Here is a 55,956-nt window from a genome sequence, read left to right on the forward strand (position 1 = left end):
CACCCCCGGCCCCCCCCCCCCGCGTTTTGTCTTTTGGGGGCGTCCGTGGGGGGGGCCCCCCCCCCCACTTCTGCTGTCTCGGGCGCTTCGTCAGCCGGCGGGGTCAGGCTCGAGGGTCGCGTTGTGGCGGCGGTTGGTGGCGATCAGCTCGTCGAGCATGTCGCGGGTCCGGAGCAGGTCCTCGATGTGCGCGCTGAGCCGGTCGCGCTCGCCGACCATCATCTCGAAGGCCGACTCGGAGGTGTCGGCGCTCGGCCGGTCGACGCAGGGAAGGACCTCGCCGATCGTACGGCTCGAGAGTCCGCCCGCGTAGAGCCGCTGGAGCAGGATCACCCGGTCGACGGCTGCCTCGGGGTAGTGCCGCTGGCCGCTGCTACTGCGCTCGGACTCGAGCAGTCCCTGCTCCTCGTAGTAGCGCAGCGAGCGGACGCTCACGCCCGCCCGCCGCGCGAGCTCGCCGATCCGCATCGAACTCCTCCTGGGGTGATCTCCGGCACAAGACTTGCCTCTGACGTCAATGTCAGGTTCTAGCGTACGTGGCGAACCACTGCCACTCCCAAGGAGCTCACCTGTGACCAGCCTCTTCGACCGCCACCAACTCGGCCCGCTCACGCTGCCGAACCGGATCGTGATGGCGCCGATGACTCGCGCCCGAGGCACCGCCGACGGTCTGGCGACGCCGTCGATGGCGACGTACTTCGCTCAGCGGGCCACCGCCGGCATGCTCGTCTCCGACGGGATCGCCCCCAACCGCGTCGGCACCTCGAACCCCAACACCGCAGGATTGCGTACGGAGGAGGAGGCCGCCTCCTGGCGGCAGGTCACCGACGCGGTCCACATCAACGGTGGCCGGATCTTCGCCCAGCTCATGCACGGCGGCCGGGTCTCGCACGAGTCGATCTCCGGCCTCCGGCCGGTGGCCCCGTCAGCCGTCGCCGTGGGGGCCGACGTCTTCACGCCGACCGGGCCCCAGCCCGCGCCGGTGCCGCGTGCCCTGGAGACCGCAGAGATCGCGGAGCAGGCCGGGTCCTACGCCGAGGCCGCCCGCCGGGCGGTCGGCGCCGGGTTCGACGGGGTCGAGCTGCACGGGGCCAACGGTTACCTGATCAGCCAGTTCCTCTCGACCAACGCCAACCTCCGCACCGACTGCTACGGCGGCACGGTGGCAAACCGCATCCGGTTCGCCGTCGAGGCCGTCGAGGCGACGGTGGATGCCGTCGGCGGCGACCGCACCGGCATCCGGCTCTCGCCCGGCGCCGGGCTCTGGGACGTCACCGAAGCCGATCATGCCCAGCTCTACGGGGCTCTGGTCACCGGGCTCAACCGGCTCGGGCTGGCGTACGTCCACATCGAGGCCACCACCGACGAGGCGACCATGCTCGACCTGCGCGAGCGGTGGGACGGAACCATGATCGTCAACCCCAGCTCCTGGCTGACCCGCGGTGAGGCGCCGTTCGGAGCCAGGCCGACCGACCTGGCCTCCGCGGACCGCTGGCTGGGTCTGGGCGCCGACCTGGTGAGCTTCGGCCGGGCCTACCTCGCCAATCCGGACCTCGTCGAGCGCCTTCGCCGTCGGCTTCCTCTCGCCGAGGCCGACCCGGCGACCTACTACGCCGGTGGTGACGCCGGCTTCCTGGACCTCCCCGACTCCCACCAGGTCGCCTGACTCACCTCGATCGAGTCCGCGCGAAAGGACGCCGAATCCGTAGGTGTGGGCGACGAAAGTGGACCTTCGTCGCCCACACCTACGGTCTCGTCCGGAAAACCTGAGGATTCGTCGGTGTCGTTGTCGTAGGTTGGGGGTTACCCGACCAACGATCCAGCAACGCGATTCAGGGAGAGCGATGACGAACGACGATCTCAAAGCCAAGATGCGCGAGGCGCTGGAGAAGAAGAACAACCACGACCACGCCCGCGCCGAGAGCGCGGGGGCCAAGGAGAAGGCGCACGGCTCCGAGGTCGTCGGTGGCGCACCGAAGATGCACCGCCGAAAGGCTGGCGGCGGCGGGTCCTGACGCTACGATGCCCCCTCGGGGGTGTCGGGTCGGTCTGGTCGAGAGGTAACGAGAAGTTGGCGCGCCGCGTAATGCTCCATGTCGGGGCGATGAAGTCGGGGACGACCTATCTGCAGGGTGCCCTGTACAAGAACAAGGCTCTCCTGGCGGAGCGTGGGTTCTTGGTCCCTGGCGCGCGCTGGCGCCACCAGATCGAGGCCGTTCTCGACGTGAAGGGCCGCCGGACGCACCCGCAGGGGGACTCGGTCGCCGGTGCCTGGGACCGCATGGTCGCCGAGGTCGACCAGTGGGACGGCACCGCGCTGATCTCCGTCGAGCTGCTCGCGCCGGTCGGTCCCGAGACGGTCGAGCGGGTGGCGACGAGCTTCAAGGGCGTGACCCCCGAGATCGTGCTCTCGCTGCGTGACATCAACCGGCAGATCCCGTCGATGTGGCAGGAGCTCGTCCAGAACGGCATGGACTGGACCTGGGCTGAGTTCCTCACCGCGGTCAACAGGAGCCGTCCCGGCTCTCCCGAGCGCCGCCACTCCAAGCCCGGCAAGCGGTTCTGGGCCGAGCAGGACATGGTCGCCGTCGCCCGACGCTGGCGCCACGCCGGACCCCTTCACCTGGTCACCGTGCCGCCTCCGGGCAGCCCGGCGACCCTGCTGCTGGAGCGTTTCGGCGCGGCGATGGGCTTCGATCCCGAGGGGATGAAGAGCCCGCCGCCGAAGAACACCTCCCTCGGCTCGGCGACCGTCGAGGTGCTGCGCGGCCTCAACACCGAGCTGGACCGGCGTGGCCTGGCCTACCCGGCGGCGATGGCACTGCGCAAGCACGTCCTCGGCAAGCGTCTGATGCCGGCGCTGACGGTCGACGACCCGCGCATCGGGCTCCAGGCACCGCGCTGGACGTCTTCGTTCACCCGCGACGAGGCAGCGGAGCTGCGCGGCCTGGACGCGACCATCCACGGGGATCTCGATGACCTGGCCCCTGTGGACGTACGCGGGATCGACCCGCGCAAGGTCACCGACAAGCAGGTTCGAGACGCCGCGGTCGCTTCCTATGCGGCGCTGCGTACGGACCTCGACAAGAAGCTCGCCGACCCGACGATTCCTGGTGAGACCATCGACCCGGGGGAGGGCCGTAAAGCCCCGGCGCGCGCCGTCTCCGCCCTGGCCGACCTCGTTGAGTGGTCCGTTCGGCGAGAGGAGCTGGTCCGCACGTAGGGCCTCAACACATTCGGGGGAATTCATTGTCAAGCAGTTGGAGCCTGCGCCGTCGTCGCAGACTCGCCGATGAGGCGCACGGCACGTCGTCTGCCGCGCCGCCACGGATCGCGGTGCTCACGATCGCGCGCGACGAGGGTGAGATGCTCGCCCGCTGGGTCGACCACTACGGCCGAGCCGCGGGTCACGAGAACCTGATCGTCTTCGACGACGGTTCGACCGACGGTTCGACCGACGAGCTCTCGTGCACGGTCCAGCGGCTGCCGGGCTTCCGGAAGGGCAACTTCGAGGCCGGCCGGATGGGCCTGGCCAGCGGGGTCGCCCACGGTCTCCTGGGGATCTACGACGTGGTCATCTTCACCGACGTCGACGAGTTCCTCGTTCCGGACCCGGCGAAATACGCCAACCTGTCCGACTACCTGATCCGGCGTCCCGAGCGGGTGATCGCCCCGTTCGCCCTCAACATCGTCCACCACACCGCGGTCGAGGGAGCGCTGGTCAGCGGCAAGCCGATCCTCGGCCAGCGGTCGTACGCCCAGTTCGCGCCGTTGATGTGCAAGCCGTCGGTCAAGCGGGTTCCGGCCGCCTGGACGCTCGCCTCCCACGGGATCAAGGCGCCGTACGTGCCCGATCCCGGTCTGTTCATGCTCCACATGAAGTTCGCCGACGTGGATCTGCTGCGACGGCAGGCAGATCGTCGCAACGAGCTCGCCAGGTCGGTGGGGCGCGGCAAGGGCAGCTCGTGGGGACGCTCCGGCGACGATCTCGCCGGCCTGCTGACCGCCGCGACCGCCTCTGCGAGCGCCGATGTCCAGGAGTTCGACCCGGCCTCGGTCCTGCCGGCCAGGCTCGTCCGGGAGGAGGACGGAGTGCACCGCGCCGTCGGCCCGGGCCACATCGACAACCTCCGCAACCAGCCGCTGTTACGCATCCCGGAACGCCTCCACGGGATCGTCTGAACTAGGTTACCGTCCGGTACATCCACCGACGAGAGGCCGCAGATGAGCAAGACGAACCCGGGCAACTTCTTCGAGGACTTCCAGGTCGGCCAGGTCATCGAGCACGCCACGCCGCGCACCGTGACCGAGGGCGACCGGGCTGCGTACGGGTCGCTTTACCCGACCCGCTTCGCGGTGCCCTCGAGCGCAGCCTTCGCGGCCTCCGTCGGGTTGGGCGTGCACCCGGTGGAGGAGCTCATCGGCTTCCACATCGCCTTCGGCAAGACCGTCCCGGACGTGTCGCTGAACGCGGTCGCCAACCTCGGCTACGCCGAGTGCCGCTTCCACCAGCCGGTGGTGCCGGGGGACACGCTCTCGACGAAGTCCGAGGTCATCGGCCTCAAGCAGAACTCCAACGGCAAGTCCGGCGTCGTCTACGTACGCTCGACCGCCACCAACCAGCGCGGCGAGGTCGCCATCGACTGGGCGCGCTGGGTGATGGTCCACAAGCGCGACCAGGCGGCCGCGGCGCCCGAGACCGTGATCCCGGAGCTGGCGAAGGCGGTCGACGCCAAGAACCTCATCGTGCCCCAGGGCCTGGACTTCTCCGCCTACGACTTCACCGCCGCCGGTGAGCCGCACCGGCTGGCCGACTACGAGGTCGGCGAGAAGATCGATCACGTCGACGGGGTCACCCTCACCGAGTCCGAGCACCAGCAGGCCACCCGGCTGTGGCAGAACACCGCGAAGGTGCACTTCAACGTCGAGGCACGGCCCGACGGCCGCAACCTCGTCTACGGCGGCCACATCATCTCGCTGGCCCGGGCGCTGTCGTTCAACGGCCTCGCCAACGCCCAGCTGATCGCCGCGATCAACGCCGGCGCCCACACCTCTCCGGCCTTCGCGGGCGACACCGTCTACGCCTGGTCGGAGGTGCTCGACCGGGTCGAGACCGACGCCCCCGGGGTCGGCGCGCTCCGGCTGAGGCTGGTCGCCACCAAGGGCCGCGACGAGTCGATGACGCTGCGCGGCGAGGACGGCAAGTACGCCCCCGGCGTGCTGCTCGACCTCGACTACTGGGCGCTCATCCCCGTGTAAGGACGTACGACATGTCAACCCACACCGTCTCGGGCTCCGCTTCGACACGCAAAAAGGCTCTCTTCGTCTCCGGCTCCGCACAGGGCATCGGCAAGGCGATCGTCGAGAAGTTCGCGGCGCAGGGCTGGTTCGTCGGAATCTACGACATCGACGTCGAGCTCGCCCGGGATGTCGCGGCGATCCTCGGCAGCGACAACGCCATCGGTGGCACGCTCGACGTCACCGACCCCGCCTCCTGGAAGGCGGCTCTGGAGGAGTTCGCCACCGCTGCCGGCGGTCGCCTCGACCTGCTGGTCAACAACGCGGGCATCCTGCGTGCCGGCCGCCTGGCCGACGTCGACCTGGCCCAGCACCATCAGACCATCGAGATCAACGTCAACGGCGTGATCAACGGCTGCCACACGGCGTACCCGTATCTGCGGGCGACGCCCGGCTCGGGCGTCATCAACGTCTGCAGCGCGAGCGCCATCTACGGGCAACCGGAGATCGCCTCCTACAGCGCGTCGAAGTACGCCGTGCGCGGACTCACCGAGGCGCTGGAGCTGGAGTGGCGGAAGGAGGGCATCCGGGTGCAGGCGGTGTGGCCGCTGTGGGTGAAGACCGCGCTGCTCGACGGCAACGCCGCCTCGTCCCACCAGACCCTGGGAATCCGGCTCACCGTCGAGGACGTCGCCGACCAGGTCTGGGAGATGGCGCAGCCCCGCAAGGGCCTGTTCCGGCTGCCGAAGGTGCACACGACGGTCGGGTTCCCCGCCAGGGCCCTCTCGACCGCCGCCGACCTCGCGCCCAACGTGTTCGTTCGCGAGGTCAACCGGTTCATCACTCGGGCCTGAGGATTCGGCGGCGCCGATGGCTGGTTGGATGGGGGCATGGCCCTCTACCTCGTCAGGCACGGCACCACCGAGTGGTCCCTCAACGGCCGGCACACCTCCCACACCGACCTTCCCCTCCTGGCCGAGGGCGAGGAGGCGGCCAAGCTGCTCGCGTCCCGGCTTCAGGACCAGAAGTACGCCGCGGTGTTGACCTCCCCGCGACAGCGGGCGCTGCGTACGGCCGAGCTCGCCGGCTTCCCCGACGCGGTCGTCACCGATGACCTGGTCGAGTGGGACTACGGCGACTACGAGGGCATCACCACCGACGAGATCCATCGCACCGACCCCGGCTGGAGCCTGTGGACGGCCGCGACGCCCGGGGGAGAGACGGCGGCCGCGGTCCAGGAGAGGCTGGGCCGGGTCGTCTCGGCCGCCCGCGAGCGCGACGGTGACACCCTGGTCTTCTCCCACGGACACGCCCTGTGCGCCCTGGCAGCGGTGTGGCTGGGGCTCCCGGTCACCGATGGACGACTCTTCCGGCTGGACACCGCGACCGTCTCGATGCTGGACGCCTACCACGGGCAGCCGGTCGTCAAGAGCTGGAACACGTAATCACCACTCGGTCGCTGCGAAACAAGCGGCAGACGCTCGACCGAACGGCTTGACCAGACGGATGGCACGGGTCACCGTTATGGGGTGGCTCTCGCGGTTGGCTGTCCACGCTGCGCGACGCCGGTGGCGAGCATCGGCGCCGGCGGCAGCAGGTCGTGTCCTGAGCACGGTGTCGTGACACCGGTGTGGCGTTCGGACGGGGCCTCCTACGAGGACCTCGTGCAGGTCCTCTCGCTGGCTGGGGACGTGCCCACCTACGTTCCCTGGCCGGTCGACTCGGGCTGGTCGATCGCCGACCTCGCCGTGGTCGGCGACGAGGCCAAGGGCTCGGCGACGCTGCTCACGGTGACGGGGGTGACCCCGGACGACGGACCGGTCGAGATGACCGTCGTCACCGAGGAGGCCGGGGTCGGGCTGGGCGCGCGGTGCGCGCGTACGGAAGGACCGGACCCCGGCATCGACGCCTGCGCCGGCCCGCCCACGACACGGGTCCGTGTCGGCGGGCAGCTGGTGCCGCTGTGGCCGATCACCCAGTGGACCAACGGCGCCGAGGAGTGGGAACGGTCGGTGGTCGTCGGCGAGGCCGCCGGTCGCTGGCTGTGGCTGGTCTTCCGCCCGGCCACGGCGATGTTGATGCTCCAGGACGGCTGGCACCTGCGCCAGGTCGGCGACCTGGGCGTACAGATGGTCGAGCTGCCCTTCGGCGGACCCGGCGGGTCTTGGTGGAGCTCGCCGTAGAGGTGTCTCTGCCCGCGAAACCTCTAGGATGTGCGAGTGCGCATCGACCTCCATACTCACTCGCGGGTGAGCGACGGGACCGATTCGCCCACTGAGCTGGTCCAGGCGGCGAAGGCCGAAGGGCTCGATGTCGTCGCGATCACCGACCACGACACCGCCGACAGCTGGGACGAGGCGGCCTCGGCGGCCGCCGAGGCCGGGATCGACCTGGTGCGTGGCATGGAGATCAGCACCATCCACGCCGGGCACGGTGTCCATCTGCTGGCCTACCTTCCCGACCGGACCTACCCGCCGCTGGTCGAGGAGCTCGCTCGCGTGCTCGTCGGGCGTGACGGACGGCTGCCGCTGATGCTGGACCGGCTGGCGCGACTCGGCATCGAGGTGTCCGTCGAGGACGTCGCGGCCGTCTCCGGTGATGCGGCCGCCTCGGGGCGCCCGCACCTGGCCGACGCGCTCGTCGCCAAGGGGTACGTGGGCAGTCGCGACGAGGCGTTCAACCGCTACCTCGGCGCCGGCAAACCTGCGTACGTCAACCGCTACGCGGCCCCGCTCGAGCCGATGATCCGCACCGTCGCCGCCGCCGGCGGAGTCACCGTGATCGCCCACCCCTGGGGCCGGTCCGGCCGAGAGCAGCCCGACGAGGCGACGCTCTCCGCACTGGTCGACGCGGGCCTGTCCGGGCTCGAGGTCGACCACCAGGACCACAGCCCGGAAGTGCGCGAGAAACTGCGGGTGATCGCCCGCAACCTCGACCTCGTGGTGACCGGATCCAGCGATTACCACGGCACCGGGAAGGTGGGTCACCATCTGGGAGTGAACACCACCGCACCCGCCGAGTACGAGCGGCTCCTGGAGCGCGCGGCCGCAGCCGCGGCCGCCTCCGGACGAGCCACCCCCGGGGTCGTACGTTGACCGAGATCTTCGTCTCCACGTTCGTGACGCTCTTCGTGATCATGGACCCGGTCGGCACCATCCCGGTCTTCCTCTCGCTGACCGCCGGTCAGTCACCGGGCAAGCAGCGTCGGGCGGCGGTACTCGCGGTCGCCGTCTCCTTCCTGGTGATCACGATCTTCGCGCTGTTCGGACAGGCGATCCTGCACTATCTGCACATCTCCCTCGAGGCGCTGCAGTGCGCCGGCGGCCTGCTTCTGCTGCTGGTCGCCCTCGAGCTGCTCACCGACAACTTCGACGACCCGGTGGCCGCGGCGGGTGCCAACGTGGCGATGGTGCCGCTCGGCACCCCGCTCCTGGCCGGCCCGGGTGCCATCGTCGCCACGATGGTCTTCACCCAGGACGTCGACTCCGTCGCGGACGGCTTCGGGCTCGGCCTCGGTCTTGTCGTCGTGCACATCACCCTGCTGCTCGGGATGATCTTCTCCGTCCCGATCCTCAAGGTCCTCAAGGAGTCCGGCGTCCTGCTGATCACCAGGATCGCCGGTCTGCTCCTGTCCGCGATCGCCGTCCAGATGGTCGCCGACGCGGTCACGACCTTCATCGCGAACGCCTGAGACTGGGTGGCTGGTTGGTCTCAGACGTACGCGCCCGTCTACTGGTGAGTAATGGGCGCGAACGTCTGGGACTACCTGCGGCTCGGGAGAAGTGTCGGTGGTCGCGCCCATGATGTGAGGCATGAGTGCTCGGGTGCTGCACTTCCGGCCGCCCGACCTCGTCGGGCGGCCAGGCCTCGCGCGGCCGGTTCCGGTGGACCGAGCGGGGGTGAGCGGGCCGACCCCGAAACAGGCGCGCGGCCGGGCGTGGCGGTCCACGGCCTTCGAAGTTCGTCACGCGCCCTCGCCGGTGGCAGCAGTGCGTTGGCTGGACCTGGTGGCGGCGAGCGATCTGATCTCGCTCGAGGAGATGCGGGCGTACGCGGAGACACTCACCGCGTGGGCGGGCATCGACCACCTCCGGTGGGCTCTTCGGCATGCCGACGAGAACGTCTGGTCCCCGCCGGAGGTCGACCTGCGGCTGACCTGGACGGTCCGGATGGGGCTTGCCGACGTCGTCTGCAACAGGCCGGTGTTCGACCTCGACGGACGCCACATCGGGACCCCTGACGTGCTCGATCTCCGAGCCGGAGTGGTGGGGGAGTACGACGGCGAGCTGCATCTGGCCGGGAAGCAGCGTGCGAAGGACCTGCGGCGGGAGGGTGACTTCAGGCGGGCGGGCCTGGAGTACGTCACGATGGTCGCCTCCGACCGCCACCAGCCCGCCGACTTCATGAGACGGACTCGGGAGGCTCCGGCAGCGCGCCGGTTAGTTTCAGGCGTACGCGCCCATTACCAGCCGGTAGATGGGCGCGAACGTCTGAAACTACTTGCGGCCGAGCGACTGGAACTTCTGGAGGACGCCGGACGGGACCACGCGCGCTGCGGTGGCGAGCGCCTTGTAGCGCTTGCTCGGGATCGAGAAGGTCTTGTCGGCGTCGTAGTCCTCGAGCGCCTCGCGGACCAGATCGTCGACGTCGAGCCACATCCAGGAGGGGGCCGAGTCGTAGCCGGAGCCGAGGCGCTCGTGGAACTCGGTCTTGGTGAAGCCCGGGAGCAGGGCCATCACCTTGATGCCCTGGCCGGCGTACTCGTTGTGGGCCCACTCGGTGAAGGAGTTGATCCAGGCCTTGGCGGCCGAGTAGGTGCCGCGCGGAAGGTAGGAGGCGACGGAGCCGACGTTGATGATGCCGCCGTGGCCGCGGGCGACCTGGGCACCCAGCGCGGCGTGGGACAGGCGCAGCGGGGCGATGACGAGCACCTCCGCCATCGCGGTCTCCTCGTCGGCGGTGTTCTCGAGGAACCGGCGCTTGAGGCCGTGGCCGGCGTTGTTGACCAGCAGGTCGACCGGGCGGTCGGCGTCGGCCAGGCGGGCCTCGACCCTGGCCAGGTCGGCGCTGTCGGTCAGATCGGCGCGGAGGACCTCGACACCGATGCCGTGAGCGTCCGTCAGGGTCTTCGCGACGCCGTCGAGGCGTTCCTCGTCACGGGCGACGAGGACGAGGTTGTGTCCGCGAGCGGCGAGCTGCTGGGCGAAGGCGAGTCCGATGCCGGCGGTTGCGCCGGTGACCAGGGAGGTGGGGTTCGACATGAGGCAATCCTGCCACCACGGGGCGCGATGGTGATCCAGGCGCCGGGCCGTCGGTTCACCCGCGGAATCGCGGTTTCTGTCTGTCGTGTGACAGTTGACTTGCGGTGATGCGAGTTTGGATGATGTCGTCGTGGATTTTACAGGCGGGCTCGGGCGCGTGATGGAGAAGTGAGCGCCGGCGGGCGGCACCGGACGGTGAGATCCCGGCCCCTCCGGCGCACCAAGATGCTCTTCGTCGCATCCTTGCTGACCTCGGCCGGTCTGTACGGCGGGATCGAGATCATCGCCGAGCCGGAGGCCAACGGCCGGCCCAGCGCGGCCGACAGCGGGTTGAAGCTCGGCGCGGACGACGAGGCACGCACCCCAGTCTGGCCGCATGACAGCCAGCGCGAGGCCGCGATCGACCGCCGCGTCGATGCGCGGACGGCCGCCGCGGAGAAGGTGCTCCCGGACGACTCCGGCACCGGGCGCCGAGCGGTCTTCTCGATCAGCCGCCAGCGGGTCTGGATCGTGTCCGCGGCCGATCGGACGCGGCGTACCTATCCGGTCTCGGGCAGCGTCTACGACAACCTCGAGCCCGGCACCTACAAGGTCTTCTCCCGCTCCGAGCACGCGAAGGGGATCGACGACTCGGGCCGGATGAAGTGGTTCGTACGCTTCACCAAGGGCCCCCGCGCCGCGATCGGGTTCCACAACATCCCGGTGGACAAGGGCAAGCGCGTGCAGACCCGCGCCCAGCTCGGCACACCCCTGTCGCACGGGTGCATCCGCCAGGCCGAGCCGGACGCGAAGGCGATGTGGCGCTTCGCCCGGCTCGGCACCAAGGTGGTCGTGATCCCTTAGGCAGGCTCAGGCGTCGGTCTTGGGCGCGGAACCGCCCGAGCCCGAAGACCGGCGGCGACGGCGGCGACGGGGCGCGCCCTCGGACTTGCCCTCGCCCGCGGCGGGCTTCGTGACCCCGGCGGACTCGGCGGCAGCCGGAGCAGCGGACTTGTCGACGACCTGGCCACCGCGGGAACGGGTGCGCTGACGGTCGCGGTTGCGGGGAGCGCGCTCGCGCTTCTCGCCGTCCTTGTCGGAGTCCTTGTCCTTGGGCTTCGCGGGCGCGGCGGCCTTGATCCGGCCCTTGGTGCCCTTCGGGATGCCCATGTCGTGGAGGAAGTGCTCCGAGGAGGAGTAGGTCTCGGCCGGCTCGTCGAAGGGAAGGTCGAGAGCCTTGTTGATCATCTTCCACTTGTGGAGATCGGCCCAGTCGACGAACGTGACCGCGACACCGGAGGCGCCGGCGCGGCCGGTGCGGCCGATGCGGTGGACGTAGGTCTTCTCATCGTCGGGGGTCGTGTAGTTGACCACGTGGGAGACGCCGGTGACGTCGATGCCGCGGGCGGCGACGTCGGTGGCCACCAGGACCTCGACCTTGCCGTCACGGAACTTCTGCATCACCCGCTCGCGGGCGGCCTGCTGCATGTCGCCGTGCAGGGGAGAGGCGAGGAAGCCGCGCTCGGCGAGGTCGTCGGCCACGCGCTGCGCCTGCCGCTTGGTGCGGGCGAAGACGACGACCTTGTCGTGGTCCTCGCACTGCAGCAGACGGCCGATCATCTCGGGCTTGTCGAGGTCGTGGGCCTGGTAGACGAACTGCGCGGTCGCGGGCACCGTCTCGCGCTCGCTGGCGGACTCGGCGCGGATGTTCATCGGGTGGCGCATGTAGGAGCGCGCCAGGGCCACGATCGCACCCGGCATGGTGGCCGAGAAGAGCAGTGTCTGACGAGTCTCCGGGGTGAGGGTGACGAGCTTCTCCACGTCGGGCAGGAACCCGAGGTCGAGCATCTCGTCGGCCTCGTCGAGGACGAGGGCGTGCACGTGGGAGAGGTCGAGGACCTTCCGGTTGGCCAGGTCGATCAGGCGGCCGGGGGTGCCGACCACGATGTCGACGCCCTTCTCCAGCGCGTCGATCTGGGGGTCGTAGCCGGCGCCGCCGTAGACGGTGAGCACGCGGAGGCCGCGGTCCTCGGAGATCAGCGAGATCTCCGCGGAGACCTGCATGGCCAGCTCGCGGGTCGGGGCCACGATCAGCGCCTGGGGCTTGCCCTGCGGGAGGTCGATGTAGTCGCGGTCCTTGGGGGACACGCTGCGCTGCACGACCGGGATGCCGAAGGCCAGCGTCTTGCCGGAGCCGGTCCGGGCCTGGCCGATCAGGTCGGTGCCCTGCAGGGCGACCGAGAGGGTCATCTCCTGGATGGCGAAGGGGGTGGTGATGCCTTTGCGCTCGAGGGGAGCGCAGATCTCGGGATGAACCCCGAGGTCCTTGAACGTTGTCATGATTTCGTCGCTACTCGCTTGTCTCATCGAATGCGGCGAGCGACTCACGGGTGTCTCGAGCTTGCCAAGCGAGTGCCACGCCGCGCACATACGGGATCCGGGCAACCGCGATATGAAGGTGAATATCAGCGGCGCTGGGTCGGTCAAAAGGCATTCTATCGGTAGGGTTCTCCCGTGGTTGCATCGTCAGAGTTCACGGGCCCCCAGGATCCTTTCGGTGATCCTGTTTACAAGGCTGCCGTCATCGACCTTCTCGGAGCGGTCGCCTATGGCGAGGTCTCGGCCGTCGAGCGGCTGACCGACGACGCCAAGATGGCGCCCTCGCTGGAGGACAAGACGGCTCTGCTCGCGATGGCGGCCGCCCAGCACGCCAAGATCCAGCCGGTCCTCGACCGGCTGGTGGAGCTCGGGACCGACCCGTACGCGGCCATGGAGCCGCTACGTGAGGGGTTCGACGAGTTCCACATCCACACCAAGCCCGCGGACTGGTGGGAGTCGCTGGTCAAGGCGTACGTCGGTGACGGGCTCGCCAACGACTTCTACCGTGAGGTCGCCGGCTTCCTGGACGAGGACACCCACAAGCTCGTGGTCACCACCCTCGAGGACGCCGGGCGGGCCGACTTCGTGGTGGACCGGGTGCGGGCCGGCATCGAGGCCGATCACCTCATCGGCGGGCGGCTGGCGCTGTGGGGCCGTCGCCTGATGGGCGAGGCGCTCACCCAGGCCCAGCAGGTCGCGGCCACCCGCGAGGGGCTCAGCGAGCTGATCGCCGGTGGCCACCTCTCGGGTCTCGACCTCGGCACCATCGGCGAGATGCTCACCCGACTCACCCAGCGCCACGTCGAGCGCATGGGCAAGCTCGGGCTCGAGCACTGAGGTTCGTTGAACCCTGACATCCTCTGGACCGGCTGGTCGGGAGCGCAACTCGCCCCCGAAGCCGGTGTGTGGACGTCTCCCGAGGTCAGCCCCGGGTTCAGTTTCGACGAGCTGGTCGCCTCCTGGAACGTGGTGACCCCGCCCGCGAGCTGGGTGGAGGTCGCGGTCCAGGTGGTTGCCGAGTCGGGGGAGCGCAGCAGCTGGCTGGCGCTGGCCCGCTGGTCCTCGGACCCGGCCTTCACCTCCACCTCCGTCGCCGGTCAGGACGACCCGGTGGCGACCGTGGCCGACGACACCGTCCTGGGGCGGGACGAGCACCGGTTCACGGCGTTCTCGTTGCGGCTGAGCCTGCACGGCCCCGGCGGGAGCCTGCCGCGGGCGAGCCTGCTCGGGGCGATGGTCTCGGCCGGTGCCCGGGAGTCGGCACCCGCGCCGGGGGCGGTGGCTCGCGGGACGGTCGTGGGTGGCGTACCCGCCTATTCGCAGCAGCTCCACCGTGACCGCTATCCGCACTGGGACGGTGGCGGGCAGTCCTGGTGCAGCGCCGCCTCGACGGCGATGATCGCCGACTTCTGGGGCGTCGGTCCGACGCCCGCCGAGACGGCCTGGGTGGACTACGAGACCCCCGACCCGCAGGTCCCGTTCACCGTCCGAGAGGTCTACGACGAGTCCTTCGGCGGCACCGGCAACTGGGCGTTCAACACCGCCTATGCGGGCGCTCGAGGGCTCGTCGCGTACGTCACCAGGCTCCGCTCCTTCGCCGAGGCCGCCCGGTTCGTCGAGGCCGGGATCCCGCTCGTGCTGGCCGTCTCGCACCAGGACGGCGAGCTGACCGGCGCCGGGTACGTCACCAACGGCCATCTGCTCGTGCTGACCGGCTTCGACGAGGGTGGCGACCCCGTCGTCCACGACCCCGCCTCCCACCGGATCCTCAGCGATGCCGAGGTGCGGGCGACGTACGACCTCGGCGAGCTCGACCGCGCCTGGGCTCGCTCGGGGCGGATCGTCTACGTCATCCGGCCGCCGCACGTGGTGCCACCGGAGCCCACGGCTCAGCAGAATTGGTAAAGCGGCCCCACCCCCGAGGGGCGGGACCGCTTCGAGTGACCTGGGCGAGGCTCAGGCCTTGGACCTTCCGGTGACTCCCGCGGCCACGACGACCGCGACAGCAGCGACGACGACCTGCCAGAGGTGACGCCACCAGTCGATGCCCTTGGACGTGTTCCACATGTCGTAGTTCGGGTTGCCTTCGACGTTGCCGGCAACACCGAAGATGGCGTAGTAGAGCCAGCCGCCGACGAGCATGCCGACGATTCCGCAGACCACGACGAGCCAGAACGGAATGTTGTCCCGGCTGCCCGGGGCGAGGAACTTGCCGAGGAGCCCGATGATGACGCCACCGACGAGGACGGTGATGATGGTCCCGATCATGCCCAAATCCCTTCAGGTTGTGAGGGCGCCATAAATGCGCCTATCCCTCGATATTGCACCTGTTGAGACGGGAATGCACGGGCAACATGGCCCAAACCGGGAACTTCTCCGCCGGAATCAGGGGCATCCCTGAGTGGGTCGGCCCGGAGTGATTCAGCCGGCGAATCCGACCTTGCCGACCTTGGCCGGGCCGATCTCGATGTAGGCGAGCTTCTCGGTCGGGACGATGACCTTGCGGCCCTTGCTGTCGGTCAATGCGAGCACAGCGCCGCCGCCGAGGGCGTCGGCGATGAGCTTCTCCACCGACTCGCTGGACTCCTCGGTCTCTACGACGAGCTCACGGGCGGCCTGCTGGACGCCGATCTTGACCTCCACGGGTCCTCCTTGCGATGGGTCGATCAATGCTTCGGAATCCTCTCACACAGAAGGTGAGGAACCCCGTCGTTGCGCTACGAGCGGAAAGTTCGGGTGGACTCAGTCGGTCTTCGGGTAGCCGCCGATGCCGCGCCAGGCGAGGCCGGCGACCAGGCGCGCCGCGTCGGCCTGGGAGAGCTCGCCGGTGTTGTGGAGCCAGTAGCGCGCGCTGACCTGGATCTGGCCGACCAGACCCACGGCGAGCAGGTGCGAGGCGGTGGCGGCGAAGCCGGTGTCCTCGGCGATGACCTCCGCGATCACCTCGGCGCACTCGTTGGTGACCCGGTCGACCTGCTCGCGTACGGCGGGGTCGTTGGTCAGGTCGGACTCGAAGACGAGCCGGAAGGCACCGGACTCGGAGGCCACGTAGTCGTAGAAGACCTCGACCGTGCGGGCCACGCGCTCCTTGTTCTCATCCGTCGACGCCAGCGCCTCCCGACAGCGATCGATGATCTCGTTCGCGGACTTCTCCAGCAGGGCCAGGTAGAGGTCGAGCTTGCCGGGGAAGTGCTGGTAGAGAACGGGCTTCGAGACCCCGGCCCTCTCGGCGATGTCGTCCATCGCCGCAGCGTGGAAGCCGTAGGCGACGAAGACCTCGAGGGCGGATTCGAGAAGCTGGGCTCGTCGCTCCGTTCGGGGCAGTCGCGCCCCTCGCGGTCGAGTGGGGTCGAGCTCGGATTGGTGCGTGGTCACCCCAGCAGCCTACCCGCTGGTACTCGGATCGCGGGACGCGTCGTTGTCTCGTCCACGGATGAGGGAACATGGAGATGTGCCTGCGGTGTTCAAGTAGGCATACGTACGTCCGAACTGAGGAGCAGTTGTGTCCCTAGCCCCGCTCGTGGAGCCCGCTGACGAGCTGACGATCGACGAGGTGCGCCGCTACAGCCGCCACCTCATCATCCCCGACGTCGGCATGGCCGGGCAGAAGCGCCTGAAGAACGCCAAGGTGCTGGTCATCGGTGCCGGCGGCCTCGGCTCGCCCGCCTTGCTCTACCTGGCCGCGGCCGGCGTCGGCACCCTCGGCATCGTCGAGTTCGACGAAGTCGACGAGTCCAACCTGCAGCGCCAGATCATCCACAAGCAGTCGACCGTGGGTCAGCCGAAGGCCGAGTCGGCCGCGGAGGCGATCAAGGAGGTCAACCCGTACGTCGACATCGTGCTGCACGACGTGCGGCTCGACAACGACAACGTGCGCGAGATCTTCACCGGCTACGACCTGATCGTCGACGGCACCGACAACTTCGCGACCCGCTACATGGTCAACGACGCGGCGTACTTCCTGGGCATCCCGTACGTCTGGGGCTCGATCTACCGCTTCGACGGCCAGGCCTCGGTGTTCGCGCCGACCCTGACCGACGACGCGCCGTGCTACCGCTGCCTCTACCCGGAGCCCCCGCCCCCGGGCATGGTCCCCTCCTGCGCCGAGGGCGGCGTGCTGGGCGTGCTCTGCGCCTCCATCGGCTCGATCCAGGTCAACGAGGCCATCAAGATGCTGACCGGCATCGGCGAGCCGCTGGTCGGCAAGCTGATGATCTATGACGCACTCGAGATGGAGTACCGCAAGCTGAAGGTCCGCAAGGACCCCAACTGCGCGCTGTGCGGCGAGAACCCGACGGTCACCGACCTGATCGACTACGACGCCTTCTGCGGCGCGATCTCCACCGAGGCTGCCGACGCCGCGGCCGGCTCGACCATCTCGGTCAACCAGCTCTCCGAGATGATCAAGGAGCGCGAGGAGGGCAGCCGCGACTTCGTCCTCGTCGACGTGCGCGAGCCGAACGAGTACGAGATCAACAAGATCCCCGGCGCCGTCCTGATCCCCAAGGGCGAGTTCCTCAACGGCAACGCGATCCCGCAGGTCGCCGAGCTCACCAGCGACGGTGCCAAGCCGCTCGTGTTCCACTGCAAGAGCGGTGTCCGCAGCGCCGAGGTGCTCGCGATCGCCAAGGGCGCCGGCTACGCGGACGCGGTCCACGTCGGTGGCGGCGTGGTGGCCTGGGTCAACCAGATCGACCCGTCGCAGCCTTCCTACTGATCAACGACGGCGCTTACTGAACTGTTGGCCAGCGGTGGCCCCTCTGGGGCCGCCGCTGGCTTTCTTTGAGCGTGGCGAAACCGATAGTTTTACGATCGCAGCTGCGGGGGGCGGAGTTGCACCGATGCACGAACCCCGGAGGATTCGACGTTGTCCACACGCGCTCGTCTCAGCGCGACGCTCGCCGGTGCCACCTTGGCCGGCGGACTGCTTCTCGGTACCCCTGCCCACGCGAGCGACCAGGCCCCGGAGCCGGCCTCCGGCGCGGCCGTCGGCTCCGTGATCGACCCGGAGAGACTGGAGTCGAACGTCGCGGACCCGACCCGCGGCGTACCGCCGTCCTATGTCTTCGCCGGCGTCGGCGCACTGCTGATGGGGGCGGGGGCCGCCATGGCCGTACGTCGCAAACGAGCTGAGGCTGTGGCACGCTCGGCCGAGTGAGCAGAGGTCAACCCAGCCTGAGGACCTTCCTCGGCGAGATCTTCGTCGTCGTCCTCGTGGTCGCGGTCGGCGTGCTCGGCTATGCCGCCTACGACTACTACACCAAGATCGACGACGCGCAGAAGGCCAACGCGACCCCGCCGGCGACGACCTCCTCGATCCCGGCCGAGGCCCTGGCCGCGGTGCCGAAGAAGAAGGGCAAGGTACGCGGCGTCTCCATCCCCGCGCTCAACGTGCACGCCGACGTGGTGCCGCTGGCGATGGAGGACGGCACGCTGACGCCCCCGGCCGACGCCGCGCTGATGGGCTGGTGGAAGGCCGGCGCGAAGCCGGGGTCGGACAAGGGCTCCGTGCTGATCGTCGGCCACACCCTGCACAACGGGGGCGGTGTCCTCGACCGGCTCGGCGAGGTGAACGAGGGCGACGAGATCGTCGTGCGGACCAAGAGCGAGGAGTTCAGCTACACCGTCCGGTCGGTCCGCGACCTCTCCAAGGAGCAGGTCGCCAAGCGCAGCGGCAGGCTCTTCGACACCGACGGCGAGACGAAGCTGGTCGTGGTCACCTGCGACGACTGGGACGGCACCTCGTTCCAGGGCAACACCGTGGTCGTCGCGGTCCCGGAGGGCTGAGGTAAACCCCCGGCGGTGTGAACGCGTCGTAACCTCCGGCCCCCACGCCTCGTTGTGCTCTGAGTCACATCATCTACGAACAGAGGCCCCCACATGCTCCGCACCCGTAGTTCCGTACGCCGCGCCGCAGCGATCGCCGCCGGCACTCTGGCCGCCGCCCTCGCACCGGCCCTGATCGCGTCCCCGGCCCACGCCTGGGCGCCGGCCGACACGGCCACCATCACCCCGGGCGTACAGATGTACACGGACGGCGCCCAGTGCACCGCCAACTTCGTCTTCGCCGACTCGGCCTCGAACGTCTACGTCGGCTACGCCGCCCACTGCGCGGGTCTCGGCGAGGCCACCGACACCAACGGCTGCGCCGCCGACTCGCTCCCGCTGGGCACCGAGGTGACCTTCAACGAGGGCGGTTCGCTGCTGAGCGACGGCACCGTCCTGGGCAAGGGGAAGCTGGCGTACTCGTCCTGGCTGACCATGAAGAAGCAGGGCACCACGGATGAGAACATCTGTGCCTACAACGACCTCGCCCTGGTCAAGGTGAACGCCGCCGACGTCGGCAAGGTCAACCCGAGCGTGCCGATCTGGGGTGGTCCGACGGGCATCGACACCGACGGCACCGCGGCCGGTGACAAGGTCTACTCCTACGGCAACTCCTCGGTGCGCGCCGACGTCGACCTGCTCTCGCCGAAGATCGGCCTCTCGCTCGGGGACGACGTCAACGGCACCCGCTGGTCGCACCCGCTCTACAACCTCACCCCCGGGATCCCCGGTGACTCCGGCTCCGGCTTCCTGAACGCCGACGGCAAGGCGGTCGGGACGCTGTCGACCCTGGGCCTGCTCCCGCTCGCGGGCTCCAACAACATCGGTGACATGGACCTCGAGCTGAACTACGCCCAGGCGCACTCGGGCATCTCCGGCCTGCGTCTTGTCAACGGCACGGAGCCGTTCAGCCCCATCCTGTGAGACATGCCTTAGCCTGCCGGACATGAGTGATCGGGAGGCGTACGTCGAGGCCGTTCTGCGGCTTGTCGAGCAGATCCCTCGCGGGAAGGTCACGACGTACGGCGCGATCGCGGACGCCCTCTTCGACGAGTTCGGGGGCGGGCCGCGGCAGGTCGGCTCGGTGATGGCGCGCGAGGGCGCGGGGATGCCGTGGTGGCGGGTGGTGCGGGCCGATGGCTCGCTCCCCGCCTCCCACGGGGAGGAGGCACGCCAGGCCTATCTCGAGGAGGGCACCCGGCGCCGCGTCTCGGGTGCTGTGGATCTGCGCGAAGCGATGTGGCTGCCGCCTACGATGATCCCGTGATGTATCGCGTCCTCCACGCCGTCGTGCCACCCCTCCTCCGCGCGGTCTGGCGCCCCACGGTGACCGGGGGCGAGAACGTGCCCCGCAGCGGCGGGGTGATCCTGGCCAGCAACCACCTCAGCTTCGCCGACTCGATCGTGATCCCGTCGGTCTCTCCCCGGCCGGTGCACTTCCTGGCCAAGTCCGACTACTTCACCGGCACCGGCCTCAAGGGCGCTGCCCAGCGGGCGTGGTTCGAGGGCATGGGGATGCTGCCGGTGGACCGCGACGACCCGCAGGCCGCGCTCGGCTCGCTGGAGGTTGCCCTGAAGGTCCTCGGCAAGGGCGAGGCGTTCGGGATCTACCCCGAGGGCACCCGTTCGCGCGACGGTCGGCTCTACCGCGGACGCACCGGGGTGGCGCACCTGGCGCTGACCGCCGGCGTACCGGTGGTGCCGGTGGGCCTGCGGGGGACCGCGGAGCTTCAGCCGGTCGGGTCGAGCCTGCCGCGCCTGGCGAAGGTCACCGTCGAGTTCGGGCAGCCGATCCAGGTGGCCGGGCGCTTCGACGGCGTACCTCTCGGGAAGGCCCGCCGTGCACTCACCGACGAGGTCATGGAGGCGATCGCCGCGCTGAGCGGCCAGGACCTGGCCGGCGTCTACAACGAGCGACCCGCCGACGTCTGATTGCCTGTTGCGCCGGGGCGCGAAGGGGCGCACTCTAAAGGGTGGACCCCCTAGCAGCCGAGGTGAGGCAGATGGCCACCACGACCGTGTTGCAGGACGAGCTGCGACGCAAGCACGACGAGCTCGCTGGGCGCCTGGCCCACGCTCGGAGCATCATCGCCAGGCCGGAGCAGACCCGACGGGGCTGCCCACCGATCGACCAGTTCAACGCCGGTACGTCCCGCCACCTGCACGCGGTGGACGAGGCGTTGCTGCCGGCGGTCTCCGCTCACTGCGAGGGCGGGGCCGGTCTGGTCCACGACTACCTGCCCACCGCGCGGCGCCTGGAGGTGCTGCTCTTCCACGTGAAGGCGCACGAGTACGGCTCCACCTGGGAGACCACCCACGGCTGGCCGACGCTGTGGAGCGAGGTCGAGGAGGCGCTCATCGACCAGGAGGAGAGGGAGGACGAGCTGGTCTCGCGCCTCGCCGAGGACGCTTCCGACGACGTGCTCCTGCTGGTCGCCGAACGGATCACGGCGGCCGAGCGCAGGGCACCGTCACGTCCGCACCCCCACCTCCCGCACACCGGTCTGCCCGGAAAGGTCGTACGCCGCGTGGCCCGTCCCGTCGACGCGATCTGGGATGCGGTCGAGGGACGGTCGGTCGGCGGTCCCAAGCCGTTGCCGCACAAGAAGCCGGGCCTGATCTGGCAGTATCTGCTCGGCGACCCGCGCTTCCCCGAGGAACCTGCCGACTCCGCCGACGCGACCCGGCACAATGAGCCGGGTGACCGCTGACTCCATCACCTCCGCCCTCGACCTCGCGCCGCACCCCGAAGGCGGCGCGTTCCGACAGACCTGGGCTGCTGACGAGACCGTCACCCTGCCCGACGGACGGGTGCGTCCGACCGCGACCCTGATCTACTTCCGGCTCCTGGCTGGAGAGTCGTCCGCGTGGCACCGGGTGAAGTCCGACGAGATCTGGCTGGCGCACACCGGTGTCGTGACTCTGCAGCTCGGCGGTTCCGGCTCGGCTCCGGTCGAGGGCGAGACTGTGCTCGTGGGGGTGGACGTCGCCGCCGGCCAGGTGCCGCAGGCGGTCGTGCAGGCGGGGGCGTGGCAGCGTACGGTCCCCTCGGCCGAGGACGCGCTCGTCTCCTGTGTGGTCTCGCCCGGGTTCGACTTCGACGACTTCGAGCTCGTTTCGGACTCGGGTGCTGCGGAGTAGGGACGTGGAGTACGCCTTCGAAGGGGCCGTGATCGAGTGGCGCGGGCCGGCGCCGTTCTACTACGTGCCCATGCCCGTCGAGGACGCCGAGGACCTCAAGGAGGACGCCCGAGGCCTGGAGTACTGCGGCCAGGTCGCCGTCACCGCCACCATCGGCGAGACCACCTTCACCACCGCGCTCTTCCCCAAGGGCCGCACCTATCTGCTGCCCTTGAAGGTCGTGGTGCGGAAGGCGGAGGGGATCGACCTCGACGATGTGGTGGCGGTGAGGATGAGGCTGGGGCACGATGCCTGAAGAGACGCCTGAGAACTGTCGGCGCCGTCTGATTGGCTAGTCCCGTGAGTGTCGCCTACCGCCTTGCCCAGCCGCCTGGTGCAGCCGCAGTGCCGGTCCTCGACGAGCACCAGCGGTCGGTCGTGGAGCATCCGGGCGGACCGCTGCTGGTGCTGGCCGGGCCGGGGACCGGCAAGACGACCACGCTGGTGGAAGCGGTGGTCGATCGGATCGAGAACCGCGGCGTACGTCCTGACCAGCTGCTGGCGCTGACCTTCTCCCGCAAGGCCGCCGAGCAGCTGCGTGACCGGGTGACGGCGCGGCTGGGCCGGACGCTGTCCGGGGCGGTCTCCTCGACCTTCCACTCCTTCGCCTACGGGCTGGTGCGCCGCTACGCGCCGGCCGACCTCTACGCCGCCCCGCTGACTCTGCTCTCCGCGCCGGAGGCCGACGTGGTGCTGCAGGAGCTGTTGGCCGATCACCCGGAGTCGGTGAGGTGGCCGGAGCGGTTCCGGATGGCGATCGGCACCCGCGGGTTCGCGCGTGAGGTGCAGACCGTGATCGCGCGGGCGCGCGAGCGCGGGCTCGACCCCGACCAGCTGGTGGCGCTCGGCCGCGAGGAGGGCATCGAGGAGTTCGTCGCGGCCGGGTGGTTCCTGGAGCAGTATCTCGACGTGCTCGGCGCCCAGTCGGCCATCGACTACCCCGACCTGATCATGCGGGGGGTGATCGAGGCCGAGCGACATGCGACCGAGCTGCGGGCCGAGTTCGCGTGCGTGTTCGTGGACGAGTACCAGGACACCGACCCGAGCCAGGTCGCGCTGCTGCAGGCGCTGGCCGGCGACGGTCGCGACCTGATCGTGGTCGGTGACCCCGACCAGTCGATCTACGGGTTCCGGGGCGCGGACGTCAACGGGATCCTCGACTTCCCCTCGCAGTTCCTGACCCGGGAGCGCCGGCACGCGCCGGTGGTGGCCCTGGGGACGACCCGGCGGTTCGGGTCGCGGCTGCTGCGGGCCTCGCGCTCGATCGCTGCCGGGATCTCTGTGCGCGGCTCGATCCCTTCTGCTGCCTATGACACCTTCCGCAACCCGCATCCGCTGGCATCCGACCCGGGGCGCGCCGAGGTGCTCACCTTCGACACCGACCGTGCCGAGACCGAGCACATCGCCGACCTGCTCCGTCGCGCGCATCTCGAGGACGGCATCGACTGGTCCGACATGGCCGTCCTGGTGCGATCGGGCCGCACCTCGATCCCGCAGCTGCGCCGCTCGCTCACCGCCGCCGGTGTGCCGGTCGAGGTCGCCGCCGACGAGACGCCGTTGGTCCGTGAACCCGCCGCCGCGGTCCTCCTCGACGCGCTGGGAGTCGTCGTCGATGCCGACGTCGAGTCCGAGCTCGATGAGCGCTACGTACGCCCCGAGCGCTGCGAGGAGCTGCTGACCGGGCCTCTCGGCGGCCTCGACGCCACCGACGTCCGCGCGCTCACCCGCACTCTGCGGGCTCGCTTTCCGGACGTCGCCGCCCATGATCTCGTACGTCGCGCGGTGCTCGATCCCTCGCTGCTGGCCGCCCCTCCCGCTGGTCGAGCCGCGAGGCCGCCTGCGGCCGAGCGTGTCGAGACCAACACGGTCGACTCGAGCGCGACGGGGGAGGGTGTTGGTCTCGACACGGTCTCGTTCGCACCTCACGATTCCGGCTCGACCAGCGGGGGCGGGGGTGGCGAGGAGCGGGTGCTGGGGCGCGTACGCCGGCTAGCGGCGCTGCTCGCCAACGCCCGTGGCGTCCTGAAAGAGGGTGCCGGGGCCGAGCAGGTGCTGTGGACGCTGTGGGACGGCGCCGAGTGGGGGCGGCGGCTGCGGGCGCAGGTCGAGTCGGGTGGCCCCGCGGCGCGGCTGGCCCACCGCGACCTCGATGCGGTGGTGGCGCTGTTCGACACCGCCGCCAAGATCGAGGGCCGCCAGGAGTTCACCTCGGTGGAGACCTTTCTGGCCACCCTCCGTGCCCAGGAGATCCCGGCCGACACCCTGGCCGACAAGGGCGTACGCGGCTCGGCGGTGCGGCTGCTGACCGCCCACCGCTCCAAGGGGCTGGAGTGGGGTCTTGTGGTCGTCGCCCATGTCCAGGAGGGGGCCTGGCCCGACCTGCGCCGACGTGACTCGCTCCTCGGCCCCGACCGGATCGCCCCGGCGCTGCCGGACGGCCGTCACGGCGGGCTGCTGCCGCCGCTGACCCGCTCGGCGATGCTCGCCGAGGAGCGTCGGCTCTTCTACGTCGCCGCCACCCGAGCCCGGTCCCGGCTGGTCGTGACCGCGGTGAAGTCGCCCGACGACGACGGTGACCAGCCGTCGCGGTTCATCAACGAGCTCGGCCTGCGCGAGGACCAGATCCGTCACCGCGTCGGCCGCCCGACGCGCCCGCTGTCCCTGGCCGGTCTGGTCGCCGAGCTGCGCCGCACCGCCGCGGACCCGAACCAGCCCGAGGCGCTGCGCGAGGCCGCCGCGCGGCGGCTGCAGAAGCTGGCCGCCACCGAGGTACGCGGCAAGCGGATCGCGCTCGCTGCGGACCCGTCGACCTGGTGGGGGCTGCGGGCCCCGACGTACGCCTCGGCCGCGGTGCGCCCCGAGGACCGTCCGATCACGCTGAGCGCGTCGGCGCTCGAGGCGATCCTGACCTGCCCCGCGCAGTGGTTCCTGGCCCGCGAGGCGGGCGGTGCGGTCACCGACTCCTCGAGCCAGGGATTCGGCAAGGTGGTGCACGCGATCGCCGAGCAGCTCGCCCGGGGCGACCTCGACGCCGCCACCGTCGAGGACCTGATGCCGTTCGTGGACGAGGTCTGGGGCCGCCTCGAGTTCCGTACGCCCTGGTCCGCCGCCCGCGAGCGGGAGGCGGTCCGCGACGTGCTGGCCCGGTTCCTGACCTGGCATCGGCGCCCCGGCGCGCGGACCGTGATCGGGTTCGAGGAGCAGCTGACCGCGAAGGTCTCCCTGCCCAGCGGGGAGACGGTGCGGCTGAACGGGTATGCCGACCGGCTGGAGCTCGACGAGAGCGGCCGGATCGTCGTCGTCGACCTGAAGACCGGGAAATATCCTCCCACCGCGCAGGAGGTCAAGGAGCACGGCCAGCTCGGCCTCTACCAGCTGGCCGTCGAGCACGGCGCGGCCGCGTCGCTGGCGCCGGGTGCGACCTCCGGGGGAGCAGAGCTGATCCAGCTGCGCCACCCCGCGGGTTCGGGGAGCGAGCTGCCGAAGGTGCAGGTGCAGGCACCCGAGCCGCCCGAGATCATCACCCAGCTGGAGAAGGCGGTGGCGACGGTCCGGGCCGAGGACTTCGTGGCCAGACCCGGCAAGCAGTGCGACCGGTGTCAGTTCGTCGCGCTCTGCCCGGCGCAGACCTCGGGGTCGGTGCTGTCATGAACACCGGAACGAGCGCAGCGATGAAGGTCGAGACCCCGGAAGAGCTCGCCAAGCTGATGGGCCACGACTGGCTCTACAGTGAGGAGCAGTTCCGCGCGATCACGGCTCCGTTGGAGCCGGCCGTCGTGATCGCCGGCGCCGGGTCCGGCAAGACCGCGGTCATGGCCGCCCGGGTCGTCTGGCTGGTCGCCACCGGCCGGGTGCTCCCCGGGGAGGTGCTCGGTCTGACCTTCACCACGAAAGCGACCGCCGAGCTGGCCACCCGGATCCGGGAGTCCCTGCAGAAGGCGGGGCTGTGGCCCGAACGGCGCGAGGGCCCGCCCCGGCCGGGCGAGGAGGATGACGAGCCCACCGAGCCGACGGTGGCGACCTACCACTCCTACGCCTCCGGGCTGCTCTCCGAGCACGGGCTGCGGATCGGTCACGAGCCCGACACCAGGCTGATCGCCGACGCGACCCGCTACCAGCTCGCGGCTCGGGCCGTGGCCCGGCACCCCCACCCGGTGGAGAAGCTGACCGACTACCCGAAGCTGGCCGTCCAGCAGCTGCTCGCGCTCGACTCCGAGCTCTCCGAGCACCTCGTCGACCCCGCCACGCTGAGGGCCTACGACCGCAACGAGCGGTCGCTGTTCGCGCTGGAGGTGGCTGATCTCAAGGCCCAGCTGGCCGACGGGAAACGGGTCAAGACCAAGCTGACCAAGGTCGAGAAGGCGATCGACGCGATCGACAAGCGCTACGAGCTGCTCGACCTGGTCGACGGCTACCGGCGGCTCAAGGACCGGCTCGGGCTGATGGACTTCTCCGACCAGATCGCCCTCGCCGCCCGGCTGGCGGTGGAGACGCCCGAGGTCGGTGAGATCGAGCGCGGGAAGTTCAAGGTCGTGCTGCTCGACGAGTATCAGGACACGTCGGTGGCCCAGGCCCAGATGCTCGCCCGCCTCTTCGGCGACGGACACCCGGTCACCGCCGTCGGCGACCCCAACCAGGCGATCTACGGCTGGCGTGGCGCCTCGGTGAGCAACATCCTCGAGTTCGGCCGCGATTTCCCGACGAAGGATGGACGGCGTCCGGCCTACTCCCTGACCGTCAACCGCCGTTCCGACGCGCGGATCCTCGACACCGCCAACCACCTGGCCGCCCAGCTCTACGAGGGCCGCGAGAAGGAGCGGCTGGTCGCCGCCGAGGGCGCACGGGATGGCGAGGTGCGCGTGCATGTCCACGAGACGTACGACGATGAGCTGATCTGGCTCGCCGACAAGGTGATCGAGGCCCACGAGGCGGTCGGGGAGTGGAAGGAGATCGGCGTCCTGACCAGGGATAACTCGCAGGCGGCGGCGGTCTTCGACGCGCTCACCGCTCGCGAGATCCCGGTCGAGATCGTCGGCCTGAAGGGACTGCTCCGGCTGCCCGAGGTCGCCGAGGTGGTGGCCACCATGGAGCTGCTGCACGACGTCACCGCCAACGCCGCGCTGCTCACCCTGCTCGCCGGGCCGCGCTGGGCGATCGGGCCGCGTGACCTGGCCATTCTCGGCCGTAGGTCACGTGACCTGGCCGGCGTCGTCGGCGGTGCGGAGGAGTTCGCCGACATCGAACGGCAGCTGGAGGCGGCGGTCGAGGGCACCGACCCCACCGAGATCCCCTCGCTCAACGACGCCCTCGAGGATCCCGGCGACGCCGACTACGACTACTCCCCGCAGGCCAGGGAGCGCTTCAAGATGCTCGCCGAGGAGCTCCGCGGGCTGCGCCGAGCGGTCAACGAGCCGCTCCTCGATCTGGTCCGCCGGATCATCGACGTCACCGGCATCGACGTCGAGCTGGCCGCCTCGGTCTCCCCGGCGGCCTCCGCCAGGCGCGACAACCTCGACCTCTTCGTCCAGGCGGTCGCCGACTTCGAGGGTCTTGACGGCCAGGTCACCCTCGCCGCGCTGCTGGCCTATCTGGAGGCGGAGGACGAATACGGCCAGGGGCTCGACGTCGCCACGCCGTCGGAGGCCGACTCGGTCAAGCTGCTCACCGTCCACCGCGCCAAAGGGCTGGAGTGGGACGTCGTCTTCCTGGTCGGCGTCACCCACAAGAAGTTCCCCACCGGTCAGACACGCTCGTCGTGGCTGACCGTCCCCTCGGTCATGCCCGCCGCGCTCCGTGGTGACCGCGACGACCTGCCGCAGCTCCAGGGCCACGACGCCGACTCGATCGACGAGCTCCTCGCCGAACGCAAGGAGCACGAGCGCGTCGAGGAGCTCCGGCTGGCGTATGTCGCCTGGACCCGGGCCCGCCACATCCAGTTCGTCTCGTGCTGGCGCTGGTCCCCCTCGCTGAAGGAGGGGCGAGGGCCGTCGCTCTACGTCGAGAAGACCCGCGAGTCGCTGCTCCAGTGGGGGGCCAAGCCCGACCGCTGGGCGGACGTTGTCGTCAAGGGCGAGGAGGAGAGTCCGTACGCCGCGCAGGAGGTCGACCTGCCCTGGCCGATCAACCACCACACCCCCGAGGTGGAGCGCCGCCTGGAGGCGGCCAGGCTCGTACGGGAGGTGACCCCGGGCCCCGACGATCTCGACGACCTCACCCTGCTCGAGACGGTGAACCAGTGGGACGAGGAGATCGAGCGGCTGCTCACCGAGGCGGAGCGCGAGCGCGCTCCGGAGGTGGTCGTGCCGCTGCCGTCATCGCTGTCGGCCACCGCCATGTCCAAGCTGCGCGACGACCCGCTCGGCTTCGCCGCCGACCTGGTCCGCCCGATGCCCCGCAAGCCGTCCTCCCAAGCCCGCTTCGGCACCCGGTTCCATGCCTGGGTCGAGGCCCGATTCGGCCAGCAGGACCTCTTCGACCCCGACGACCTGCCCGGTCGCGCCGACCACGGCATCGAGGACGAGTCCGGTCTCGAGGAGGTCATCAGCGCCTTCGAGAACGGTCCCTTCGCCGACCGGCCGCCGTTCCGGGTCGAGGCGGCCTTCGCGATCGTGCTGGCAGGTCAGGTCGTTCGGGGACGGATCGACGCGGTCTACCAGGAGCCGGACGGGAGCTTCCTGATCGTCGACTGGAAGACCAACCAGAGCCAGAATGCCGACCCGCTCCAGCTCGCGCTCTACCGGGTCGGGTGGGCTGAGCTGATGGGGGTGCCGTTGTCTCGGGTTCGGGCGGCGTTCTACTACGTGCGGTCTGGGAGGCTGGTCGAGCCTTCTTCGCTTCCTGGGCGGGGGGAGTTGGAGGATCTTTTGGGTGGCGGTGCTGGCTAGCGCCGTCTTTTCGGTGCGCTTCGGTTGCTCTTGTTTGCGGTTGGTGTTTGCCGCCGACCCTTGCTTGGAGGGTGTTCTCGGCGGCGTCCGGAGTAAAGGACGGCCTGCGGCCGCCGGCTTCGCCGGCCGCTTCGCGGTCCTTGACACCGGCCGTCGCCGAGAAAAGATTTGGCTGGCTATCGGGCCGGCGGCAGGGGTTTGGCGCGGCGATGTGGGGTGGGCGCGGGCTTGGGGTCTGAGGGTGAACGAATTTTCGTTCCCCGTGGGGCGTCCACCTCCCGAGGAGCGATCACCGCGGGCCACACTGGGGCCGCCGCCCCTGGTAGCCAGCCAGATCTTTCTCGACATGGTCCGGTGTCAAGGATCGCCGAAGGCGACCGGCGAAGCCGGCGGCCGCAGGCCGTCCTTTACTCCGGGGCAGGTCGAGAAACACTAGAGGACAGGGTCGGCGGCCCTGACCAGCCACGAACAACAGTGTCGGCCGGCGGCCATCACGCCGAGTTACTTCACCGTCCGAGCAACCTCCGGCAACTCCCCAGACTCCCGCAACGAGTCGAGCAGATCCCCAGGAAGGATCCAGACGGTCGCAAGAGGGAACGGCCGCTCGCGCAGCATCACCGCACCGGTAACAAAGGACGGTTCACCGTTCGGGCACGAGAAGACGATGTCGTCGCCCCACTCCCACTGCCGCTTGACGATGGTCGGAAGCATCCACCACATCAGCCAGTTGCGCTCGGCGTTCTTCGAAGCCGGTCGGCGGGGGCAGTGCTCGTCGTAGGCGACGACCGCGTCGGGGTGCTCGGCGAGGATCGTGCGGAGCTCGCCTACGACCGGGGTGGCGTGGTCGAAGTGGTCGTGGAACTTGTCGGAGGCCACGTCGGCGGTGGCCGAGGCGGCCGTGCCCACGACGAGGACGAGGGCGGTGATGACCACTGAGCGCACCCGGTCGCCCAGTTGCGAGCCCAGCTTCGGGCTCAGCCGCGAGAGGGCTGCGAGAAGCGTCCAGATCGCCAGCGGCACCAGGGCGCACACGGTCGCGATCAGCCAGAAGCGGTTGTCGTTGGTGAATGACGGGATCGGTCCCGGCTGCGGGAACTGTCCGTCCGGTAGGGCCCACCACCACGGGATCGCGCCCGGGATGTGCGCCGGGGTGGTGTAGGCCCAGGTGGGTGCGTCGGGGGCGACGACGAGGATGGTCACCAGCGAGATCCCGGCGACGATCACCCAGGTCCAGACGAGGACCGCCCGGGAGCGTACGGCCTGGATCGCCGCGCACACGCCGGCCAGCACGAGGACCGCGAAGACCGGGTCGATGTAGCGACCGTAGATCCAGTAGTCGAAGCGCCGCCACTCCATGGTGAACAGCGAGTACTCGTTGCCCCAGTTGAGGCAGCTCAGGACGTACATCGACCCGGCCGCGATCAGCACGAACCCGGCCGGCCCCACCTGACGTGAGCGGAGCTCCTTCCAGAACACGGCGGTCACCACGACCAGACCGACGACCACGAGGCCGAAGCTGCCGACCATCTGCGTCCAGGCCTCACCGGCGAAGGTGTCGACCCAGAACCGCGGGTTGGCCTGGGAGACCTTCTCGAAGAAGCCCTGTGCCTGGATGAACTTCCACGGCACCAGCTGCGCATGGAACCAGAGCGCTGCCTTGTTGGCGGCGACGGCGAGCACACCGGTGGCGACCAGCCCGACGACGGCGATACGTGCAACCTGCCACTTGCGTACCAGGAGGCTGTGCACGATGAAGCAGATCAGCCACAGCGCGACCGCGGCGACGAAGACCTGCATCCGGGCGTGCGAGAAGAGCGCGAGCCCGGTGAGCAGGCTGAGCAGGAGTACGCCGCGGTAGGTCGGCCGCTCCCAGAGCCGGAACGCGGCCAGGGTCGCCAGGACGACGAGGAGCGTGACCAGCCGCTCGGACAGGATGTAGTCGGCCTGGATCGCGCGGGGCGGCAGGGCCATCACGATGGCGCCGGCGACCACGCCCTGCGCCGGGGTGACCCCGCTGAGCCGCACCGCGACCCGGGCCAGCGGCCAGATCGTGAGCATGCTGATCACCAGACCGACGACGATCGCACCCTGGTAGAACGTGAAGACATCCGAGGTGACCAGCCACAACGGTGCCAGCAGCACGCCCCAGCCGGGGTAGTAGCCGGGGGTGTTCAGCTGCGGCGAGTCGAGTCCGAGGACCGTCCGTCCGTGGATGACGGTGCCGATCTCGTCGTACATGAACGAGAGGCTGGAGCCCCACGCGATGTAGACGTTGATCGCGAGAGCGACCACGACGGAGACGACAGCGGCGATGCGCCAGAACCGATCCACGCGGCGGAACATATACCCACCTCATAGGCTCTGACGGGTGGACTCCCCGAAGCTGCCCATCCATCTGCGAATCACTCAGGATCCCCACGACCGTTCCGGCCATCTGCGCGCGGACGACAGCTGGGTCGAGAAGGCCTGGTCGGAGGAGACGACGAAGGTCCTCGTGGTCGCCGGCAACAGGGTCGAGCCGTCAGGCGAGGCCGGCGTGAGGTGGCGTACGCCCGCGGAATCGCCGGACGGGATCCGGCTGCTCCTCGGCGACACCCCTGAGGGGGCGAGATTCGCGGTGCTCACCGGACGGGAGGAGGCCGGCGAGTCATGGCGTGACCTGCGCGGGCTCTTCCCCGCGATGCTCACCGACACGACCGAGGCGAGCTTCCTGATGCACGCGATCGGCCTGGCCGAGTGGCACCGGGCGACCCGGTTCTGCTCCCGGTGCGGCGGCAGGCTCGAACCGCGCGCGGCCGGTCACGAGCTGGCCTGCGCGGAGGGACACCTGACCTTCCCGCGCACCGACCCCGCGGTGATCATGCTGGTGACGACGGGGGAGCCAGGGACCGACGAGGAGCGTTGCCTGCTCGGCAACCACACCCGCTGGCCCGCGCCCAACTTCTCCACCCTCGCCGGCTTCGTGGAGCCGGGGGAGTCGCTCGAGGACGCGGTCCGTCGTGAGGTGGCGGAGGAGGTCGGCGTACGCGTCGGGCAGGTCGACTACTTCGGCAACCAGCCCTGGCCGCTGCCGGCCAGCCTGATGCTCGGCTTCTTCGCGCGCGCGGCGTCGACCGGGATCACCGTCGACGAGGACGAGATCCGCGAGGCGCGCTGGTTCACCCGCGCGGAGCTCGCCGCGGTCGCCGAGAGCGGTGACGTCAAGCTGCCCAGCGGTATCTCGATCAGCCGCTCGCTGATCGAGGAGTGGTACGGCGCGGAGCTGCCCGGCTCGTGGTGACCGGCGTCAGACCAGCTCGGCGAGCTTGGCCTTGACCTGAGCGATCGACGGGTTGGTCATCGCGGTGCCGTCGGAGTAGACGAGGGTCGGGACGGTCTGGTTGCCGCCGTTGACCTGCTCGACGATCTGAGCGGCCTCGGGGATCTGCTCGATGTCGACCTCGTCGAAGGTGATGTCTTCACGGCCGAGCTGCCCCTTGAGTCGCTGGCAGTATCCACACCAGGGTGTGGTGTACATCGTGAAGCTGCTCATCGGGGCTCTCCTCATCAGAACTGTCGGTGCGAGCCAATAGTGTTGGCCTGCAAGGCACAACGTTCCCACCCCGAGGAGTTCTTCCCGCTCATGACCCCCGAGTCCCTCCTCGCCGCCCTCGACCCCGAGCAACGCCGGGTGGCGGAGGCACTGCGGGGTCCGGTCCGGGTGCTGGCGGGTGCGGGGACCGGCAAGACCCGGGCGATCACCCATCGGATCGCCTACGGCGTCGCCACCGGGGTCTACGCGCCCCAGGAGGTCCTCGCGGTCACCTTCACCACCCGGGCAGCGGGGGAGATGCGGCAGCGGCTGCGCGCGATGGGCGCCGGCGCGGTCCAGGCGCGCACCTTCCACTCCGCCGCGCTGCGCCAGCTGCGGTTCTTCTGGCCGAAGGTCTACGGCACCGAGCTGCCCAACCTGACCGAGTCGAAGATCCCGCTCATCCGCGCGGCCGCGCAGCGCCAGCGGATCAACGTCGACCAGGCCCAGGCGCGCGACCTGGCCTCGGAGATCGAGTGGTCGAAGGTGTCCAACGTCCACCCCGACGACTACCCGAAGTCGGCCGAGGCGCGGGGCCGTGAGGTCGGCGGGCTGACGCCGTCGATGGTGGGACACATCTATGCGGCCTATGAGGACGTCAAGCGCACCCAGGCGCGCATGGACATGGAGGACGTGCTGCTCCTGACCGCCGGCCTCCTGGAGCACGACGAGCGCGTCGCGGCGCAGGTCAGGCGGCAGTACAAGTGGTTCACCGTCGACGAGTTCCAGGATGTGTCGCCGCTGCAGTCGGCGCTGCTCGACCTGTGGCTGGGCGGACGCAGCGAACTCTGCGTCGTCGGCGACCCGGCGCAGACCATCTACACCTTCGCCGGCGCGGACGCCGCCTACCTGCGTGACTTCCCGAAGAAGCACCCCGAAGCCACTTCGGTCGAGCTGGTCCGCAACTACCGCTCCTCGCCGCAGATCGTGAAGGCCGCCAACAAGATCCTGGAAGGTACGCCGAGCGCCGGTGTCCAGCTGCAGGCGCAGCGCGACTCCGGGCCGGCCGTCGAGCACGTCGAGCAGCCCGACGAGGTCGCCGAGGCCGAGGGTGTCGCCGCCGAGATCCTGCGCCTGCACCAGTCCGGCAAGCCCTACCACGAGATGGCGATCCTGTTCCGGATCAACGCCCAGTCGGAGGCCTACGAGGACGCGCTCACCGCGCGCCGGATCCCCTACGTCCTGCGCGGCGCAGCCAGGTTCTTCGACCGGCCCGAGGTCCGCGAGGCGGTGACCCGGATCCGCGGTGCGGCGCGAGGCGGCCAGGGTGCCGTGATCGGTGATGAGCTGCTGGAGTCGGTGCACGGGATCCTGGCCGGGATGGGCTGGACCTCCGAGCCGCCCGAAGGCCGGGGGCAGACCCGCGACCGCTGGGAGTCGTGGCAGGCGCTGATCGACCAGGCGCGCACCTTCTCCGCGGCCGGCGGCGACCTGGCGGGGCTCGTCGCCGAGCTCGACCGCCGTGCGGCCGAGCAGCACGCGCCGGTGCCGTCGGGCGTGACCCTGGCGACCTTCCACGCCGCCAAGGGACTGGAGTGGGACTCGGTGTTCCTGGTCGGCCTCCAGGACGGCACGATGCCGTTCATCCTCCGCGGGGAGGAGCCGACCCCGGCCGAGATCGAGGAGGAGCGACGGCTGCTCTACGTCGGCCTCACCCGGGCGCGGGTGGACCTGACCCTGTCCTGGGCGCTGGCCCGCCAGCCGGGCCAGGCCGCGCGGCGCAGGCCGTCGCGGTTCCTCGACCCGCTGCGGCCGGCTCGGTCCGCGGCGCCGACGCGGCGCCCCGGCTCCGGGAAGGCGCGGATGTGCAAGGCGTGCGGCGGGCCGCTCGGCTCGGCGGCCGAGAAGCGGATGGGCCGTCACGAAGGCTGCGACGCGCCGTACGACGAGGAGCTCTACGGCCGGCTGAAGCAGTGGCGCAAGGACACCGCCGAGGCCATCCGCAAGCCCGCGTTCGTGGTCTTCACCGACGCGACGCTGGAGCAGATCGCCGAGCAGAAGCCGGGGACTCTCCAGGATCTGCAGCGCATCGCCGGCATCGGCCGCAGCAAGGTCGAGACGTACGGATCGGAAGTCCTTCAGGTGATCACCGCGGAGGCGTGAAAGTCCTTCACGGAAATTCCTCGAAATCAACGGGTTTAATCGTTTGCGGCCGACCTGCCCGGCCGGTTACTGTTCCTTCATCAAGTAAAACCGCGCGTCGCTGAGGCGCGCCCGACAGCCCCGAAGGAGGTGGCCCTGATGAAGATCTCCACGATCAAGACGCCGATCAATGGCATCGCCATGTCCGCGTGCGGCCACCCCGAGCTGTCCACCCCGGCTGCTGGTGCCTTTACGGGCGCCGGTTACGGCATGCGCGTCGAGGGACTCGTGTCCCCGCAGGCGGATGCCATCAAGGTCAAGTCCCACGGGATTCGAGCCTGGAGCTGTCCGACTACGTAGAACCACGTAGTCACAGCAGCCTCCAGGCCGCGGAACCCGAAACCCGGGATCCGCGGCCTTTCTGTTTCTCAAAACCCGCGATCAGTCACAAAGGAGGTGTACATATGACCAGCATTCTCGAGCCCGAGGTCACTCTCGGCGTTCTCCATGACCGCGCCAACCGCTACGACGAGGACCAGCTGCCCTGCCGGGTCAACAACCCGGAGCTGTGGTTCGCCGAGTCTCCCGCCGACGTCGAGTTCGCCAAGACGCTCTGCGCGACCTGCCCCGTGCAGCCGCTCTGCCTCGCCAGCGCCCTCGACCGGCGTGAGCCCTGGGGCGTCTGGGGCGGCCAGCTGCTCCTGCAGGGGAAGGTGATCCCCCGCAAGCGGCCCCGTGGCAGGCCCCGCAAGGACGCCGCCTGAGCAACCGAACACCAGCAACACCAGCAGCCGTTTCAACGACGAAAGGCAACAGCCATGAACACGATTGTGATGACCACGGGCGCCGGAGCCCGCTGACCAGCAGGAGAACTACCAGACATGAACACCAACCGAGTACGGAGCACTCAGATGAACTTGCTTTACGAAGACCTGGCGCGCGCGCAAATGGCCGCGCGCCTGGGAGAGGCGCGTGAACTGCGGCGAGGCCATGCCCTCGTCAAGGCCGCTCGCCTGGGCCGCAAGGCCGAGCGAGCCGCCGTCCAGGCGAAGCTGGCTCTTGCCCGCGCGCTGTAAGTCCCCCATGGGACCCCAAGCCTCACCCCTCTGATCGCGGGTGTGGAAGATGACCGGCCAGTCCGAGAAACCCTCGGACTGGCCGGTCCTGTGTTCGGAGCCCCGCCCCGATCAGAGGTCGGTGGCGATGATCCTCTCGATGTTCCGCTCCGCGAGGGCGGTGATCGTGACGAACGGGTTGACGCTCGTGTTGCCGGGGATGAGCGAGCCGTCGATGACGTAGAGACCGTTGTATCCGTGGAGCCGACCGTAGTTGTCCGTCGCCCGGTTCAGGACGGCGCCGCCCAGCGGGTGGTAGGTCAGGTGGTCACCCCAGATCTTGTTCGTGCCGAACAGGTCGGTCCGGTAGATCGTCCCTTCGGTCTTGTTGATCTTGTCGAAGATGGTCTTCGCCATCGTGATCGAGTCCTGCTTCCACGCGGTCTGCCAGGACAGGTCGACCTTTCCGCTCGTCGGGTTGTAGCTGAATGCCGCCCGGCGCTGGGTCTTGGTGATCGCGAGGTAGAAGGACGCGAACGTCTCGAGACCGGCAGGCAGCGGCGCGACCTCGGCGAAGGCGCCACCGGCGTCCCAGTTGTCGATGCCCGAGCACGGAATCGTCGACTGCACGTCACCGGTGGCGTCCCACATGTGGTTGGCCCGCCCGACCATCACGTTGCCGTTGTCGCCCCATCCCTGGCCGACGTCGCTGTTCAGTGCGGGCAGCGCGCCGGTCGCCTTCAGCTTCACCAGCAGCTTGCTCGTGCCGACGCTGCCGGCCGCGAAGAACACCTTGCCCGCGTTGACCGTCTTCGTGGCCACCACGTCGCCGGCGGTGTTGATCTGCTCGAGGACGACGTCGTACCCACCGGCTGCGGCGGGCTGGACCGACGTGGCCCGGTGCAGGGAGGAGATCGTGACCTTCCCGGTCGCGGCGGCCTGGGCGAGGTACGTCTTCGGCAGCGTCCTCTTGCCGTAGTTGTTCCCGTAGATGACTTCCTGGGCCAGCGCCGACTTCGGGACGCTGCCGTTGTCCTCGGAGACCATGTAGTTCCAGTCGTACACGTCCGGGACGAACGTCCACGCGAAGCCCGAGCGCTGAGCGTGCTTCCGGCCCACGCGCGAGTACTGGTAGTAGGAGGTCCGTTCGAACCAGTCCGGGTCGACGGATCCGACGCCGAGAGCGGCATTGGCCCGCGGGTAGTAGGTGGAGTACATCTCCGCGGCATCGACCGAGGGGAGGATGGCTCCGAAGTTCTCCCGCTTTGGCGTGACGGCCATGCCTCCGTTGACGAGCGAGCCGCCGCCCACGCCGCGCCCCTGGTAGACGGAGATCCCGGCGAAGTCCTCGGCGTCCAGGATGCCGGCATGCTTGGTGATGTCCTTGTCGATGGGGAACCCGAGGAAGTTGCTGAGCGGCTGCTTGGTTCGGGTGCGCATCCAGAAGGCGCGGTGATCTGGGCTGGTGATCTTCGGATGGATCCTGCCGTCGCTCCCGGGTGCGACGGTGGCCCAGTCCTGGCCCATCTCGACCATGTGAACGTTGATGCCGGCCTGGGCCAGCCGCAGGGCCGCGACCGAGCCGCCGTAGCCGGTGCCGATGACCAGCACCGGCACCTGCGCACCGTTGCCGATCGACGACGGCGCCGCGGTGGCCCACGTCGGGCTGGTTCCGAATGCTCCTCCCAGCATTCCGACCCCAGCCAGTGAGCCTGCGCCGAGCACGAACCCTCGGCGTGACAGGCCCCGCGACCTGTCCTCTCGTGGTGTGTTGCTCAAGATGACCTCCCTTTTCATCACTGATTGCTAGAACATGTTCTAGTATGCCGGTGGGGGTGTCAGAGGTTTCGCAACATTCATGAAGACCGGCAAGATACATCGACAGGGAGGTCGCATGGTCACCGCATGCGTTTGGGGCACGGGAAACATCGGTCGGCTCGCCATCCGGGCGGTCGAGGCACACCCACGACTCGAGCTGACCAGCGTGCTCGTCCACGACCCCGACAAGGTCGGCCGGGACGCGGGTGACCTCGCGGAGCTCGGCCGTCACATCAACGTCGCCGCCACCGACGACATCGACTCGGTGCTCGCGACGCGTCCGCAGGCGATCGTGTACGCCGCGTCCGGCGACATCCGTCCCGACGAGGCTCTCGCCGACATCGTGCGAGCACTCGGGGCCGGGGCCGTGGTGGTCACGCCCGCCCTCTACGCGCTCTACGACCAGCGCAACGCCCCGCCGGAGATGCGTGAGCCGGTGCTGGCCGCCATCGCCGAGGGCGGCGGGTCGCTCTTCGTCTCCGGGGTCGATCCCGGGTGGGGGAACGACGTGCTGCCCCTCCTGGTCAGCGGCCTGGGCAGCACCGTGGACGTCGTCCGGTGCCAGGAGATCTTCGACTACTCCACCTACGACCAGCCCGACTCCGTCCGCTATCTCGTCGGGATGGGCCAGCCGATGGACTACGACGCCCCGATGCTCATGGAGACCGTGCCCACCATGGTGTGGGGCGGCCAGGTCCGGCTGCTGGCCCGCGGGCTCGAGGTCGAGCTCGACGAGATCCGGGAGACCGTCGAGCGACTGCCGCTGGACGAGACCGTGACCACCGCGTCGATGGGCGACTTCGAGAAGGGCACCCAGGGTGCGGTGCGCTTCGAGGTCCAGGGGATCGTCGGTGGTGAGCCGCTCATCGTCGTCGAGCACGTCACCCGGATCCATCCCTCCTGTGCCCCGCACTGGCCGACGCCACCCGACGGCGACGGCGCTCACCGGGTGATCATCGAGGGCGACCCGCGGATCGAGGTGACGGTCGAGGCAACCGACAGGTCCGGCAACCGTGCGGCCGGCGGCAATGCCACCGCGGTCGGACGGCTGGTCGGCGCGATCGAGTGGCTCATCGACGCAGACCCCGGCCTCTATGACGCGCTCGACGTCCCGCTCCGTCCGGCGACCGGCAAGCTCGGCGCGGCCAAGATCGTCCAGGAAGGTGTGACCGCATGATCATCGACGTCCCCGAGGGGCAGGACCCGATCACGTACGTCTGGGGCTCGATGGTCCCCGGGATCGGCCCGGCCGCCGCCGGCCTCTCCCTCGCCGTCTACGAGCACACCACGCTCGGGCTCCGCGAGTTCGAGGCCGCCCGGCTGCGGATCGCCCAGATCAACGGGTGCGTCTTCTGTCTCGACTGGCGCACCGAGCGAGACGGGGAGAAGGTCGAGGACTCGTTCGCTGCGGCGGTCGAGGACTGGCGTACGACGGACGCCTTCGACGACCGAACCCGGCTCGCCGCCGAGTACGCGGAGCGCTACGCGATCGACCACCACGGCATCGACCAGGACTTCTGGGACCGGATGTCGGCCCACTACACCGATGCCGAGATCGTCGAGCTCAGCATGTGCCTCGGATCGTGGCTGGCGTTCGGTCGTCTCAACCATGTTCTGGGCCTCGATGCCACCTGTGTCCTGCCTTCTCCGAGGTAACAAGAACCTGACATCCAGGTGACGCAGAATTTCGGTGTTGCGCCCTCGGAACCGCAGGATTTCGACCTATCGTTGAGGCATGAAGACCTGCGATTTCTGCGGATGCTACGAGGCCGATCCCAACCGCCTCCTCGCGTGGACCACCGCGGTTGAGCGTGGGCGCTCGAAGTCGTTCTGCGAGGCCTGCTCGCGACGTCACGTGCGCTCCATGGAAGCCAAGCTCGACTCCGACTGGTGGGCGTGACCACCAGGCTCACATCCTCTGCGGCGCCTCGATCCCGAGGAGCCTGAGTCCCTCTGACAGCACTCGCCGGGTCGCCTCGCACAACGCGAGCCGGGTCTGCCTGACCTCACCCTCCGCCTTGAGCACCGGACAGTTCTCGTAGAACGCCGTCAGGGCGGTCGCCAGACCATAGAGGTACGCGGTCAGGTGATGAGGCTCCAAGGTGTCGGCGACCTTGGCGACCACCGGCGCGAACCCGCCCAGCTCCAGCGCCAGCCGCTGCTCGGCCGAGTGGGACAGGGTGGCGACGGCGTACGTCTCTTGCGGGGCCTGCGCGAGGATGCTGCACACCCGGGCGTGGGCGTACTGCAGGTACGGGCCGGTCTCGCCGGTCGTGGCCGACATCCGGGCGAGGTCGAAGGCGTAGTCGCGGGCGAGGTGGTTGGAGAGGTCGGCGTACTTCACGGCGGCATTGGCCACGGCGCGTACGACCTCGGGGTTGTCGTAGCGCTCGGCGACGGCCTCCTCGGCGTCGTCGAGGAGCGAGGTGAGCGTGACCGTCTCACCCGAGCGGGTCTTGAAGGGCCGGCCGTCGGTGCCGAGGACCGTGCCGAAGCCGATGTGCTGGACCTCGACGGAGTCGGGCAGCCAGCCGGCGGCCCGGGCGACGGCGAAGATCATCTCGAAATGCTGGCTCTGCCGGTGGTCGACGATGTAGACGACCCGGTCCACGGCCAGGTCCTCGACGCGGTGCCGGATCGTGGCGAGGTCGGTGGCCGCGTACCCGAAGCCGCCGTCGGCCTTCCGTACGATCAGCGGCAGCGGTGTGCCGTCGCGGCCGGTGAAGCCGTCGGGGTAGACGACCTGGGCGCCGGCCGACTCGGTCAGCAGACCCGATGCCCGAAGATCGTCCACCACGCCTGGAAGCTGCGGATTGTAGCGGCTCTCGCCGTCGAAGTCGTCCTCGTCCAGGAGTACGCCGAGCCGGCTGTAGGTGGCGTCGAACTCCGCCATCGAGGCGTCGACGAGCGCCCGCCAGAGCGCGAGGGTCGTCGGTTCGCCGGACTGGAGCGCGACCACCCGCCGGCGGGCGGAGCCGGCGAAGCCCGGATCGTCGTCGAAGCGTGCCTTGGCCCGCCGGTAGAGGGCGAGCAGCTCGGTCATGTCAAGGCCGGCGACCCTCGCCGGGGCGCTGAGACCCTCCCCGAGCAGCTCCTCGACCAGCATGCCGAACTGGGTGCCCCAGTCGCCGAGATGGTTCTGACGCACGACGTCGTGGCCGGCGTAGGCCAGCACCCTGGCCAGGGAGTCGCCGATGACCGTGGAGCGCAAGTGGCCGACGTGCATCGGTTTGGCGACGTTGGGGGAGGAGTAGTCGACGACGACCCGAGTCGGGCTCTCCGGTTCGGGCACGCCCAGGCGTGGGTCGGTCAGCAGGTCGCCGACGACCGCGCCGAGGACGTCGGGGGACCAGGTGAGGTTGAGGAAACCGGCCCCGGCCAGCTCGAGGGTGCCGAGGCGATGTATCGAGCTTGTCGAGATGTCTCCCAGATCGAGTGCGTCGATGAGGCGGGCGCCGATCTCCCGCGGCGCCAGGCCGAGCAGACCGGCCAGCCGCAGCGGGAGGTTGGACTGGAGGTGGCCGAACTCGGGCCGGGTGGCCGGGCGCAGCTCGGGATCGATGCCGGCGTAGGCCTCGCCGAAGCAGGCGACGACGGCGTCCTGCAGGCATGCGGACAGGGCAAGAGTGTGCTCGTGCACGAGAGTGGTCCTAGGAGGTGAAGAGGGCAGGCTGACGCGAGGGCGGGGTCAGAGACCCATGCCTCGTCGTCGCAGCGCGCTCTTCGTGACCATGTCCGCAAGGGTGCCGGAGGCGTCTGCGGAGGTCAAGCCGGTTCGCCCGTTCCTGTTTCCGTTCCGGCTGAGGCGATCAGGTCCCAGGCACAGCCGCAGTACGGATGCCGCAGCCAGGATCGGACGGTGGGCGGGTCCTCACGGGTGAGGATCACCGACGCCGACCACGAGGCCGGGGTGCGTCCGGCGAGGTAGGTGCGGGCGTCGCGTACGGCCCAGGAGAGCGCGAGGGACTGCAGCAGCGGGTCGCTCGGCACCTCGTTGCCGACGAGCTGGCTCACGACCACGGCACGCCGCTCGTCCTCCTCGGCGCGGGTCGCGTCGACGCAGCGGAGGCAGGCGGTGACCCCGGGGACGACCAGCGGGCCCACCGTCCAGGTGTCGGGACCGCTCTCGACGACGAGGTGTGCCCGGCCCTCGCGCACCATCTCGTCTGCTCGCTCGCGGTCCAGCGGCCCCTCGGAGAGGAGCACGACGATGTCCGGGGCGCTCGGCGTCGCCGGGGCCGGTCCGATCAGCGCCCGTGCCGCCGAGAGCAGGGCAGGCGGACCGTCGAAGCCCACCCGGGGTGGCGGGTCGCCGCCGTCCGCATCCATCAGCAGGCCGGCGTTGCCCAGCTGCTGCATCGCGTGCCGCCCGGGCAGGTGGTCGGGCTCGACCGCCCGGCCGGCGGCGAGGTCGGTCAGCAGGCGACGTACCTCCGCGCCGTCCTGCACGATCGCCCGCCGTGGCGGGTCGATGCCGATCTGGAGTCGGGTCTCATCACGTCGTACGGCCACGTACCCCGGCCGAATCCGGTAGCGCATGCTCATGCCGGGAGTCTCACACCGGCCGAGATTTCCCGCACCGACAATCCACAAGGCCTGTGGATAACCTCCCGAGGCGTCACGCGCGTCGGCCGAGTTGGCACTCGGTTGACGCTTCGCTCGACGGGGCTGACGCTTCGCTCGACGGGGCTGACGCTTCGGCAAAACGTGGCAGCGGCGCCGCCGGACATGCCGGGGACGCCGCCGCGTGGGCTCAGGATGAACTGAGTGGTCAGGCCTTACCGAGGATGCGGTTGAGGTTGGTGCTGCAGACGGGGCAGACGGCCTTGGCCATCTTGGTGCCCTTGTCGTTCACCCGGATCTCACCGGTCGCCTCGCGCTTCTCCTTGCACTTCACGCAGTAGAACTCGCCGCTCCAGGTCTCCGCCATGACGGCCTCCTTGCCTTTATGTAACTGGTCGTCGCGACGGGGTTGTCAGGGAAGCCCGTCGGAAGCTCGTCTGACGAGCCACCTCGACCCTACGACACACGGCGCTTCCGGCGGCAACACGGGCTATCAAGCGAGTGTCGGCGTGTTGGCGTCATACCAAGGGATTCGGGGCTTTCGAAGACGTATCGAAGGTCCGTCGAAGGCTCCCGCCAAGGTCTGGGACGGGAGCCGAAGAATGGAGGGACCCCCGGTGCCTGGATCGTCCTTCGCCTTCCCCTTGCGAAGGCCGTCCGGCGGCGCCGGGGGTCCCACTGACATCGAACCTAAAGAGGATGAGGGAGTGCGTCAACGTCCCACTCCGTGTTGCTTGTGGACAAGATGTGGACAACCCCGCTTTGCTTGGGGACAGCCAGTGGAAGACATCCGCTTTCCTGTGAGTAACCAAGGTGACGGGACGGAGAGTTTTCGGTTGAATCCAGACCTTGACCTGGGAAAAGCATTCTCCATCGGTTGTGGAGGACAAAAATAGTTGGAGGAAGATTTGGTAGGCGAGCCGTTGTCCCCCGTCGCAGCCCTGCGTCGGATCGCATTCCTGCTCGAGCGCGGTCGCGAGGACACCTACAAGGTGAAGGCGTTCCGCGCCGCAGCGGCCGCGATCCTTCCCCTCTCCGAGGAGGACGTACGCCGTCGGGCGGCCGAGGGCACCCTGACCGAGCTGACCGGGGTCGGTGCCAGCACGGCCAAGGTGATCACCGAGGCCGCGCGCGGCGAAGTTCCGCAGCGGCTGCTGGACACCGAACGCGTCCACGGCGGTCCGTTGACGGCTGCCGGAGCGGGGGAGAGGCTGCGAAGCAGGCTCCGCGGCGATCTGCACAGCCACTCCGACTGGTCCGACGGCGGGTCGCCGATCGAGGAGATGGCCTTCACCGCGATCGAGCTGGGCCATGAGTATCTGGTGCTCACCGACCACAGTCCGCGGCTGACGGTCGCCAACGGTCTCAGTGCCGCCCGCCTGGAGCGCCAGCTCGGCGTCGTCGATGCCGTCAACGACCACCTCGCCGGACACGGGTTCACCCTGCTGAAGGGGATCGAGGTCGACATCCTCGACGACGGCAGCCTCGACCAGACCGACGAGATGCTCGCCAAGCTCCAGCTGCGGGTCGCCAGCGTTCACTCCAAGCTCAAGATGGAGAAGGAGCAGATGACCAAGAGGATGGTCACGGCCGTCTCCACGACCCGGATGAACGTGCTCGGTCACTGCACCGGCCGGCTGGTCACCGGCAACCGCGGCACCCGGCCCGGCAGCCAGTTCGACGCCCGCAAGGTCTTCGAGGCGTGCGCCGAGCACGGGGTCGCGGTCGAGATCAACTCCCGGCCCGAGCGCAGGGACCCGCCGACCAAGCTCCTCGAGCTCGCGCGCGACGCCGGTTGCCTCTTCTCGATCGACTCGGACGCGCACGCTCCGGGGCAGCTCGACTTCCTCGTCCTGGGGTGCGAACGAGCCGAAACGGCTGGTATCGAAGAGGAACGGATCATCAACACCTGGCCGCGGGATCGCCTGCTGGCCTGGGCGAACAGGTAGTTTCTTGACCTATGGACGGCCCGGAGATCGAGGTGCGACGCAGCAAGCGGCGTCGGCGTACGGTCTCCGCCTACCGTGACGGCGACCGGATCATCGTGATGATCCCGGCGGCCATGTCCCAGCGGGAGGAGGCCGAGTGGGTCGAGCAGATGGTCGCCCGCCTGGAGAAGGCGGAGCGGCGTCGCAAGCCCAGCGACGATGATCTGATGCGGCGATCGGCCGCGCTGAGCGACCAGTACTTCGGCGGCCTGGCCAAGCCCGACTCCGTACGCTGGGTCGACAACCAGAACAGTCGCTGGGGCTCGTGCACCCCGGGTGACCGCTCGATCCGGCTCAGCGACCGGCTCCGAGGGATGCCGAGCTGGGTCGTCGACTACGTGCTCGTCCACGAGCTCGCCCACCTCTTCGAGGCCAAGCACAACGAAGCCTTCTGGGCGTGGGTCGACCGCTACCCCCAGGCCGAGCGCGCCAAGGGCTACCTGGCCGGCTGGTCCGCCGCCGCCAAGCTCCCCGCCCCTCCGGGCGAGGACGACGACGTCGAAGAGATCGACTGACCCTGCCGAGTCGGCGCGTCATGACGCGCCGACTCGGCAGGGAATCGTGTCAAGATGCGCCGACTCGGCGGGATTGGGCGAGCTTGATGAGCTCGATCATCTCCGGCTCGGGATCGGGGATGGCGTCGACCGGCCACCAGCGTACGTCCAGCGACTCCTCGCTCACCGTCGGAACCGCGCCGGCGGGAGCGACGGCCAGGAAGCGCACATCGAGGTGGTGGACATCGCCGGAGGGAGCGCAGAAGGGCACCGGGTGCTCGGAGAGCTGCACCACGCCGGCGAGCGGCTCGAGCCCGGCGACCCCGGACTCCTCCCGCAGCTCGCGAGCGGCAGCCGCCCACAACGTCGGGTCATCGGACTCGAGATGACCGCCGAACTGGAACCAGCGTCGCGCCTTGCGGTGGTGGGTCAGCAGTACTGAGGAACCGTCGTCGGAGAGCACCACGCACGAGGCCGTCAGGTGGTCGGGTACGCACGACTTGAAGACGCCGGTCGGCTCGGCCTCGAGATGGGAGACGTAGCGCTGCCGCAAGCTCTCCTGCGGAGCGGACGGCGCCCTCCACGCCCGCAGGGTCGCGAGCGCGTCAGCGTGCAGACTCACTTGTCGCCGGGGTCGTCGGACTCAGTTCCGCCGAGCAGCTTCTTGAGCTCCGCGTCGAAGTCGATCGAGTCGACATCGGGAGCCTCGGCGCCCTCGCGGAAGCCGAGCGGGTCGTCGAGGTCGGCCGAGGTGGGTAGCAGCGCCGGGGACATCCAGACGCCGTCGCGGGCCTCGATGCCCTGCCGGGTGCGCAGCGAGCCCCACAGGGCGGCCGCGTCCCGCAGCCGCCGCGGACGGAGATCGAGACCGACCAGGGTCGCGAAGGTCTGTTCGGCCGGACCGCCGGCAGCCCGCCGGCGGCGTACGGCCTCCTGCAGCTGCGCCGCGACCGGCATCCTCTCGGCGGTGGCCAGGGCGACGACCTCGTCGACCCAGCCCTCCACGAGCGCCAGCACGATCTCGAGCCGCTCCAGCGCTGCCTTCTGGGCCGGAGAGTCGGGAACCTCGAACATGCCTTCCTCGAACATGTTCTGCAGCTGGGAGGGGTCCTGCATGGCGGAGAGGTCCAGACCGCGCATCTGCTCCTCGATGCGCTGCTGCATGGCCTCCATGTTGAGCTCGACGCCGCGCGCGTAGTCGGTCACGGCCGAGACCACGTGGTCACGCAGCCACGGCACGCCGGCGAAGAGCCGTTGGTGGGCGGCCTCGCGCAGGGCCAGGAAGAGCAGCACGTCGTCGGTGCTGACGCCCAGGCCCTCGGCGAAGGGCTCGACGTTGACCGGCAGCAGCGCGGCCTGACCGGGCTCGGTCAGCGGGATGCCGATGTCGGAGACGGAGATGACCTCGCCGGCGAGATGGCCGAGACCGGTGCCGGCCTGGTTCGCGTACAGCGCGCCCATCGCCTTGCCGACGAACCCGATCATCGGACCCATCTGGGCCTTCATGTCCTCGGGGAGCTGGCCGCTCATCGCGGCCGCGGTCGACGCCGCGACCGGCTCGATCAGCGGTTTCCACGCGTCCAGGGTGTTGACCAGCCACTCGGCCTTCGACCAAGCGGTGGCGGACTTCACCCCGGAGGGGAACGACGTGGTGTCCTCCAACCAGTGGTCGGCCAGCTGGATCGCGTCGGCGACTGCGTCCTTCTGCTTCTGAGAAGGCGTCGGGTCGGGCGAGGACGCGGCGACCTTGCGGGCGAGGTCCATCGCGACGTCCCAGTTGAGCGGACCGTCATAGGGCTGTAGCAGCGACTGGATCTGACCGAAGATCTGGCTCAGGTCAGGCATGCCGCCGGGGCCTCCACCGACGCCGCCGATGGGGAAACCACCGAAGAACGCTTCAAAGGGCGTGCCCTTGAAGGGGTTCTCCGGCTCCTCCGGCTCGTCGGGGCCACCTGGGGTCTGACTCATAAGTCCAGCCTACGCGGTTACGGAAGCCCGCTGTCAGCAAGCACTAGTCTGGGTCCCATGGCTGAACCGAAGATTGGCGCCGTCAAGCTCCTCGACATCCGGGAGACCCCGCTCGATGTCACCGAGGTGCTGGACGCACTCGACGACGACGCTTCCGGCGGGGTGACGCTCTTCGTCGGCCGCGTACGTGACCACGACGGGGGCAAGGGCGTGACCGGCCTCGACTACCAGGCCCATCCGAGCGCTCTGGACCGCCTGGCCGAGGTCGCTGAGAAGGTGGCCGCCGACCACGGCGTCGCGGGTGTCGCCGCTGTCCACCGCACCGGCCACCTCGACATCGGCGACATCGCCGTCATCGTGGCCACCGCCTCCGGCCACCGGGGCGAGGCCTTCGCCGCCTCGCGCGACCTCATCGACACCCTCAAGGCCGAGGTGCCGATCTGGAAGCACCAGGTCTTCACCGACGGCACCGACGAGTGGGTCGGCGCGCCCTGATGCGCGCCGCCACCCCACCAAATAGGCTCTGACCGTGGACATCCTGCTCTGGCTCGTACCCTCTGCGGTCATCACTGTGCTGGCGATGGCCTGGGTCGCGTTCCTCGGACGTGAGGGGCGCGAGCAGGACCGCGAAGAGGTCGTACGCCGCCTCGGGATCGCGCTGGAGAACACGAAGACCCGCGAGCGCTCGAGGAAGTACGCAGCGCCCCAGCCGCCGCCCGACAGATCGACCGGAGTCGCGGTTCGTGTCAACCGCGATGTCTCTCGGACGGGCCCTTAGGGTGCACTTGGTCTCGAATGAGAAGGTGACGCTATGACACAGCGCACCCTGGCCGGTCTCGTCGCCCTGCCGCTCGTGGTTGCCCTGATCGTGATCGCCTGGGTCGTTCCGCTGCCTTACACGATCTACAGCCCCGGCCCGACGGTGAACGTGCTGGGCGAGTTCGACGGCAAGGACATCGTTCAGGTCGAGGGTCACAAGAGCTACCGCGACAAGGGGCAGCTGCGGATGACCACGGTCTCCGAGACCACCCGCGAGGCCCGGCTCGGGCTCTGGACCCTGCTCGGCGCCTGGATGAGCGACACCGAGGCCGTCTACCCGCGCGAGGTCGCCTACCCCGACCAGGGCACCGTCGAGGACGACCGCGAGGCCGGGCAGGTGCAGATGGCCAGCGCCCAGGACGCGGCGATCGCGGCGGCGCTCACCAAGCTCGGTGAGGACGTCGACGAGGTTTCGGTCGCCGAGGTCAGCGACGACGCACCGGCCGCCGGCAAGCTGAAGGCCGACGACGTGATCACCAAGGTCGGCGACAAGGCCGTCGACACCCCCGAAGCGGTCGTCGCCGAGGTGCAGAAGGTCGAGCCCGGTGACCCGGTCGAGCTGACCGTCGAGCGCAAGGACAAGACGCTCACCCAGACCATCAAGACCGGCGAGAAGGACGGCAAGGCCTTCATCGGCGTCTCGCTGGGAGCGACCTACGAGTTCCCCTACGACGTCAAGATCACCCTCGACCCGGCGATCGGCGGACCGAGCGCCGGGTTGATGATGGCGCTCTCGGTCTACGACACCCTCACCGAGGGCCCGTTGACCGGCGAGAAGAAGATCGCCGGGACCGGAACCATCGACGGTGACGGCAACGTCGGCCCGATCGGCGGGATCCAGCAGAAGATCCCGGGTGCGGCCTCGGACGGAGCCGAGCTCTTCCTGGTGCCCGCCGGCAACTGCCAAGACGTCGAGGGAGCCGAGAACGGTGACATGCGCCTGACCCGTGTGGAGACCCTCGATGACGCCATCAAGGCGATCGAAACCTGGACCGAGGACCCGAATGCCAAGCTGCCGACCTGTGGGAGCGCGAAATGAACGACACCCCTGAGCCCACCCCCGAGCTCAGCCGCGGTCTCGACCTGGAGACCGACCCCGCCCTGGCCGCGGCGGTCCTCGAGATCGAGGCCCATGTCGCCGGCGAGGGCTGGGACGGGCCGGCGAGGCTCTTCGCCCTGGTCGACACCGCCGCGCTGGTCGAGGCCGAGCCGGCGCTGGCCACGATGATGGGCCTGGACGCTCCCGATCAGGACGGCTCGCTGACCCCGATCGAGCAGGACCAGGTGCCGGTGACGACCCAGCTGGAGGAGGTCCTCCAGACGACCGCCTGGCCGCAAGGGGTCACCGGCTGCGCCGCGGTCGTCGAGCGCCTGGTGCTGCCCCCCGACGCCGACGGCAAGATCCCCGAGGACGCCGAGGCGGCCGCGGAGTTCGCCAAGGCGCACCCCGACCGGCAAGAGGTACGCATCGTGGCCGGCGCGACACGTGCTGGTGCTACGTACTGTGCCCTGCGGTTGAAGGCGCACGACGACGACCAGTCGGTCATCGGCGGCGTCGACCTGGTCCCCGAGCTCCTCGAGCTGCTGCGTGGCACTCTTGAGGAGAACCCAGACAACGAGGGTGAAGAATGAGCCTGTTTGACGACGACGATCCGGCGCAGGCGCCGGCGCGCACCCAGAGCACCGGCCGCAACCGATGGCTGGCGATCGCGGCCGTCTCGGTCATCGTGCTCTTCTTCGGCATCAGCGCCTTCGCGGCGATCTACACCGACGCGCTGTGGTACGACGCGATCGACTTCAGCAGCGTCTTCGGCACGGTCTTCTGGACGCGTACGGCCCTCTTCGTCATCTTCTTCGTGCTGATGGCGATCATGATCGGGCTGCCCGCGGCGCTCGCGTACCGCACCCGTCCCTACTTCCACCCGGCCGACGACATCGGTGGGCTGGACCGCTACCGCGACGCGATCGCCCCGATCCGCACCTGGCTCCTGGTCGGCGTCGCCGGTGTGTCGGGGATCTTCGCGGGCTTCTCGGGCGCCGGCCACTGGCGTACGTATCTGATGTGGCGCCACGGGCGCGACTTCGACAAGACCGATGAGTTCTTCGGCAAGGACATCGGCTTCTACATCTTCGACCTGCCGTGGTGGCACTATCTGGTCAACTTCGCGCTGACCGGGCTGATCCTCGGCACCATCGGCGCGATGATCGTGCACTACGTCTACGGCGGGATCCGGCTCACCGCGCAGCGCGACCGGTTCACCCGCTCCGCGCAGATCCAGCTCAGCGCGATGCTCGGGCTGATCCTGCTGGTCAAGGGACTCGACTACTGGGTCGACCGCTACGACCTGGTCAACGGCTCCGGCCCCCGCCTGGACGGGATGACCTACACCGACGAGCACGCGGTGCTGCCGGCCAACCAGATCCTGCTCGGGATCGCGGTGATCTGTGGCGTGCTGTTCATCCTCAACATGTGGCGGCGCAGCTGGCAGCTGCCCTCGATCGCGATCTCGCTGTTCGCGATCTCGGTGCTGCTGATCGGGATGATCTGGCCCGCGGTCGTGCAGGGCTTCCAGGTCCGGCCGAGCGAGCAGGACAAGGAGAAGCCCTACCTGGCGGCCAACATCAAGGCCACCCAGGACGCCTACGGCATCTCCAAGGACGACCTCGAGGTGACCGAGTACACCTCGCAGGCCGAGGCCGACGGCGCCTCGCCGGAGCAGCTCGACGAGACCGCGTCCTCGCTGCCGATCGTCGATCCCGCGGTCGTCCACCGCGAGTTCGAGCAGGTCCAGCAGGGTCGCTCCTACTACTCGGTGCACGAGCCGCTGGACATCTCCACCTACGACGTCGGCGGCAAGGAGCGGGCGGTCGTCCTCGGCGTACGCGAGCTCAACCAGGCCGGGATCTCCGACTCCGACCGCACCTGGACCAACCTGCACACGGTCTACACCCACTCCAACGGCGTGATCGCCTCCTACGCCAACATGCGCGGAGCCGACGACAAGTCCGAGTCGAACCAGATGCAGTGGGCCGAGGGTGACCGCACCGGGCAGCACGACCTGACCTCTGGCCAGGGCAAGTTCCAGGACAAGGTCTACTTCGGCGAGGACTCGCCTGAGTACTCGATCGTCGGGAAGCCCGCGAAGGGCAACGCGGTCGAGCTCGACTACAACTCCGAGGACGGCGAGACCCGGACGACGTACGAAGGTGCCGGCGGTGTCCCGATCGGCTCCAACTTCCGTCAGCTGATGTACGCCATCCAGTTCGGCTCCACGAACTTCCTGCTCTCCTCGCGCGTCAACGAGAACTCCGAGATCCTCTACGACCGCTCCCCGAAGGAGCGGGTGCAGAAGGTCGCGCCGTGGCTGACCCTCGACGACGACGTCTACCCGGTCGTCGTCGGCGGGCGGATCCAGTGGGTGGTCGACGGCTACACGACCACCGACCGCTACCCGCAGGCCGCGCGCGACTCGTTCGCCTCGATGACCGACGACGCCACCCAGACCTCGGCCGGGGTGCAGACGCTGCCGACCGACGAGATCAACTACATGCGCAACGCGGTGAAGGCGACCGTGGATGCGTATGACGGCACGGTCACGCTCTACGAGTGGGACGAGGCGGACCCGATCCTGCAGACGTGGGAGGCGGCCTTCCCCGGCACCGTGATGCCGAAGTCGTCGATCCCGAAGGAGCTGATGGAGCACCTTCGCTACCCCGAGGACCTCTACAAGGTGCAGCGCTACCAGCTGGCGCGCTACCACGTCTCCGACCCGGACGTCTTCTTCTCCGGCAACGAGCGTTGGGCCGTGCCCGAGGACCCGAACGACGACAACCACCAGCAGACGCCCTACCGGATGTTCCTCGACGACGGCTCGGGCACCGCACGCTGGTCGCTGACGTCCGCCTTCGTGCCCTACAACCGTCCGAACCTGGCGGCGATGATGTCGGTGGACTCGGATGCCACCTCGGAGAACTACGGGAAGATCCGGATCACCACCGGCTTCCCCGACGACACCCAGGGTCCGGGCATGGTCTCCAACGAGTTCCGTACGGACAAGGCGATCGCCGACGAGGTCGCCTCGTTCAACCGCTCCGGCTCGGCGCCGGTGTGGGGTCAGGTCATCACCTATCCGACGGCGAAGAACGGCATCCTGTACGTCGAGCCGATCTATGCCCGCCGGGCGACCGCCTCGACCTCGGGCTATGCGCAACTGGCCTTCGTGCTGGTCTCCTACGACGGACGGGTCGGCTACGGTTCGACGCTGAGCGAGGCCCTCGAGGTCGCGCTGACCGGCGCTGCCCCGACGCCCCCGACGGCCTCCGATCCCGACGAGGAACCGGCCGAGACCGATCCACCCTCCTCCGGTGACTCACCGGGTGAGGTCGGTCAGCTCCTCGAGGACGCGCGTGCCCTGTTCGCCCAGGCCGACGAGGCCGGCAAGTCCGGCGACTACGCCGAGCGCGAGCGCCTCATCGCCGAGGCTCAGGACAAGGTCGACCAGGCCGCCGACCTCATCTCGGGAGGCTGAGGACACCTCCGATTAGGGGTCCGTTTCCCTCCGCGTGTAATGTTCTTCTTGCGACGCGGGGTGGAGCAGCTCGGTAGCTCGCTGGGCTCATAACCCAGAGGTCACAGGTTCAAATCCTGTCCCCGCTACTCCAAGACGAAGGCCCGGACCGAAAGGTCCGGGCCCTCGTGATTTCGGCTCGAGATGCGGTCCGGTTCATCCGCAGCACTGGCGTCGGCCGACACCTCGAATTTGGGTTCGGCTCAGTTCGCGGTAGAGTTCTTCTTGCGACGCGGGGTGGAGCAGCTCGGTAGCTCGCTGGGCTCATAACCCAGAGGTCACAGGTTCAAATCCTGTCCCCGCTACTCCAAGACGAAGGCCCGGACCGAAAGGTTCGGGCCTTCGTGAGTTCAGGACCTGACCGGGGAGAAGCTCGCCGATACCGCGGTGCGGGGCCAGGTCCAGGCGTACCGCACGATGAGGGCGAGCAGGGTCAGCTCCAGGACGACCCCGAGGCCGTAGTAGTACACGTAGAACCCACCCGCCACGTTGAACACCGTGACGGGGAGGTAGAGCGAGGCCACGACGAGGTTCGCGGTGCGGCTCACCCGTGCGGGCAGCGTCGTCGACAGCACGACCATGAAGATCGGGACGGCCATCATGGTCAGCGCCGTGATCGAGAAGGTCTGGGAGAGGTCGAACTCGAAGACCTTGCCGTCGAGGATGTCGTCGACCATCCCCGGCGTGTAGAAGCCGAGAATGTCGACGTAGGCGTACAGGAACATGAAGCTCGTCCAGGCGGCGGCGAGCTTGACTCGCACCGGGATCGGCTGATCTTCCAGAGTGGCGGTGGGCTGGCTTGTTCTCATCATGCGCTCCGTTGTGGTGAGGATCGGTACGTCCACGATGGCTGCGTCCGGCCGCGGGCAGATCCGCCAGGAGGCCGGAGTTCGCCTGGCCGAAGGCACGACCTCGCTCTCGTACTTTTGGTGGGTACGCCGAGGCGTGCCGATCCCTAGGCTGGAGCCGTGATCACTGTCCGGCGTTCCATCTGGCACGAGCCGCGGCCCGCTGACGTCCCACCCGTCGGTCGTCTCGACTGGCTGCTGGTGGGGGCGTTCGCCGTCGCCGCCCTGGTCGAGGGCATCGTGCGGCCGGACTTGGCCTGGCGACCCGTGGTGACGGTGCTCGCCCTGGCGCTGATCCCCGCCCTGCTCTGGCGGCGGGGCCGCCCCTTGGTCGCCGCCGTGGTCGGGTGGGGCGTCGCCGGGGTGCTCTCGCTCCTCCAGCTGAGCGCGCATGCCGGGGACCTCGACCTCTACTCCATGCTGGCCGTCCTGATCCTGCTCTACTCCCTGGTGCGGTGGGGCTCGGGACGGGAGATCGTCCTGGGGACGGCGTTCGTGACGGTCGTCGTCGCGCTGGGGATGTACGCGACTCACCGAGCGCGAGGAGGAGGTGCTCGCGCTGGTGGCGCGGGGCCGGACCAACGCCGAGATCTCCGCCGAGCTCTACATCAGTCTGAGCACGGTCAAGACCCACGTCGCCTCGCTGATGATCAAGCTCGGCGCCCGCAACCGCGTCGAGATCGCGATGTGGGCCTACGACACGAGACGCGTGTGACCCCGCGCCCTCTCCTCGCCGACCTGGGAACGGCAGCGGCCCACCCACCCGGTCGGGGGTGAATGGGCCAGTGCGTGTTCTACGACCAGTTGTGGGCGGTCAGTCCTTCAGCCAGGCGTCCACCTTGTCGGCGTTGTCGTCGACCCACTTCTTGGCGGCGTCGTCGGGGTCCATCTGGTCCTCGGCGATGTACTTCGCGACGAGGTTCTGGTCCTCGTTGGTCCAGGTGAAGTTCTTGACCAGACCGACCGCGGGGCTCTTGGAGTCGGCGAAGTCCTTCGACACGACCTTGTTCAGGTCGTAGACCGGGTAGTCGCAGGCGACCTTGGCCGGGTCGGCGTCGCAGCCGTCGGTGTACTCGGGCAGGTCGACCTTGACCAGCTCGACCTCGCTGAGGAACCACTGCGGCTCGTAGAAGTAGCCGAGCATCGGCTTCTTGTTCTTCTCCGCGTCGCGGAACGCCTCGATCAGCGCGGTCTCGCTGCCGGCGTAGACGACCTTGTAGTCGAGCTTCAGGTTGCTCACCAGTGCCTCGTCGTTGGTGACGAAGCCCGGGTCGCCGTCGTAGAGCGTGCCCTTGTCGCCGGACTCGGTGGTCTTGAACAGGGAGGCGTACTTGTTGAGGTTCTTCCCGTCCGTGATGTCGGGGTACTTCTCCGCCATCCACGGCGGTACGTACCAGCCGATGACGCCCTCGTTGCCGGTCGACCCGAAGTCGACGGCCGAGCCGTCACCGCCCTGGTCGGCCATGTACTTCTTCTGCAGCTCCGGGTGGCCCCAGTTCTCCACGACGACGTCGACCTCGCCGCTGCCGAATCCCTTCCAGGAGACCTGCTCGTCGAGGTCCTTGTAGTTGACCGTGCAGCCCAGCCGGGTCTCCGCGACGTGGCCGAGCACGTGGGCGTCGGCCTCGTAGCCGACCCATGGGTTGATCGCGACGTCGAGATCGTCGCACTTGGTGTCGCCCTCGGCGGTGGCGTTCTCGATCGACCCGCCGCCACACCCGCTCAGGGTGACGGCCAGGCCGAGTCCGGCCAGGGCGGCCGCGACGGTGCGCGGGCGCTTGGGTTCCATGCTGTTGCCTCTCGGGAAAGGGATGTGGAACATCGCCGGGTCTCAGGCCCGCGAATCTGGGGATGCGGCGGACGCGCGCTGGGCGCCGTACGTCGTGATGCGGTCGAGCATGATGCCGATCAGCACGATGGTGATCCCGGCGGCCAGGCCGCGGCCGACGGCACTGGACTGGCGGAAGCCGGTCACCACGTCGAAGCCCAGCGCTCCGGCGCCCGCCATGCCGCCGATGACCACCATCGACAGCACGTAGAGCAGGCCCTGGTTGGTGGCCAGCAGCACCGAGCTGCGCGCCATCGGCAGCTGGACCTTCGTGATCATCTGCCACGCGGAGGAGCCCGCCATCTCGGCGGCCTCGATCGTGTTCGGGGAGACCGCGCGTACGCCGTCGGCGACCAGCTTGATCGCGACCGGAGCGGCATAGACGACACCGGCGAGCATCGCGGTGAAGCGGTTGGGGCCGAACAGGATCAGGATCGGGACGAGGTAGACGAACGGAGGCAGGGTCTGGCCCATGTCGAGGAGGGGCCGCAGGCCCACGTCGACCCGGTTGCTGCGGCCCATCAGCACACCGAGAACCACCGCGAGCAGCACCACGACGACGGTCGCCACCAGGCAGGCGGTGAGGGTCTCCATGGCGTGGTTCCACAGGCCGAGGCCGAGGATCATGCCCAGGCAGAGGACGGTCGCGACAGCCGCGCGTCGACCACCGACCACGGCGGCGATCGCCAGGATGGCCGCCGCCGTCACGAACCACGGGGAGTCCGCGAAGAGGCTCTGGATCGGGTTGAGCGCGTAGTCGGTGAACCCACGCTGGATGCCGTCGGTCAGGTGCGACAGATCGGTGCGCAGCCATTCGCCGAACCGGTCGACCGCGTTGCGCAGCGGCGTGCCGAGGTCGGGCTGCGAGGGGAACTCGTTGGCCCAGATGTAGTTGTGGGACAGGTAGAGCGCGACCAGCGTGCCGATGCCTGCCACGGCCAGCCCGATCCGGCGGAACGGGCCACCACGCTCGCCGGCACGGGCCGCGAGCTCGGCCCGGAAGCCGGCCGCGGTCATCGAGCGGTCGAGCATGACCGCCATGATCACGATCGCGATGCCGGCGACGAACGAGGTGCCGAGCTGACCGCGCTTGAGGCCGTCGAGGACCGGCTGGCCCAGGCCCGGGCTGTCGATGTACGCCGCGATGGTCGCCATCGAGAGCGCGGCCATCATGGTCTGGTTGATGCCGGCGATGATCGTGCGCTTGGCCATCGGCAGCTCGACATTCCAGAGTCGCTGGAAGCCGGTCTGACCGAGCGAATCGGTCGCCTCGATCACCGGGCCGGAGACCGACCGGATGCCGTGCGCGGTGATCCGGATGACCGGCGGGGCGGCGTAGATCAGCGTCATCATCACCGCGGCCGCGGGACCGATCCCGAACAGGATGCTCATCGGCAGCAGGTAGACGAACGGAGGCATCGTCTGCATGACGTCGAGGACCGGGGTGACCAGGGCGGACACGCGCCGGCTGTGCGCCATCAGGACACCGATCGCGATGCCGACGAGGCACGAGACAACGACCGCGAAGAAGGTCACGATCAGGAGGTCGATGGCGTCGTTCCAGTAGCCGAGCACGCCGAAGGCGAGGAAGCACGGCACCACCAGCG

The 55,956-nt window shown here is 69.2% G+C and carries 56 protein-coding genes, 2 tRNA genes and 1 pseudogene (1 of these 59 cut by a window edge); 42 read left to right on the forward strand and 17 right to left on the reverse strand.

What is annotated here, in order from left to right:
- Positions 1 to 90: 90 nt before the first annotated feature.
- Complete coding sequence (locus tag ABZ796_RS03530; protein WP_357334683.1) at positions 91 to 468, reverse strand: MerR family transcriptional regulator; 378 nt, start codon at positions 466 to 468, stop codon at positions 91 to 93.
- Between the two features lie 103 nt (positions 469 to 571).
- On the opposite strand from ABZ796_RS03530, the gene ABZ796_RS03535 reads away from it, so the two are divergent.
- The 10 genes from ABZ796_RS03535 (at position 572) to ABZ796_RS03580 (ending at position 8,929) form a co-directional block, all read left to right on the forward strand.
- Entirely contained in the window at positions 572 to 1,666 is a 1,095-nt protein-coding gene (locus ABZ796_RS03535; protein ID WP_357334685.1) for an alkene reductase, read from the forward strand.
- 178 nt (positions 1,667 to 1,844) lie between these two features.
- Positions 1,845 to 2,015: a DUF5302 domain-containing protein gene (locus tag ABZ796_RS03540; protein ID WP_160027349.1), complete on the forward strand. Its 171-nt coding sequence runs from the start codon at positions 1,845 to 1,847 to the stop codon at positions 2,013 to 2,015.
- 56 nt (positions 2,016 to 2,071) lie between these two features.
- Positions 2,072 to 3,223 (forward strand): hypothetical protein, encoded by a 1,152-nt coding sequence (locus ABZ796_RS03545; protein ID WP_357334687.1) that lies wholly within the window; start codon positions 2,072 to 2,074, stop codon positions 3,221 to 3,223.
- Positions 3,224 to 3,336: 113 nt separating this feature from the next.
- Positions 3,337 to 4,182, forward strand: a complete 846-nt coding sequence (locus tag ABZ796_RS03550) for a glycosyltransferase family 2 protein (protein ID WP_357334688.1) — start codon at positions 3,337 to 3,339, stop codon at positions 4,180 to 4,182.
- Between the two features lie 42 nt (positions 4,183 to 4,224).
- On the forward strand, positions 4,225 to 5,259 hold the full coding sequence (locus ABZ796_RS03555; protein ID WP_357334690.1) for a MaoC family dehydratase: 1,035 nt from the start codon (positions 4,225 to 4,227) through the stop codon (positions 5,257 to 5,259).
- An 11-nt stretch (positions 5,260 to 5,270) separates the two neighbouring features.
- A complete protein-coding gene (locus ABZ796_RS03560) occupies positions 5,271 to 6,092 on the forward strand; it encodes an SDR family oxidoreductase (RefSeq protein WP_357334692.1) in 822 nt (273 codons plus the stop codon).
- Between the two features lie 36 nt (positions 6,093 to 6,128).
- Positions 6,129 to 6,683, forward strand: a complete 555-nt coding sequence (locus tag ABZ796_RS03565) for a histidine phosphatase family protein (protein WP_357334693.1) — start codon at positions 6,129 to 6,131, stop codon at positions 6,681 to 6,683.
- Positions 6,684 to 6,767: 84 nt separating this feature from the next.
- Positions 6,768 to 7,421 (forward strand): DUF6758 family protein, encoded by a 654-nt coding sequence (locus ABZ796_RS03570; protein WP_357334695.1) that lies wholly within the window; start codon positions 6,768 to 6,770, stop codon positions 7,419 to 7,421.
- A gap of 36 nt (positions 7,422 to 7,457) precedes the next feature.
- Complete coding sequence (locus ABZ796_RS03575) at positions 7,458 to 8,333, forward strand: PHP domain-containing protein (protein WP_357334697.1); 876 nt, start codon at positions 7,458 to 7,460, stop codon at positions 8,331 to 8,333.
- A complete protein-coding gene (locus ABZ796_RS03580) occupies positions 8,330 to 8,929 on the forward strand; it encodes a MarC family protein (protein ID WP_357334699.1) in 600 nt (199 codons plus the stop codon). Before ABZ796_RS03575 ends, ABZ796_RS03580 begins: the two co-directional genes overlap by 4 nt.
- A gap of 805 nt (positions 8,930 to 9,734) precedes the next feature.
- On the opposite strand, the gene ABZ796_RS03585 is transcribed toward ABZ796_RS03580, so the two are convergent.
- Positions 9,735 to 10,499, reverse strand: a complete 765-nt coding sequence (locus ABZ796_RS03585) for an SDR family oxidoreductase (RefSeq protein WP_357334701.1) — start codon at positions 10,497 to 10,499, stop codon at positions 9,735 to 9,737.
- 225 nt (positions 10,500 to 10,724) lie between these two features.
- Here ABZ796_RS03585 and ABZ796_RS03590 point away from each other — a divergent pair, with 225 nt between their 5' ends.
- Complete coding sequence (locus ABZ796_RS03590) at positions 10,725 to 11,342, forward strand: L,D-transpeptidase (protein WP_357334702.1); 618 nt, start codon at positions 10,725 to 10,727, stop codon at positions 11,340 to 11,342.
- Between the two features lie 6 nt (positions 11,343 to 11,348).
- On the opposite strand, the gene ABZ796_RS03595 is transcribed toward ABZ796_RS03590, so the two are convergent.
- A complete protein-coding gene (locus ABZ796_RS03595) occupies positions 11,349 to 12,818 on the reverse strand; it encodes a DEAD/DEAH box helicase (RefSeq protein WP_357334703.1) in 1,470 nt (489 codons plus the stop codon).
- A 174-nt stretch (positions 12,819 to 12,992) separates the two neighbouring features.
- Between ABZ796_RS03595 and ABZ796_RS03600 the strand changes: the two genes are divergently transcribed.
- Entirely contained in the window at positions 12,993 to 13,694 is a 702-nt protein-coding gene (locus ABZ796_RS03600) for a ferritin-like fold-containing protein (RefSeq protein WP_357334705.1), read from the forward strand.
- Positions 13,695 to 13,700: 6 nt separating this feature from the next.
- Positions 13,701 to 14,762, forward strand: a complete 1,062-nt coding sequence (locus tag ABZ796_RS03605; protein WP_357334706.1) for a C39 family peptidase — start codon at positions 13,701 to 13,703, stop codon at positions 14,760 to 14,762.
- Positions 14,763 to 14,813: 51 nt separating this feature from the next.
- On the opposite strand, the gene ABZ796_RS03610 is transcribed toward ABZ796_RS03605, so the two are convergent.
- From ABZ796_RS03610 to ABZ796_RS03620, 3 genes are all read right to left on the reverse strand, one after another.
- Entirely contained in the window at positions 14,814 to 15,125 is a 312-nt protein-coding gene (locus ABZ796_RS03610) for a hypothetical protein (RefSeq protein ID WP_357334708.1), read from the reverse strand.
- A 153-nt stretch (positions 15,126 to 15,278) separates the two neighbouring features.
- Positions 15,279 to 15,500, reverse strand: a complete 222-nt coding sequence (locus tag ABZ796_RS03615; protein WP_091052608.1) for a DUF3107 domain-containing protein — start codon at positions 15,498 to 15,500, stop codon at positions 15,279 to 15,281.
- Positions 15,501 to 15,599: 99 nt separating this feature from the next.
- A complete protein-coding gene (locus ABZ796_RS03620) occupies positions 15,600 to 16,232 on the reverse strand; it encodes a TetR/AcrR family transcriptional regulator (protein ID WP_357334710.1) in 633 nt (210 codons plus the stop codon).
- A gap of 127 nt (positions 16,233 to 16,359) precedes the next feature.
- Here ABZ796_RS03620 and moeZ point away from each other — a divergent pair, with 127 nt between their 5' ends.
- From moeZ to ABZ796_RS03675, 11 genes are all read left to right on the forward strand, one after another.
- Positions 16,360 to 17,574, forward strand: a complete 1,215-nt coding sequence (moeZ, locus tag ABZ796_RS03625; protein ID WP_357334712.1) for an adenylyltransferase/sulfurtransferase MoeZ — start codon at positions 16,360 to 16,362, stop codon at positions 17,572 to 17,574.
- 150 nt (positions 17,575 to 17,724) lie between these two features.
- Positions 17,725 to 18,015 (forward strand): hypothetical protein, encoded by a 291-nt coding sequence (locus tag ABZ796_RS03630; protein ID WP_357334713.1) that lies wholly within the window; start codon positions 17,725 to 17,727, stop codon positions 18,013 to 18,015.
- Positions 18,012 to 18,644: a class F sortase gene (locus ABZ796_RS03635; protein WP_357334714.1), complete on the forward strand. Its 633-nt coding sequence runs from the start codon at positions 18,012 to 18,014 to the stop codon at positions 18,642 to 18,644. Before ABZ796_RS03630 ends, ABZ796_RS03635 begins: the two co-directional genes overlap by 4 nt.
- 93 nt (positions 18,645 to 18,737) lie before the next feature.
- Positions 18,738 to 19,607, forward strand: coding sequence for a hypothetical protein (locus ABZ796_RS03640; RefSeq protein ID WP_357334716.1), 870 nt, complete (start codon positions 18,738 to 18,740; stop codon positions 19,605 to 19,607).
- Positions 19,608 to 19,629: 22 nt separating this feature from the next.
- On the forward strand, positions 19,630 to 19,950 hold the full coding sequence (locus ABZ796_RS03645) for an MGMT family protein (RefSeq protein WP_357334717.1): 321 nt from the start codon (positions 19,630 to 19,632) through the stop codon (positions 19,948 to 19,950).
- Positions 19,950 to 20,615: a lysophospholipid acyltransferase family protein gene (locus ABZ796_RS03650; RefSeq protein WP_357334892.1), complete on the forward strand. Its 666-nt coding sequence runs from the start codon at positions 19,950 to 19,952 to the stop codon at positions 20,613 to 20,615. The genes ABZ796_RS03645 and ABZ796_RS03650 overlap by 1 nt, the downstream gene beginning before the upstream one ends.
- Positions 20,616 to 20,686: 71 nt before the next feature.
- Positions 20,687 to 21,394, forward strand: coding sequence for a hypothetical protein (locus tag ABZ796_RS03655; protein WP_357334718.1), 708 nt, complete (start codon positions 20,687 to 20,689; stop codon positions 21,392 to 21,394).
- A complete protein-coding gene (locus ABZ796_RS03660) occupies positions 21,375 to 21,824 on the forward strand; it encodes a cupin domain-containing protein (protein ID WP_357334719.1) in 450 nt (149 codons plus the stop codon). The genes ABZ796_RS03655 and ABZ796_RS03660 overlap by 20 nt, the downstream gene beginning before the upstream one ends.
- Positions 21,825 to 21,828: 4 nt before the next feature.
- Entirely contained in the window at positions 21,829 to 22,119 is a 291-nt protein-coding gene (locus ABZ796_RS03665) for a DUF1905 domain-containing protein (protein WP_357334721.1), read from the forward strand.
- 44 nt (positions 22,120 to 22,163) lie between these two features.
- Positions 22,164 to 25,514: an ATP-dependent DNA helicase gene (locus tag ABZ796_RS03670; protein ID WP_357334722.1), complete on the forward strand. Its 3,351-nt coding sequence runs from the start codon at positions 22,164 to 22,166 to the stop codon at positions 25,512 to 25,514.
- Complete coding sequence (locus ABZ796_RS03675) at positions 25,511 to 28,747, forward strand: ATP-dependent DNA helicase (protein ID WP_357334724.1); 3,237 nt, start codon at positions 25,511 to 25,513, stop codon at positions 28,745 to 28,747. The genes ABZ796_RS03670 and ABZ796_RS03675 overlap by 4 nt, the downstream gene beginning before the upstream one ends.
- 501 nt (positions 28,748 to 29,248) lie before the next feature.
- Here ABZ796_RS03675 and ABZ796_RS03680 read toward each other — a convergent pair.
- Entirely contained in the window at positions 29,249 to 31,078 is a 1,830-nt protein-coding gene (locus tag ABZ796_RS03680) for a hypothetical protein (protein ID WP_357334726.1), read from the reverse strand.
- 37 nt (positions 31,079 to 31,115) lie between these two features.
- Here ABZ796_RS03680 and nudC point away from each other — a divergent pair, with 37 nt between their 5' ends.
- Positions 31,116 to 32,027, forward strand: coding sequence for an NAD(+) diphosphatase (nudC, locus tag ABZ796_RS03685; RefSeq protein WP_357334728.1), 912 nt, complete (start codon positions 31,116 to 31,118; stop codon positions 32,025 to 32,027).
- A gap of 6 nt (positions 32,028 to 32,033) precedes the next feature.
- Here nudC and ABZ796_RS03690 read toward each other — a convergent pair whose 3' ends face one another.
- Complete coding sequence (locus tag ABZ796_RS03690; RefSeq protein WP_357334729.1) at positions 32,034 to 32,279, reverse strand: mycoredoxin; 246 nt, start codon at positions 32,277 to 32,279, stop codon at positions 32,034 to 32,036.
- A gap of 90 nt (positions 32,280 to 32,369) precedes the next feature.
- On the opposite strand from ABZ796_RS03690, the gene ABZ796_RS03695 reads away from it, so the two are divergent.
- The 4 genes from ABZ796_RS03695 (at position 32,370) to ABZ796_RS03710 (ending at position 35,476) form a co-directional block, all read left to right on the forward strand.
- Complete coding sequence (locus ABZ796_RS03695) at positions 32,370 to 34,421, forward strand: ATP-dependent DNA helicase UvrD2 (protein ID WP_357334731.1); 2,052 nt, start codon at positions 32,370 to 32,372, stop codon at positions 34,419 to 34,421.
- Between the two features lie 138 nt (positions 34,422 to 34,559).
- The gene (locus tag ABZ796_RS03700; RefSeq protein ID WP_357334732.1) at positions 34,560 to 34,760 is read left to right on the forward strand and encodes a hypothetical protein; all 201 of its coding nucleotides are present in this window, start codon (positions 34,560 to 34,562) and stop codon (positions 34,758 to 34,760) included.
- A 104-nt stretch (positions 34,761 to 34,864) separates the two neighbouring features.
- Positions 34,865 to 35,164, forward strand: coding sequence for a WhiB family transcriptional regulator (locus tag ABZ796_RS03705; RefSeq protein ID WP_355021597.1), 300 nt, complete (start codon positions 34,865 to 34,867; stop codon positions 35,162 to 35,164).
- Between the two features lie 117 nt (positions 35,165 to 35,281).
- Positions 35,282 to 35,476 carry a hypothetical protein gene (locus tag ABZ796_RS03710; RefSeq protein ID WP_008364201.1) on the forward strand — a complete coding sequence of 65 codons (195 nt, stop codon included), beginning with the start codon at positions 35,282 to 35,284 and terminating at the stop codon, positions 35,474 to 35,476.
- Positions 35,477 to 35,587: 111 nt separating this feature from the next.
- Here the strand turns inward: ABZ796_RS03710 and ABZ796_RS03715 are convergent, their stop codons facing one another.
- Complete coding sequence (locus tag ABZ796_RS03715) at positions 35,588 to 37,147, reverse strand: GMC oxidoreductase (RefSeq protein ID WP_357334734.1); 1,560 nt, start codon at positions 37,145 to 37,147, stop codon at positions 35,588 to 35,590.
- A 202-nt stretch (positions 37,148 to 37,349) separates the two neighbouring features.
- Here ABZ796_RS03715 and ABZ796_RS03720 point away from each other — a divergent pair, with 202 nt between their 5' ends.
- The 3 genes from ABZ796_RS03720 (at position 37,350) to ABZ796_RS03730 (ending at position 39,173) form a co-directional block, all read left to right on the forward strand.
- The gene (locus tag ABZ796_RS03720; RefSeq protein ID WP_357334735.1) at positions 37,350 to 38,450 is read left to right on the forward strand and encodes a dihydrodipicolinate reductase; all 1,101 of its coding nucleotides are present in this window, start codon (positions 37,350 to 37,352) and stop codon (positions 38,448 to 38,450) included.
- On the forward strand, positions 38,447 to 38,929 hold the full coding sequence (locus ABZ796_RS03725) for a carboxymuconolactone decarboxylase family protein (RefSeq protein ID WP_357334736.1): 483 nt from the start codon (positions 38,447 to 38,449) through the stop codon (positions 38,927 to 38,929). The genes ABZ796_RS03720 and ABZ796_RS03725 overlap by 4 nt, the downstream gene beginning before the upstream one ends.
- A gap of 79 nt (positions 38,930 to 39,008) precedes the next feature.
- A complete protein-coding gene (locus ABZ796_RS03730) occupies positions 39,009 to 39,173 on the forward strand; it encodes a hypothetical protein (protein WP_168381087.1) in 165 nt (54 codons plus the stop codon).
- A 9-nt stretch (positions 39,174 to 39,182) separates the two neighbouring features.
- On the opposite strand, the gene argS is transcribed toward ABZ796_RS03730, so the two are convergent.
- The 3 genes from argS to ABZ796_RS03745 all read right to left on the reverse strand — a co-directional run bounded on the left by argS (position 39,183) and on the right by ABZ796_RS03745 (position 42,203).
- On the reverse strand, positions 39,183 to 40,880 hold the full coding sequence (gene argS / locus ABZ796_RS03735; protein ID WP_357334894.1) for an arginine--tRNA ligase: 1,698 nt from the start codon (positions 40,878 to 40,880) through the stop codon (positions 39,183 to 39,185).
- A gap of 158 nt (positions 40,881 to 41,038) precedes the next feature.
- On the reverse strand, positions 41,039 to 41,818 hold the full coding sequence (locus tag ABZ796_RS03740) for a hypothetical protein (protein WP_357334738.1): 780 nt from the start codon (positions 41,816 to 41,818) through the stop codon (positions 41,039 to 41,041).
- 226 nt (positions 41,819 to 42,044) lie between these two features.
- A complete protein-coding gene (locus ABZ796_RS03745; RefSeq protein WP_091051197.1) occupies positions 42,045 to 42,203 on the reverse strand; it encodes a DUF5679 domain-containing protein in 159 nt (52 codons plus the stop codon).
- Positions 42,204 to 42,759: 556 nt separating this feature from the next.
- On the opposite strand from ABZ796_RS03745, the gene ABZ796_RS03750 reads away from it, so the two are divergent.
- Both ABZ796_RS03750 and ABZ796_RS03755 read left to right on the forward strand, forming a co-directional pair.
- Entirely contained in the window at positions 42,760 to 43,785 is a 1,026-nt protein-coding gene (locus ABZ796_RS03750; protein WP_357334739.1) for a PHP domain-containing protein, read from the forward strand.
- An 11-nt stretch (positions 43,786 to 43,796) separates the two neighbouring features.
- Positions 43,797 to 44,339, forward strand: coding sequence for a M48 family metallopeptidase (locus ABZ796_RS03755; protein WP_357334741.1), 543 nt, complete (start codon positions 43,797 to 43,799; stop codon positions 44,337 to 44,339).
- Between the two features lie 49 nt (positions 44,340 to 44,388).
- Here ABZ796_RS03755 and ABZ796_RS03760 read toward each other — a convergent pair whose 3' ends face one another.
- A complete protein-coding gene (locus tag ABZ796_RS03760) occupies positions 44,389 to 44,940 on the reverse strand; it encodes an NUDIX hydrolase (protein WP_357334742.1) in 552 nt (183 codons plus the stop codon).
- Positions 44,937 to 46,286: a zinc-dependent metalloprotease gene (locus tag ABZ796_RS03765; protein ID WP_357334743.1), complete on the reverse strand. Its 1,350-nt coding sequence runs from the start codon at positions 46,284 to 46,286 to the stop codon at positions 44,937 to 44,939. Before ABZ796_RS03765 ends, ABZ796_RS03760 begins: the two co-directional genes overlap by 4 nt.
- Positions 46,287 to 46,343: 57 nt before the next feature.
- On the opposite strand from ABZ796_RS03765, the gene ABZ796_RS03770 reads away from it, so the two are divergent.
- From ABZ796_RS03770 to ABZ796_RS03800, 7 genes are all read left to right on the forward strand, one after another.
- On the forward strand, positions 46,344 to 46,781 hold the full coding sequence (locus ABZ796_RS03770; protein WP_357334744.1) for a molybdenum cofactor biosynthesis protein MoaE: 438 nt from the start codon (positions 46,344 to 46,346) through the stop codon (positions 46,779 to 46,781).
- 34 nt (positions 46,782 to 46,815) lie between these two features.
- On the forward strand, positions 46,816 to 47,064 hold the full coding sequence (locus ABZ796_RS03775; RefSeq protein WP_357334745.1) for a hypothetical protein: 249 nt from the start codon (positions 46,816 to 46,818) through the stop codon (positions 47,062 to 47,064).
- Positions 47,065 to 47,097: 33 nt separating this feature from the next.
- The gene (locus tag ABZ796_RS03780; protein WP_357334746.1) at positions 47,098 to 48,144 is read left to right on the forward strand and encodes a PDZ domain-containing protein; all 1,047 of its coding nucleotides are present in this window, start codon (positions 47,098 to 47,100) and stop codon (positions 48,142 to 48,144) included.
- The gene (locus ABZ796_RS03785) at positions 48,141 to 48,737 is read left to right on the forward strand and encodes a PPA1309 family protein (protein ID WP_357334748.1); all 597 of its coding nucleotides are present in this window, start codon (positions 48,141 to 48,143) and stop codon (positions 48,735 to 48,737) included. The genes ABZ796_RS03780 and ABZ796_RS03785 overlap by 4 nt, the downstream gene beginning before the upstream one ends.
- Positions 48,734 to 51,634: a UPF0182 family protein gene (locus ABZ796_RS03790; protein WP_357334749.1), complete on the forward strand. Its 2,901-nt coding sequence runs from the start codon at positions 48,734 to 48,736 to the stop codon at positions 51,632 to 51,634. The genes ABZ796_RS03785 and ABZ796_RS03790 overlap by 4 nt, the downstream gene beginning before the upstream one ends.
- Before the next feature lie 54 nt (positions 51,635 to 51,688).
- Positions 51,689 to 51,762, forward strand: a tRNA-Met gene (locus ABZ796_RS03795).
- A 142-nt stretch (positions 51,763 to 51,904) separates the two neighbouring features.
- Positions 51,905 to 51,978: transfer RNA gene (locus ABZ796_RS03800), tRNA-Met, on the forward strand.
- A gap of 45 nt (positions 51,979 to 52,023) precedes the next feature.
- Here the strand turns inward: ABZ796_RS03800 and ABZ796_RS03805 are convergent.
- The gene (locus tag ABZ796_RS03805; RefSeq protein WP_357334750.1) at positions 52,024 to 52,482 is read right to left on the reverse strand and encodes a DUF6326 family protein; all 459 of its coding nucleotides are present in this window, start codon (positions 52,480 to 52,482) and stop codon (positions 52,024 to 52,026) included.
- A gap of 568 nt (positions 52,483 to 53,050) precedes the next feature.
- Here ABZ796_RS03805 and ABZ796_RS03810 point away from each other — a divergent pair.
- Positions 53,051 to 53,236, forward strand: a pseudogene (locus ABZ796_RS03810) (LuxR C-terminal-related transcriptional regulator); the annotation flags it as partial.
- A 99-nt stretch (positions 53,237 to 53,335) separates the two neighbouring features.
- Here ABZ796_RS03810 and ABZ796_RS03815 read toward each other — a convergent pair.
- Both ABZ796_RS03815 and ABZ796_RS03820 read right to left on the reverse strand, forming a co-directional pair.
- Positions 53,336 to 54,310: an ABC transporter substrate-binding protein gene (locus ABZ796_RS03815; RefSeq protein WP_357334751.1), complete on the reverse strand. Its 975-nt coding sequence runs from the start codon at positions 54,308 to 54,310 to the stop codon at positions 53,336 to 53,338.
- 42 nt (positions 54,311 to 54,352) lie between these two features.
- Positions 54,353 to 55,956 carry the 3' portion of an ABC transporter permease subunit gene (locus ABZ796_RS03820; RefSeq protein ID WP_357334752.1) on the reverse strand. The gene runs 439 nt beyond the window's last position, so the window shows 1,604 of its 2,043 coding nt (coding positions 440-2,043); its start codon lies beyond the right edge, outside the window; its stop codon occupies positions 54,353 to 54,355.

It is taken from the genome of Nocardioides sp. NPDC047086 (assembly GCF_040643685.1).
In the GTDB taxonomy this organism is placed as follows: domain Bacteria; phylum Actinomycetota; class Actinomycetes; order Propionibacteriales; family Nocardioidaceae; genus Nocardioides.

Excerpts from the sequence above, each read along its gene's own strand:
- ABZ796_RS03530 (WP_357334683.1), bottom strand. The coding sequence starts at position 468 with ATGCGGATCGGCGAGCTCGCGCGGCGGGCGGGCGTGAGCGTCCGCTCG.
- ABZ796_RS03540 (WP_160027349.1), top strand. The coding sequence starts at position 1,845 with ATGACGAACGACGATCTCAAAGCCAAGATGCGCGAGGCGCTGGAGAAG.
- ABZ796_RS03555 (WP_357334690.1), top strand. The coding sequence starts at position 4,225 with ATGAGCAAGACGAACCCGGGCAACTTCTTCGAGGACTTCCAGGTCGGC.
- ABZ796_RS03560 (WP_357334692.1), top strand. The coding sequence starts at position 5,271 with ATGTCAACCCACACCGTCTCGGGCTCCGCTTCGACACGCAAAAAGGCT.
- ABZ796_RS03565 (WP_357334693.1), top strand. The coding sequence starts at position 6,129 with ATGGCCCTCTACCTCGTCAGGCACGGCACCACCGAGTGGTCCCTCAAC.
- ABZ796_RS03585 (WP_357334701.1), bottom strand. The coding sequence starts at position 10,499 with ATGTCGAACCCCACCTCCCTGGTCACCGGCGCAACCGCCGGCATCGGA.
- ABZ796_RS03590 (WP_357334702.1), top strand. The coding sequence starts at position 10,725 with ATGCTCTTCGTCGCATCCTTGCTGACCTCGGCCGGTCTGTACGGCGGG.
- ABZ796_RS03595 (WP_357334703.1), bottom strand. The coding sequence starts at position 12,818 with ATGACAACGTTCAAGGACCTCGGGGTTCATCCCGAGATCTGCGCTCCC.
- ABZ796_RS03610 (WP_357334708.1), bottom strand. The coding sequence starts at position 15,125 with ATGATCGGGACCATCATCACCGTCCTCGTCGGTGGCGTCATCATCGGG.
- ABZ796_RS03640 (WP_357334716.1), top strand. The coding sequence starts at position 18,738 with ATGCTCCGCACCCGTAGTTCCGTACGCCGCGCCGCAGCGATCGCCGCC.
- ABZ796_RS03645 (WP_357334717.1), top strand. The coding sequence starts at position 19,630 with ATGAGTGATCGGGAGGCGTACGTCGAGGCCGTTCTGCGGCTTGTCGAG.
- ABZ796_RS03650 (WP_357334892.1), top strand. The coding sequence starts at position 19,950 with ATGTATCGCGTCCTCCACGCCGTCGTGCCACCCCTCCTCCGCGCGGTC.
- ABZ796_RS03655 (WP_357334718.1), top strand. The coding sequence starts at position 20,687 with ATGGCCACCACGACCGTGTTGCAGGACGAGCTGCGACGCAAGCACGAC.
- ABZ796_RS03660 (WP_357334719.1), top strand. The coding sequence starts at position 21,375 with ATGAGCCGGGTGACCGCTGACTCCATCACCTCCGCCCTCGACCTCGCG.
- ABZ796_RS03675 (WP_357334724.1), top strand. The coding sequence starts at position 25,511 with ATGAACACCGGAACGAGCGCAGCGATGAAGGTCGAGACCCCGGAAGAG.
- ABZ796_RS03690 (WP_357334729.1), bottom strand. The coding sequence starts at position 32,279 with ATGAGCAGCTTCACGATGTACACCACACCCTGGTGTGGATACTGCCAG.
- ABZ796_RS03695 (WP_357334731.1), top strand. The coding sequence starts at position 32,370 with ATGACCCCCGAGTCCCTCCTCGCCGCCCTCGACCCCGAGCAACGCCGG.
- ABZ796_RS03700 (WP_357334732.1), top strand. The coding sequence starts at position 34,560 with ATGAAGATCTCCACGATCAAGACGCCGATCAATGGCATCGCCATGTCC.
- ABZ796_RS03705 (WP_355021597.1), top strand. The coding sequence starts at position 34,865 with ATGACCAGCATTCTCGAGCCCGAGGTCACTCTCGGCGTTCTCCATGAC.
- ABZ796_RS03710 (WP_008364201.1), top strand. The coding sequence starts at position 35,282 with ATGAACACCAACCGAGTACGGAGCACTCAGATGAACTTGCTTTACGAA.
- ABZ796_RS03715 (WP_357334734.1), bottom strand. The coding sequence starts at position 37,147 with ATGCTGGGAGGAGCATTCGGAACCAGCCCGACGTGGGCCACCGCGGCG.
- ABZ796_RS03720 (WP_357334735.1), top strand. The coding sequence starts at position 37,350 with ATGGTCACCGCATGCGTTTGGGGCACGGGAAACATCGGTCGGCTCGCC.
- ABZ796_RS03725 (WP_357334736.1), top strand. The coding sequence starts at position 38,447 with ATGATCATCGACGTCCCCGAGGGGCAGGACCCGATCACGTACGTCTGG.
- ABZ796_RS03730 (WP_168381087.1), top strand. The coding sequence starts at position 39,009 with ATGAAGACCTGCGATTTCTGCGGATGCTACGAGGCCGATCCCAACCGC.
- ABZ796_RS03740 (WP_357334738.1), bottom strand. The coding sequence starts at position 41,818 with ATGAGCATGCGCTACCGGATTCGGCCGGGGTACGTGGCCGTACGACGT.
- ABZ796_RS03745 (WP_091051197.1), bottom strand. The coding sequence starts at position 42,203 with ATGGCGGAGACCTGGAGCGGCGAGTTCTACTGCGTGAAGTGCAAGGAG.
- ABZ796_RS03755 (WP_357334741.1), top strand. The coding sequence starts at position 43,797 with ATGGACGGCCCGGAGATCGAGGTGCGACGCAGCAAGCGGCGTCGGCGT.
- ABZ796_RS03765 (WP_357334743.1), bottom strand. The coding sequence starts at position 46,286 with ATGAGTCAGACCCCAGGTGGCCCCGACGAGCCGGAGGAGCCGGAGAAC.
- ABZ796_RS03770 (WP_357334744.1), top strand. The coding sequence starts at position 46,344 with ATGGCTGAACCGAAGATTGGCGCCGTCAAGCTCCTCGACATCCGGGAG.
- ABZ796_RS03780 (WP_357334746.1), top strand. The coding sequence starts at position 47,098 with ATGACACAGCGCACCCTGGCCGGTCTCGTCGCCCTGCCGCTCGTGGTT.
- ABZ796_RS03785 (WP_357334748.1), top strand. The coding sequence starts at position 48,141 with ATGAACGACACCCCTGAGCCCACCCCCGAGCTCAGCCGCGGTCTCGAC.
- ABZ796_RS03790 (WP_357334749.1), top strand. The coding sequence starts at position 48,734 with ATGAGCCTGTTTGACGACGACGATCCGGCGCAGGCGCCGGCGCGCACC.
- ABZ796_RS03805 (WP_357334750.1), bottom strand. The coding sequence starts at position 52,482 with ATGAGAACAAGCCAGCCCACCGCCACTCTGGAAGATCAGCCGATCCCG.
- ABZ796_RS03815 (WP_357334751.1), bottom strand. The coding sequence starts at position 54,310 with ATGGAACCCAAGCGCCCGCGCACCGTCGCGGCCGCCCTGGCCGGACTC.